The 57,486-nt window shown below is 66.6% G+C and carries 48 protein-coding genes (2 of these 48 cut by a window edge); 29 read left to right on the top strand and 19 right to left on the bottom strand.

Features of this window, described 5'->3' with window-relative positions:
* Together boxC and KHP16_RS08615 are read right to left on the bottom strand one after the other, a co-directional pair.
* Positions 1–1,462: the 5' portion of a 2,3-epoxybenzoyl-CoA dihydrolase gene (boxC, locus tag KHP16_RS08620; RefSeq protein WP_211959944.1), read on the bottom strand. The gene continues 233 nt to the left of window position 1, outside the view; 1,462 of the gene's 1,695 nt are visible here — the first part of the coding sequence; it begins with the start codon at positions 1,460–1,462; its stop codon lies beyond the left edge, outside the window.
* A gap of 88 nt (positions 1,463–1,550) precedes the next feature.
* Positions 1,551–2,645 (bottom strand): helix-turn-helix transcriptional regulator, encoded by a 1,095-nt coding sequence (locus KHP16_RS08615; protein WP_244835689.1) that lies wholly within the window; start codon positions 2,643–2,645, stop codon positions 1,551–1,553.
* A gap of 233 nt (positions 2,646–2,878) precedes the next feature.
* Between KHP16_RS08615 and KHP16_RS08610 the strand changes: the two genes are divergently transcribed.
* The 8 genes from KHP16_RS08610 (at position 2,879) to KHP16_RS08575 (ending at position 12,575) form a co-directional block, all read left to right on the top strand.
* Entirely contained in the window at positions 2,879–4,786 is a 1,908-nt protein-coding gene (locus KHP16_RS08610) for a benzoate-CoA ligase family protein (RefSeq protein WP_211959943.1), read from the top strand.
* The gene (locus tag KHP16_RS08605) at positions 4,783–5,613 is read left to right on the top strand and encodes an alpha/beta fold hydrolase (protein WP_121490771.1); all 831 of its coding nucleotides are present in this window, start codon (positions 4,783–4,785) and stop codon (positions 5,611–5,613) included. Before KHP16_RS08610 ends, KHP16_RS08605 begins: the two co-directional genes overlap by 4 nt.
* Before the next feature lie 66 nt (positions 5,614–5,679).
* Positions 5,680–6,873 (top strand): ABC transporter substrate-binding protein, encoded by a 1,194-nt coding sequence (locus tag KHP16_RS08600; RefSeq protein ID WP_115952443.1) that lies wholly within the window; start codon positions 5,680–5,682, stop codon positions 6,871–6,873.
* Positions 6,874–6,903: 30 nt separating this feature from the next.
* On the top strand, positions 6,904–7,770 hold the full coding sequence (locus KHP16_RS08595; RefSeq protein ID WP_115952897.1) for a branched-chain amino acid ABC transporter permease: 867 nt from the start codon (positions 6,904–6,906) through the stop codon (positions 7,768–7,770).
* Positions 7,771–7,775: 5 nt separating this feature from the next.
* A complete protein-coding gene (locus tag KHP16_RS08590) occupies positions 7,776–8,825 on the top strand; it encodes a branched-chain amino acid ABC transporter permease (protein ID WP_211959942.1) in 1,050 nt (349 codons plus the stop codon).
* Complete coding sequence (locus tag KHP16_RS08585; protein WP_211959941.1) at positions 8,822–9,610, top strand: ABC transporter ATP-binding protein; 789 nt, start codon at positions 8,822–8,824, stop codon at positions 9,608–9,610. Before KHP16_RS08590 ends, KHP16_RS08585 begins: the two co-directional genes overlap by 4 nt.
* Positions 9,607–10,320 carry an ABC transporter ATP-binding protein gene (locus KHP16_RS08580; protein WP_121490773.1) on the top strand — a complete coding sequence of 238 codons (714 nt, stop codon included), beginning with the start codon at positions 9,607–9,609 and terminating at the stop codon, positions 10,318–10,320. Before KHP16_RS08585 ends, KHP16_RS08580 begins: the two co-directional genes overlap by 4 nt.
* Before the next feature lie 353 nt (positions 10,321–10,673).
* On the top strand, positions 10,674–12,575 hold the full coding sequence (locus KHP16_RS08575; RefSeq protein ID WP_109580837.1) for a potassium transporter Kup: 1,902 nt from the start codon (positions 10,674–10,676) through the stop codon (positions 12,573–12,575).
* 76 nt (positions 12,576–12,651) lie between these two features.
* Here the strand turns inward: KHP16_RS08575 and KHP16_RS08570 are convergent, their stop codons facing one another.
* The gene (locus KHP16_RS08570) at positions 12,652–15,015 is read right to left on the bottom strand and encodes a Tex family protein (RefSeq protein WP_109580838.1); all 2,364 of its coding nucleotides are present in this window, start codon (positions 15,013–15,015) and stop codon (positions 12,652–12,654) included.
* Positions 15,016–15,217: 202 nt separating this feature from the next.
* Here KHP16_RS08570 and KHP16_RS08565 point away from each other — a divergent pair, with 202 nt between their 5' ends.
* From KHP16_RS08565 to KHP16_RS08555, 3 genes are all read left to right on the top strand, one after another.
* Positions 15,218–15,922, top strand: a complete 705-nt coding sequence (locus KHP16_RS08565; protein WP_211959940.1) for a hypothetical protein — start codon at positions 15,218–15,220, stop codon at positions 15,920–15,922.
* Between the two features lie 69 nt (positions 15,923–15,991).
* Positions 15,992–16,195, top strand: coding sequence for a DUF465 domain-containing protein (locus KHP16_RS08560; protein WP_109580840.1), 204 nt, complete (start codon positions 15,992–15,994; stop codon positions 16,193–16,195).
* Positions 16,192–18,429 (top strand): ATP-dependent DNA helicase, encoded by a 2,238-nt coding sequence (locus KHP16_RS08555; protein ID WP_211959939.1) that lies wholly within the window; start codon positions 16,192–16,194, stop codon positions 18,427–18,429. Before KHP16_RS08560 ends, KHP16_RS08555 begins: the two co-directional genes overlap by 4 nt.
* A 78-nt stretch (positions 18,430–18,507) precedes the next feature.
* Here the strand turns inward: KHP16_RS08555 and KHP16_RS08550 are convergent, their stop codons facing one another.
* Positions 18,508–19,377, bottom strand: coding sequence for an outer membrane protein assembly factor BamD (locus KHP16_RS08550; protein WP_373561890.1), 870 nt, complete (start codon positions 19,375–19,377; stop codon positions 18,508–18,510).
* A gap of 16 nt (positions 19,378–19,393) precedes the next feature.
* On the opposite strand from KHP16_RS08550, the gene KHP16_RS08545 reads away from it, so the two are divergent.
* The gene (locus tag KHP16_RS08545; protein WP_211959938.1) at positions 19,394–20,845 is read left to right on the top strand and encodes an RluA family pseudouridine synthase; all 1,452 of its coding nucleotides are present in this window, start codon (positions 19,394–19,396) and stop codon (positions 20,843–20,845) included.
* The gene (pgeF, locus tag KHP16_RS08540) at positions 20,832–21,704 is read left to right on the top strand and encodes a peptidoglycan editing factor PgeF (protein ID WP_211959937.1); all 873 of its coding nucleotides are present in this window, start codon (positions 20,832–20,834) and stop codon (positions 21,702–21,704) included. The genes KHP16_RS08545 and pgeF overlap by 14 nt, the downstream gene beginning before the upstream one ends.
* Before the next feature lie 169 nt (positions 21,705–21,873).
* Here the strand turns inward: pgeF and KHP16_RS08535 are convergent, their stop codons facing one another.
* Entirely contained in the window at positions 21,874–22,092 is a 219-nt protein-coding gene (locus tag KHP16_RS08535) for a hypothetical protein (protein ID WP_109580844.1), read from the bottom strand.
* Between the two features lie 466 nt (positions 22,093–22,558).
* Here KHP16_RS08535 and phaC point away from each other — a divergent pair, with 466 nt between their 5' ends.
* The 9 genes from phaC (at position 22,559) to KHP16_RS08490 (ending at position 33,159) form a co-directional block, all read left to right on the top strand.
* Complete coding sequence (gene phaC / locus KHP16_RS08530) at positions 22,559–24,436, top strand: class I poly(R)-hydroxyalkanoic acid synthase (RefSeq protein ID WP_415831390.1); 1,878 nt, start codon at positions 22,559–22,561, stop codon at positions 24,434–24,436.
* 112 nt (positions 24,437–24,548) lie between these two features.
* Positions 24,549–25,727: an acetyl-CoA C-acetyltransferase gene (locus tag KHP16_RS08525; RefSeq protein WP_109580845.1), complete on the top strand. Its 1,179-nt coding sequence runs from the start codon at positions 24,549–24,551 to the stop codon at positions 25,725–25,727.
* A gap of 70 nt (positions 25,728–25,797) precedes the next feature.
* The gene (locus tag KHP16_RS08520) at positions 25,798–26,538 is read left to right on the top strand and encodes a 3-ketoacyl-ACP reductase (protein WP_109580846.1); all 741 of its coding nucleotides are present in this window, start codon (positions 25,798–25,800) and stop codon (positions 26,536–26,538) included.
* Positions 26,539–26,719: 181 nt separating this feature from the next.
* A complete protein-coding gene (gene phaR, locus KHP16_RS08515; protein WP_109580847.1) occupies positions 26,720–27,274 on the top strand; it encodes a polyhydroxyalkanoate synthesis repressor PhaR in 555 nt (184 codons plus the stop codon).
* 149 nt (positions 27,275–27,423) lie between these two features.
* Positions 27,424–28,413, top strand: a complete 990-nt coding sequence (locus KHP16_RS08510; RefSeq protein ID WP_211959936.1) for a tRNA dihydrouridine synthase — start codon at positions 27,424–27,426, stop codon at positions 28,411–28,413.
* Positions 28,414–28,482: 69 nt separating this feature from the next.
* Complete coding sequence (gene rimO / locus KHP16_RS08505) at positions 28,483–29,865, top strand: 30S ribosomal protein S12 methylthiotransferase RimO (protein WP_179593415.1); 1,383 nt, start codon at positions 28,483–28,485, stop codon at positions 29,863–29,865.
* 111 nt (positions 29,866–29,976) lie between these two features.
* Positions 29,977–31,161 carry a beta-ketothiolase BktB gene (gene bktB, locus KHP16_RS08500; RefSeq protein ID WP_211959935.1) on the top strand — a complete coding sequence of 395 codons (1,185 nt, stop codon included), beginning with the start codon at positions 29,977–29,979 and terminating at the stop codon, positions 31,159–31,161.
* A 160-nt stretch (positions 31,162–31,321) separates the two neighbouring features.
* On the top strand, positions 31,322–31,894 hold the full coding sequence (locus KHP16_RS08495) for a hypothetical protein (protein ID WP_109582633.1): 573 nt from the start codon (positions 31,322–31,324) through the stop codon (positions 31,892–31,894).
* Positions 31,895–31,923: 29 nt separating this feature from the next.
* The gene (locus tag KHP16_RS08490; RefSeq protein ID WP_115952435.1) at positions 31,924–33,159 is read left to right on the top strand and encodes a cystathionine beta-lyase; all 1,236 of its coding nucleotides are present in this window, start codon (positions 31,924–31,926) and stop codon (positions 33,157–33,159) included.
* A 62-nt stretch (positions 33,160–33,221) separates the two neighbouring features.
* Here KHP16_RS08490 and KHP16_RS08485 read toward each other — a convergent pair whose 3' ends face one another.
* From KHP16_RS08485 to mfd, 6 genes are all read right to left on the bottom strand, one after another.
* Positions 33,222–34,841 (bottom strand): PepSY-associated TM helix domain-containing protein, encoded by a 1,620-nt coding sequence (locus tag KHP16_RS08485; protein ID WP_109580852.1) that lies wholly within the window; start codon positions 34,839–34,841, stop codon positions 33,222–33,224.
* Between the two features lie 10 nt (positions 34,842–34,851).
* Complete coding sequence (locus KHP16_RS08480) at positions 34,852–35,139, bottom strand: hypothetical protein (protein ID WP_109580853.1); 288 nt, start codon at positions 35,137–35,139, stop codon at positions 34,852–34,854.
* A complete protein-coding gene (locus KHP16_RS08475; RefSeq protein WP_211959934.1) occupies positions 35,136–35,459 on the bottom strand; it encodes a hypothetical protein in 324 nt (107 codons plus the stop codon). The genes KHP16_RS08480 and KHP16_RS08475 overlap by 4 nt, the downstream gene beginning before the upstream one ends.
* 127 nt (positions 35,460–35,586) lie before the next feature.
* On the bottom strand, positions 35,587–36,450 hold the full coding sequence (serB, locus tag KHP16_RS08470) for a phosphoserine phosphatase SerB (protein WP_109580854.1): 864 nt from the start codon (positions 36,448–36,450) through the stop codon (positions 35,587–35,589).
* Positions 36,451–36,547: 97 nt separating this feature from the next.
* The gene (argE, locus tag KHP16_RS08465; RefSeq protein WP_109580855.1) at positions 36,548–37,789 is read right to left on the bottom strand and encodes an acetylornithine deacetylase; all 1,242 of its coding nucleotides are present in this window, start codon (positions 37,787–37,789) and stop codon (positions 36,548–36,550) included.
* A 101-nt stretch (positions 37,790–37,890) separates the two neighbouring features.
* Positions 37,891–41,352, bottom strand: a complete 3,462-nt coding sequence (mfd, locus tag KHP16_RS08460) for a transcription-repair coupling factor (RefSeq protein ID WP_109580856.1) — start codon at positions 41,350–41,352, stop codon at positions 37,891–37,893.
* A 172-nt stretch (positions 41,353–41,524) separates the two neighbouring features.
* Here mfd and ispD point away from each other — a divergent pair, with 172 nt between their 5' ends.
* Positions 41,525–42,343, top strand: a complete 819-nt coding sequence (gene ispD, locus KHP16_RS08455; RefSeq protein WP_244214457.1) for a 2-C-methyl-D-erythritol 4-phosphate cytidylyltransferase — start codon at positions 41,525–41,527, stop codon at positions 42,341–42,343.
* 9 nt (positions 42,344–42,352) lie between these two features.
* On the top strand, positions 42,353–42,859 hold the full coding sequence (gene ispF / locus KHP16_RS08450; protein WP_109580857.1) for a 2-C-methyl-D-erythritol 2,4-cyclodiphosphate synthase: 507 nt from the start codon (positions 42,353–42,355) through the stop codon (positions 42,857–42,859).
* A gap of 7 nt (positions 42,860–42,866) precedes the next feature.
* On the opposite strand, the gene KHP16_RS08445 is transcribed toward ispF, so the two are convergent.
* From KHP16_RS08445 to ompR, 6 genes are all read right to left on the bottom strand, one after another.
* A complete protein-coding gene (locus tag KHP16_RS08445) occupies positions 42,867–43,451 on the bottom strand; it encodes a GNAT family N-acetyltransferase (RefSeq protein ID WP_109580858.1) in 585 nt (194 codons plus the stop codon).
* A gap of 194 nt (positions 43,452–43,645) precedes the next feature.
* Positions 43,646–44,167: a carboxymuconolactone decarboxylase family protein gene (locus KHP16_RS08440; protein ID WP_109580859.1), complete on the bottom strand. Its 522-nt coding sequence runs from the start codon at positions 44,165–44,167 to the stop codon at positions 43,646–43,648.
* Between the two features lie 94 nt (positions 44,168–44,261).
* Positions 44,262–44,810: a peroxiredoxin gene (locus tag KHP16_RS08435; protein ID WP_109580860.1), complete on the bottom strand. Its 549-nt coding sequence runs from the start codon at positions 44,808–44,810 to the stop codon at positions 44,262–44,264.
* A 238-nt stretch (positions 44,811–45,048) separates the two neighbouring features.
* Positions 45,049–46,356, bottom strand: coding sequence for an MFS transporter (gene tcuC / locus KHP16_RS08430; RefSeq protein ID WP_115952431.1), 1,308 nt, complete (start codon positions 46,354–46,356; stop codon positions 45,049–45,051).
* 171 nt (positions 46,357–46,527) lie between these two features.
* Positions 46,528–47,880, bottom strand: a complete 1,353-nt coding sequence (locus KHP16_RS08425; protein ID WP_109580862.1) for an ATP-binding protein — start codon at positions 47,878–47,880, stop codon at positions 46,528–46,530.
* Between the two features lie 24 nt (positions 47,881–47,904).
* Positions 47,905–48,627, bottom strand: coding sequence for an osmolarity response regulator transcription factor OmpR (ompR, locus tag KHP16_RS08420; protein WP_006576352.1), 723 nt, complete (start codon positions 48,625–48,627; stop codon positions 47,905–47,907).
* 183 nt (positions 48,628–48,810) lie between these two features.
* Between ompR and KHP16_RS08415 the strand changes: the two genes are divergently transcribed.
* Positions 48,811–49,230 carry a hypothetical protein gene (locus KHP16_RS08415; protein WP_109580863.1) on the top strand — a complete coding sequence of 140 codons (420 nt, stop codon included), beginning with the start codon at positions 48,811–48,813 and terminating at the stop codon, positions 49,228–49,230.
* A 31-nt stretch (positions 49,231–49,261) separates the two neighbouring features.
* On the opposite strand, the gene KHP16_RS08410 is transcribed toward KHP16_RS08415, so the two are convergent.
* Together KHP16_RS08410 and hpnD are read right to left on the bottom strand one after the other, a co-directional pair.
* Positions 49,262–50,521, bottom strand: a complete 1,260-nt coding sequence (locus KHP16_RS08410; RefSeq protein WP_109580864.1) for a Zn-dependent hydrolase — start codon at positions 50,519–50,521, stop codon at positions 49,262–49,264.
* Between the two features lie 31 nt (positions 50,522–50,552).
* A complete protein-coding gene (hpnD, locus tag KHP16_RS08405; RefSeq protein WP_115952428.1) occupies positions 50,553–51,395 on the bottom strand; it encodes a presqualene diphosphate synthase HpnD in 843 nt (280 codons plus the stop codon).
* A gap of 355 nt (positions 51,396–51,750) precedes the next feature.
* On the opposite strand from hpnD, the gene KHP16_RS08400 reads away from it, so the two are divergent.
* The 4 genes from KHP16_RS08400 to KHP16_RS08385 form a co-directional block, all read left to right on the top strand.
* A complete protein-coding gene (locus tag KHP16_RS08400; protein WP_244835718.1) occupies positions 51,751–52,914 on the top strand; it encodes an efflux RND transporter periplasmic adaptor subunit in 1,164 nt (387 codons plus the stop codon).
* 14 nt (positions 52,915–52,928) lie between these two features.
* On the top strand, positions 52,929–56,039 hold the full coding sequence (locus KHP16_RS08395) for an efflux RND transporter permease subunit (RefSeq protein WP_109580867.1): 3,111 nt from the start codon (positions 52,929–52,931) through the stop codon (positions 56,037–56,039).
* Between the two features lie 42 nt (positions 56,040–56,081).
* Positions 56,082–57,005: a LysR family transcriptional regulator gene (locus KHP16_RS08390; RefSeq protein WP_115952425.1), complete on the top strand. Its 924-nt coding sequence runs from the start codon at positions 56,082–56,084 to the stop codon at positions 57,003–57,005.
* 95 nt (positions 57,006–57,100) lie between these two features.
* Positions 57,101–57,486, top strand: the 5' portion of a protein-coding gene (locus KHP16_RS08385) for a CidA/LrgA family protein (RefSeq protein ID WP_109580869.1). 46 nt of this gene lie beyond the right edge of the window; only the first 386 of its 432 coding nucleotides appear in the window; it begins with the start codon at positions 57,101–57,103; its stop codon lies beyond the right edge, outside the window.

Raw genomic sequence — 57,486 nt, 5'->3', positions numbered from 1 at the left:
CGTCCCAGTCGATATCGTCGGGCGCCATCGTGACGAGGCCGAGCGCTTCGGCTTCGCGCGCGCCGACCGCCGTGCCGATGCGGGCGCGGGCGGCGTCGATCGGGGCGGGCTCGCCATAGAAGCGCGCGGTCATGCGGGACAGCCCGTTGGGCATCGGATAGCGGCCGAAGTTGGCCGCGTGCGGCGTGACGGTATTGCTGTCGCCGTCGAGCATGTAGCCGCGGTCGGCGGCCAGGGCGAGTTCGAGCAGCGTGCCGGCGAAGCAGGAGCCGGGCTCGATCAACGCGATGAGGCTGCGCGAAGAGACATCGAGCCGCGCCAGCGTGCGGCGCAGCAGGCCGGTGGTCTCCCGCACGAACCAATGACTGGCGTGCTTGTCGAGCGAGGCATCGGCGGCGAGCACTTGCCTGGCATCGCCCGCGGTGCGCAGAACCCAGATGCCGATATCGGGATGGTTCGTGCGCAGCATCAGGATGGCATCGTCGAGCTCGCGCGCCATCTTCAGCGGCCACCATTGCGCGCCGGCCGCGACGATATCTTCGAGGTCCGCCGGCGGCGCGGCGTCCGGCGCGCGGACAGTCAGCGTGGCGCGCCGCGTCTGACGATCGAGCGTGACGGTTACCGTCTCGTAGCGATAACAATCGTCATCGATGATGCGCGAGAGCGGGGTGAGCGGAATACCCGTGGCGCCGGCGGGGCGGTCGCTCCGTGCGGCGAGTTCGCGCGCGCGGATCCGCACGTGTTCGGCGAAGCGCGCGGGTTTGACCACCTCATCGACCAGCCGCCAGTCTCGCGCGCGTTGTCCGCGCACGCCTTCCGTCGTCAGGCAGAAGATATCGGCATGGTCGCGCCGCACGTGGCGCTTGTCCGTGAGCCGCGTGAGGCCGCCCGTGCCGGGCAGCACGCCCAGCAGGGGCACTTCCGGCAGGCTCACGGCGGACGAACGGTCGTCGACGAGCACGATCTCGTCGCACGCGAGCGCGAGCTCGTACCCGCCGCCGGCGGTGGTGCCGTTGCACGCGGCGATGAACGTCAGCCCCGAATGGCGGCTGCTGTCCTCGATGCCGTTGCGGGTCTCGTTCGTGAACTTGCAGAAGTTGACCTTCCACGCGTGGGTGGACTTGCCGAGCATGAAGATGTTGGCGCCCGAGCAGAACACGCGGTCTTTCGCGCTCGTGATGACGACGCTGCGGACCTCGGGGTGCTCGAAGCGGATGCGCTGCAGGGCGTCGTGCAGTTCGATGTCGACGCCGAGGTCATAGGAGTTCAGCTTGAGCGCGTAGCCGGGGCGGAGTCCGCCGGCTTCGTCGACATCCATGGTCAGCGTGGCGACCGCACCGTCGAAGGTCAGGCGCCAGTGGCGATAGCGGTCCGGATGGCGGTCGAATAGAACGCGTTCCGACTCGGTTGAGGGGAACACCGAGGGTTCGGACACCTGCGGGGCGAGGGCCGGCGTGGACATGGGGGCGCGTCTCCTTCATGCACTATAGTGCTTCGCATATTGCGATGAAATATAGTGCAGCGATGGGGTAGGCGCAAGGGTCGGCCAGTCAGGCGTTTTCCCGTAGTCGTTCGCGCAACGTCCGCAGCGAGGTGCCGGCGTCCTGGCCGCTCGTGTCGATCGTCAGATCGGCCCGCGCATAGAGCGGCGAACGCGCCTGGAGGATCCGGCGCAAATCCGTCATCGCTTCCCGATTGCCCTCCATGGGTCGCATGTCGCCCTGCGCGACCACGCGGGCCATATGCTCCTCGGGCGAAGTACGCACCCAGATCGTGAAGCAATGGGACAAGAGCAGGTTGAACGTGGCGGGCTCCGACACGAGGCTGCCCGGCGTGGCCAGTACCATCGTCTCGTGCTCGCGCAGCACGCGTTCGAGCGCGCGCATTTCGTAGCGGCGGTAGGCCGCCTGCCCATAAAGCGAGTGGATCTCCGACAGGCTCGCGCCCGCCTCGCGTTCGATGGCCGTGTTGAGTTCGACGAAAGGCATGTTCTCGGCGCTCGCCAGCGCGCGGCCCAGCGTCGATTTGCCCGCCCCGCGCAGGCCGATCAGCGCGATGCGCCGGTGGCGCGCGGCCGGCGAGGCCGTTGGCGACAGCGCCTGCCGCGCGGCCTCGCGCACCCGCGCGAGGCCGTGGGCCGGCAGTTGCGCGAGCCATTGCACGAGCTGCGAGAACTCGGCTGCCCGCTGGCCGGGATGCGTGCCGTGACCGCCCTGCGTGCCGTGGACGGCCTGCGTTCCCTGGACAGCCTGTGGCAGGGACGCCGACAAAGGCGCGGCACTCCCCGCACCGTCCGCGAGGCCATCCGCCCGCATGTCCACCTCCGCGAGCACCACGGGCAACGGCACGTCGAGCGCGCGCGCCACCTCGCGGAGCAGCAGCACGGAGGCATTGCCGGTACCGGTTTCCAGATTGGCCAGGTAGCGTTCCGACACGTCGGCGCCCCGCGCCAGGTCCTTGCGGGACATGCCACGCGCCGCGCGCAGCGAGCGGATGCGCTCGCCGAGCTGCGTCAGATAGGGGTCGCGCGCCGCGGGGGCGGCGGGGGAGGTCGCGTCGGCACCCGTGGCGCGGTCGGTGGCGCGGTCGGGGGGGGCGGCGGAGCCGGGTCTGTCGTCGTGTCGTTGCTGCGGATCGCGGCGCATGCGGGATGGTGTCGATGGTGTGTCGGTCACATCTGGCCGCATTATAAGGCGCGGCGTTCGGGGCGGCGTTCGGGGCGGGGCACAGGATATCCTGCGTTTAGTGTCATATAGTGCATACCCTCGCTTGAATAATGGTTGGCATGAAATAAACTGCATCGACATGGCAGCTTAGGCTGCCGGCACAACAACATCACGACCCGCCGGTCCAGCGAGCGGGCCGCAGGAGTGGAGACATGACGCCCCCCGTCACTGCCAAACTGCTTGCCGGAGCCCGATCCAGCCCGCCGGACCAAGCCGCCACTGGGAGTGGCCATTCCGGCGTGGATGCCCCCACCAGTGTTGGCCCCAGCCTCGGCACCCGCGCCGGCACCGCTGCCGCCCCCAGCGCTGACTCCATTACCCAACTCCCGCCGCGCTACAACGCCGCGCACGACCTGCTGTCCCGGAACCTTGCCGCAGGGCGCGGCAACAAGGTGGCCTACCTCGACGATGAGGGTGCCACCACCTATGCCGAGCTGGATGCGCGGTGCCGCGCATTCGCGGCGGCGCTGCGTCGGGCGGGATACCGGCGCGAAGAACGCGTGCTGGTCTGCGCGCTCGACACGATCGACTTCCCCACGGTGTTTCTTGGCTGCCTGCTGGCGGGCGTGGTGCCCGTCGCGGTCAACACGCTGCTGACCGCCGACGACTACGCCTATATGCTCGAGCACAGCGGCGCGCGTGCCGTGGTGGTATCGGGCACGCTGCTGCCGTGCATGCAAGCGGCGTTCGACAAGCTGGGCGCGACACCCGCCACGCCTGCTGGACCGGACCTCATCGTCGCGCGTCCCGGCGACGAAGACCACGCCCCGCGGACCGTCAGCGCGATGCTCGCTGCCGTCGATGCGGACCCTGCCGACGCGGACCCGCCGGTTGTGCCCCCCGCTGCGCCCTCCGTCGCTCCCGAGGTCGCTCCCGAGGTCGCTCCCGAGGTCGCTCCCGAGGTCGCTCCCCACGTCGCTCCAACCGGTCCCGACGACATGGCCTTCTGGCTCTACTCGTCGGGCTCCACGGGCCGTCCCAAGGGCACCGTCCACACGCATGGCAACCTGTTCCATACGGCGGACCTGTACGCCCGCCGGGTTCTCGGCCTGCGCGAGGACGACGTCGTGTACTCCGCGGCCAAGCTGTTCTTCGCCTATGGGCTTGGCAATGCGCTGACGTTTCCGCTCTCGGTCGGCGCGACGACCGTGCTGATGGCCGAACGGCCCACGCCGCAAGCCGTGTTCCGCTGCCTGACCCAGCATCGGCCGACGGTATTCTGCGGCGTACCGACACTGTTCGCGGGCATGCTCGCGGCCACCGGCCTGCCCACCCGCGGGGACGTCGCGATGCGCATCTGCACTTCCGCCGGCGAGGCGCTGCCGCGCGACATCGGCGACCGGTTCCTCGCGCATTTCGGTTGCGACATTCTGGACGGCATCGGTTCCACCGAGATGCTGCACATCTTCCTGTCCAACCGTCCGGGCGACGTCCGTTACGGCACCACGGGCAAGCCCGTGCCTGGCTACGAGCTCAGGCTGCTCGACGAGCAGGGCGCGCCGTGCGCGGCCGGTGAAATTGGCGATCTCTATATCAAGGGCCCCACCGCCGCGCTGATGTACTGGTGTCATAACGACAGCGATCGCGACCGCAACCGCGAGGTATTCGTCGGCGGCTGGACGCGCAGCGGCGACAAGTACGTGCGGGACGCCGATGGTTATTACACCTACGCGGGGCGCAGCGACGACATGCTCAAGGTCGGCGGCATCTATGTCTCGCCGTTCGAGGTGGAAGCCGCGCTCGCGCAGCATCCTTCCGTGCTGGAGGCCGCGGTTATCGGCGTGACCGATGCCGATGCGCTGGTCAAGCCCAAGGCGTTCGTCGTGCTGCGTCCCGGCATGGCGTGGCACGACGGCATGGCGGCCGAGTTGCAGGCATTCGTGAAGTCGCGGCTCGCTCCCTATAAATATCCGCGCCAGATCGAGTGCGTGGACGAACTGCCGAAGACGGCGACGGGCAAGATCCAGCGGTTCCGGCTGCGTCAGCGAGAGGCGGCCCTGGGCGCCGAACGTGCCGAACGTGCGGAACGTGCCGAACGTCGCGGTCGCGCCGCCCAATGACCGGGGGCGCGCGCGTGGGGGATGACCGGGTCACGATTCCATTCGACGGCCGGCGGATCGATATCGAGATCGCATGGGTACGACCGGAACACGCGCACCGCCCGGACCGCCCGCTCGTGGTGTTCCTGCACGAGGGCCTTGGCTCCGTCAGCATGTGGCGCGACTACCCGCGCATGCTCTGCGAGGCGGGCGACCTGCGCGGGCTCGTGCTGTCGCGCTATGGCTACGGCCGGTCCACGCCGCGCCCGCATGACGAGAAGTGGGGCGCGGACTTCATGCACCGGCAGGCGCGCGAGGCGCTGCCCGCGCTGTTCGACGCGCTGGAGATCGGTCCGGGCCGGCGGCATGGCAAGCCGTGGCTGCTGGGGCACAGCGATGGCGGGTCCATCGCGCTCATCCATGCGGCCAGTTTCCCGGACGCCGTGGCGGGCCTGATCGTGCTGGCGCCGCATACCGTCGTCGAAGACATCTCCGTCCGCAGCATCGCGGAGACGCGCCGGGCATACCTCGAGACCGACCTGCGAACGCGGCTGGCGCGCTATCACGACGACGTCGACTCCGCGTTCTGGGGCTGGAACGATATCTGGCTCGATCCCGCCTTCCGCCAATGGGACCTCCGCCCGCTGCTGCCCGCCATCGCGTGCCCCGTGCTGGCCGTGCAGGGCGAGGACGACGCGTACGGCACGATGGCCCAGATCGAGGGTATCCATCGATATGCCCCGCGCGCCTCGCTGCTTAAACTCGCGCGCTGTGGACACTCGCCCCATCGCGACCAGCCGGCGCGATTGACCGAGGCGGCGGTCGACTTCATCACGACGCACACCTGATACATCCGGCCGGCGCCCGGGCACCGGGCGCACAGGCTCTGGCCCGAGACCGACAGGAGAACACCGATGCATCGCCGTCCGCCGCCAATGCTGACGCTCACCGTCGCGGCCGCGCTCGCGTGGGGGACGGCCGTCTCGTACGCCCCGCTCGCGCGGGCCCAGGCCCCTTCCGGCAAGATCAAGGTCGGTTTCATGCTGCCGTACACGGGTACGTACGCGGCGCTGGGCACGGCCATCGAGAACGGCTTCCGGCTCTACGTGCATGAGCAGGGCGGCAGGCTCGGGGGCAGGGAGGTCGAATACTTCAAGGTGGACGACGAATCGGACCCCGCCAAGGCGCCCGAGAACGCGTCCAGGCTCGTCAAGCGCGATCAGGTCGACGTGGTCGTCGGGACCGTCCATTCGGGCGTGCAGATGGGCATCGTCAAGGTCGTGAAGGAGACCAACACGCTGCTGATCATCCCGAACGCGGGCGTCGATGAGGCCACCGGTCCGCTGTGCGGCCCCAACATCTTCCGATCGTCGTTCTCCAACTGGCAGCCGGGATATGCCATGGGTCAGGTGGTCGCATCGCGCGGGCTCAAGCGCGTGGTCACGCTTACATGGAAGTACGCGGCCGGAGAGCAATCCGTGAAAGGCTTCAAGGAGGCGTTCGAGTCCAGGGGCGGCAAGGTCGTCAAGGAACTGAGCCTGCCATTCCCGAACGTCGAGTTCCAGGCGCAGATCACCGAGATCGCATCGCTCAAGCCCGATGCGGTCTTCGTGTTCTTCGCGGGCGGCGGCGCCGTCAAGTTCGTCAGGGATTGGGCGGCCGCGGGGCTCAAGGACAAGATTCCGCTGTTCGCGTCGGGCTTCCTGACCGATGGCACGCTCGAGGCACAGGGCGCGGCCGCGCAGGGCCTCGAGACCACGCTGCACTATGCGGACGGCCTGACCAACGCGCGCGACAAGGCCTTTCGCCTCGAGTACGCCAAAGCGTACAAACTGCAGCCCGATGTGTATGCGGTGCAGGGCTACGATGCCGCGCAGCTGCTCGCGGCCGGCGCCACGGCGGTCAAGGGCGACATGACGCGCAAGGCGGACGTCTACAAGGCGATGGAGGCCGCGCGCGTGGACAGCCCGCGTGGTGCGTTCACCCTGTCCAGGGCGCACAATCCCGTGCAGGACTTCTATCTGCGCAAGGTGGACGGCCGCGAGAACAAGGTCGGCGGCGTGGCGGTACGCGCGCTCGCCGATCCGGCGCGCGGCTGCCGTCTGTAACGCGGGAAAGCGGTTGGCATGGACCTGGGTATGGACGTCGTGTCGTTTCTGATTCAGTGCCTGAACAGCGTGCAGTACGGCCTGCTCCTGTTTCTCGTGGCGAGCGGGCTCACGCTGATCTTCGGGATCATGGGCGTGATCAACCTCGCCCATGGCAGCTTCTACATGCTCGGTGCATATCTGGCCTTCACGCTGGCCAGCCTCACGGGCAGCCTGTTCGTCGCGCTGCCGCTGGGCATCGTGCTGGCCATCGTGTTCGGGTATGTCCTCGAATGGCTGTTCTTCAGCTACCTGTACCAGCGTGACCATTTGCAACAGGTGCTGATGACCTATGGCCTGATCCTCGTCTTCGAGGAACTGCGCAGCATTCTCGTCGGCGACGACGTGCATGGCGTGCCCATCCCCGCGCTGCTCGACGGTGCGCTGCCCATCGGCAACGACATGACCTATCCGGTGTATCGCCTGTTCATCTCCGCCGTCTGCCTGCTGGTGGCCGGAGCGATGTACTACGTCCTGCGCCATACGCGGCTGGGCATGACGATTCGCGCGGGCGCCGCCAATCGCGAGATGGTGCAGTCGCTCGGTATCAACGTCACGCTGCTGTACCGGCTGGTGTTCGCGCTGGGCGTGGCGCTGGCGGTGCTCGCGGGCATGATCGCGGCACCGGTCTCCTCCGTATATCCCGGGATGGGCGGGCAGGTGCTCATCGTTTGCTTCGTCGTGGTCGTGATCGGCGGCATCGGCTCCGTCAAGGGCGCGCTGGTGGCGTCGTTGTTGCTGGGGTTTGTCGATACCTTCGGCAAGGTGTTCTGGCAGGACGCCGCGGGCGTGCTGATCTACCTGCTGATGGCGGTCATTCTGCTCTGGAAGCCGCAGGGTCTGTTCCGGGCGGGCTGACGATCATGACTTCCCCGTTCCAGACGCCGTCGTCTCCGCACCGCCGCGCGTGGCTGCATGGGCTGGGCTGGCTTGCCACGTTCGCGATACTCGGCGCCGCGCCCTTCGTGCTGACGGCGGACAGCCACCGCTTCTACATCGAGCTGCTCAGCAAGGTGATGATCATGGCGATCTTCGCGTTGTCGCTGCAGTTGCTGATTGGCTATACGGGGCTCGTGAGCCTCGGCCATGCGGCTTACTTCGCGGTCGCGGCCTATGCCACGGCGATGCTCTCGCCGCAGGGGGAAGCCGGTAACGGCTGGCTGCTGCTGATCGGCGCGCTGGGCGCTTCCGCCACGCTGGCAATGGCGGTGGGGATGCTGGTGCTGCGCACGCGCGGTGTGTACTTCATCATGGTGACGCTGGCGTTCGCGCAGATGGTGTACTTCGTCTTCCACGACACGAAGATCGCGGGCGGGAGCGATGGGACGTATATCTACTTCCGGCCCGAGTTCGGACTGCTGAGCGAGCGGCCGATCTCGGTCAACGATCCGGCGGTGTTCTATTGGCTCGTGCTGGCGGCGCTGGTCGTCACGGTAGGGGCGCTGGCGATGCTGCTGCGGTCGCGCTTCGGGCATGCGCTCGTCGGCATTCGGCACAACGAGCAGCGCATGCGGGCGGCGGGGTATGCGACTTACCGCTACCAGCTTGGGGCGTTCGTCGCGGGCGGGGTCTTTGCCGGGCTTGCGGGATTTCTCTATGCGATCCAGTTCGGATTCGTGAATCCCGAGATCGCGTCGTGGCATCAGTCCGGGAACGCGATGCTGATGGTGATTCTCGGCGGCGTCGGCAGCCTGGCGGGCGCCGTGCTTGGGGCGTTTTCGTTCGTGCTGCTGGCCGAGTGGTTCGGCAGCCTGACCAGGCACTGGCAACTGCTGATGGGCGGCTTCATCATCGTCGCGGTGGCGCTGCTGCCGAAGGGGCTGGTCAGTGTGCCGGCGGTATTGCGGCAGCGCGGGCGCAGGCGGGAAGACCCCGCACAGGCCACGGCGCGGCGGGAGCGGGAGGCCATATGATCGATCCGCTGGTGCCGCCCGTGCTGCAGGCCGAACGGCTGACGCGTCGGTTCGGCGGGCTCCTTGCCGTCAACGAGGTAGACCTGAGCGTCGGGCTGCACGAGATTCATGCGGTCATCGGGACCAATGGCGCGGGCAAGTCGACGCTGATCAATATGCTGTCGGGCGAGCTGCCGCCATCGTCGGGCAGGCTGCAGCTGCAGGGCGAGGACGTGACGGGCTGGGATCAGCCGCGGCTTGCGCGCAGCGGCATTGGCCGTAGCTACCAGCGCAACAACATCTTTCTGCCGCTGACCGTACGCGAAAACTGCCGGCTGGCCGCGCAGTCCCGCGCGCAGCGGGCATGGCGGCTCTGGGAGCCCGCGCAGTCCTGCCGTACGAGCCGCGCGCTGGCCGACGAAGCGCTCGAACGCGCGGGGCTCGCGGTGCATGCGGATCGTGTGGCGAGCGAACTCGCGCATGGGCAGAAGCGGCAGCTCGAGGTGGCGATGTGCCTGGCCACGCAGCCCGTGGCGTTGCTGCTGGACGAACCGCTTGCGGGCATGGGCGCGGAAGAGTCGTCGCGCATGCTCGAACTGCTGCGCGGACTGCGCGACGAGCATGCCATCGTGCTCGTCGAGCACGACATGGAGGCGGTCTTCGCGGTGGCCGACCGCATCACGGTGATGGTCAACGGTAGTGTCATCGCCTCCGGCGAGCCAGCCGACATTCGGGCCAATCGCGAGGTTCAGCTGGCGTATCTCGGCGAGATGGACGATGCGGCGATCACCGGAGAGGCGGAATGACGGCGGACATCATCGCGGCCACGGGCATCCATGCGTGGTACGAATCGAGTCATGTTCTGCGCGGCATCGACTTCCGGGTGGGCGCCGGCGAAACCGTCGGGCTGCTGGGCCGCAATGGCATGGGCAAGAGCACGCTGCTGCGAACGCTGCTCGGCCACGTGCGCCAGCGCGAAGGTACCATCCTCGTCGCCGGACGAGACCGATCGCGCGCGCAACCGCATGAAGTCGCCCGGCTAGGTGTCGCCTATGTCCCCGAAGGACGTGGCATCTTTCCGAATCTGAGCGTGCGCGAAAACCTGATCATGGCCGCCCGCGCGGGCGTCGATGGCCGCCGTGACTGGGACGAGGCGCGCGTGCTGGCGCTGTTCCCCCGTCTGGCGGAGCGGCTGTCTCATGGCGGCCAGCAGCTGTCCGGCGGCGAACAGCAGATGCTGTCGATCGGCCGCGCGCTGATGACCAACCCCGCTTGTCTCGTGCTCGACGAAGCGACCGAAGGCCTCGCGCCCATGATCGTGCGCGAAATCTGGCGCGTGATCGCGACCGTGCGCGCGTCCGGCATCGCCGCCGTGGTGGTGGATCGCAACTATCGCGCCGTGCTCGACCATGCCGACCGTGTGGTTGTGCTCGAGAAAGGCCAGGTCGTTGCCGCCGGAGACGCGAAGGACCTCGCCGCCAGCCCCACCGTCCTCGACCGCCTGCTTGGCGTGTAACCCAAGTCGATATGTCGTCACAATATGGCGACAACCCCGGCCCTGTCGCGGGCCCGCAACAACCGCATCAAGCGCCGCCGACCTTGACCTCCCCTGCGCCGCACACCATGCTTGACGCGTCGACCGCGCCACTCGCGGGTCCGACCGGGGTGCCCAGCAGTGGTCGTAACGGTGCACTTCCTCTAGAATGGCGCGCAATTGTGCAATGCAATAGACATCCACATCGAAGAAGGCGATAAGCCCGACGGACCGGAACCACTTGCGTGAGAGAGAACCCGCCGATGCGTCGCCGAGACCTCAGGTCCCGGCGAGGGCGGGCAGTGAGGCGCTGACCGGTCCATCACACCCTGACCATGACCACCCAATCCGCAACCAGTCATTACTTCGTCGAAAGTCCGAGCACGCGCGCGCTCGTCCTCGGTGCCATCGGCGTGGTGTTCGGTGACATCGGCACCAGCCCGCTCTACGCGCTCAAGGAGTGCTTCAGCCAGGAACATGGCATCCCGTTCAGCCCCGATGCCGTGCTTGGCGTCATCTCGATGCTGTTCTGGGCCATGATCATCGTGGTCTCGCTCAAGTACGTCGTGTTCGTGATGCGGGCCGACAACAATGGGGAGGGCGGGGTGCTCGCCCTGATGGCCCTCGTGCTGCGGACCGCGGCGCCGCGGTCGCGGAAGGCGCGGCTGCTGATGATGCTGGCGATCTTCGGCGCCTGCATGTTCTACGGGGATGCGGTGATCACGCCGGCCATCTCCGTGCTGTCGGCGGTGGAGGGCCTCGAGGTCGCGGCGCCGCAGCTGTCGCATTTCGTGATCCCGATCACGCTGATCATCCTGATCGCGCTATTCCTGATCCAGCGGCACGGGACGGCGGCCGTGGGCAAGCTGTTCGGGCCGATCATGATCGTCTGGTTCGTCACGCTGGGCCTGCTCGGCATCTACAACGTGATGCAGTCGCCGGAGATCTTCAAGGCGATCAACCCCTGGTATGGCGTTAACTTCCTGATCGAGCATTCGCTGCAGGCGTTCATCGTCCTCGGCGCGGTGTTCCTCGTGCTGACGGGGGCGGAAGCGCTCTACATCGACATGGGTCATTTCGGCGCGCGGCCGATCCGCATCGGCTGGTTCATCCTCGTGATGCCGAGCCTGATGCTCAACTACTTCGGCCAGGGCGCGATGCTCCTGCTGCATCCGGAAGCCGCCAGCAATCCGTTCTACCTGATGGTCCCGGGCCCGCTGCTGCTGCCGATGGTGCTGCTGGCCACCTGCGCCACGGTCATCGCCTCGCAGGCCGTGATCTCGGGCGCGTTCTCGCTGACCAGCCAGGCGATCCAGCTCGGCTTCGTGCCGCGCATGCGCATCCGCTACACGTCGGCCGCGGAAATGGGCCAGATCTACCTGCCGGTGATCAACTGGATCCTGCTGGTGCTCGTGGTGGCGGTGGTCATTTCGTTCAAGAAGTCGGAGAACCTTGCCGCCGCGTACGGCATCGCGGTGACCACGACGATGCTGATCACGACGTTCCTCGCGGGCTTCGTGATGCGCAGTGTCTGGAAGTGGAACCCCGTGTTCGTCACGCTGCTGAGCGCGGGCTTCCTGCTGGTGGACCTCACGTTCTTCTCGGCCAACCTGCTGAAGGTGGCGGAGGGCGGCTGGTTCCCGCTGCTGATGGGCAGCGCGGCGTTCTTCCTGCTGATGACCTGGTACAGCGGCCGCAAGCTGCTGCGCGCGCGCAGTCTGGAGGACGGCATTCCGCTGGAGCCGTTTATCGCGGGCCTGCTCGCCCATCCGCCGCATCGGGTGGAGGGGACGGCGGTGTTCCTGACCGGCAATACGGAGTCGGTGCCGGTGTCGCTGCTGCACAACCTGAAGCACAACCGCGTCCTGCACGAGCGCGTGGTCTTCCTGAGCTTCGTCACGCGGGACATCCCGTATGTGGACGACGATCACCGGTTGACGTGCAAGGATCTTGGAGGTGGGGTGTTCATCCTGAAGTCCGAGTATGGCTTCAAGGAAACCCCGGACGTCCAGCGCGTGCTCGACCTTGCCCAGCGCAAGCTGAACATGGAGTTCGAGCTGATGGAAACCTCGTTCTTCATCGCCCGCGAGTCGGTGATTCCGTCGAAACTGCCGGGGATGTCGATGTGGCGCGAAAGCTTGTTCGCGTGGATGCATCAGAACGGCGCGAAACCGTCGGACTTCTTTTCGATTCCGGCGAACCGTGTGGTGGAGTTGGGGACGAAGGTCGAGATCTAGCAAGCCCCGAGGGTTTGCTCCCCTCTCCTTTACTTTTAGGGAGAGGGGAGAGGGGGAGATGCGGTGGGGAGAGCGGTTACCGCTTCAGCTTGGCGAAGGCCGCTGCCATGGCGCCCGCCGGTTCCGCCTCCCGGCGGCCACCGCCGCCGAAGTTCTTGCCGCCGCCATGGCGTTGACCGCCCCGGTCGCCACCCCGATCGCCGCCGCCCGTGCGAGGCGCGGCCTGTCCCGGTTCGTCGTCCAGCCGCATCGTCAGGCCAATCCGGTTGCGCTTGACGTCCACTTCCATCACCTTGACCTTCACGATCTGGCCGGCCTTGACCACCTCGTGCGCGTCCTTGACGAACTTCGTCGACAGCGCCGAGATGTGAACCAGGCCGTCCTGGTGCACGCCGATATCGACGAACGCGCCGAACGCGGCCACGTTGGTAACCACGCCTTCGAGCACCATGCCCGGCTGCAGGTCCTTCACGTCCTCCACGCCGTCCTGGAACGTCGCGGTCTTGAACTCCGGACGCGGATCGCGTCCCGGCTTCTCCAGTTCGCCGATGATGTCCCGCACCGTCGGCAGGCCGAAGGTCTCGTCGGTGAACTGCTGCGCCGATAATCCACGCAGCGCCTCGCGGTTGCCCATCACGTCGGACAGGCCCTTCTTGATGTGGTCCAGAATCCGCTGCACCACCGGATACGCTTCCGGGTGCACCGACGACCGGTCGAGCGGATTGTCGCCCGTGTTGATCCGCAGAAAGCCCGCTGCCTGCTCGAACGTCTTGTCGCCGAGGCGCGGCACCTTCCTGAGCGCCTCGCGGTTGGAGAACGCGCCGTTGGCATCGCGGAACTCCACGATATTGCGCGCCAGCACCGTGTTCAGCCCCGACACCCGCGCGAGCAGCGGCGCCGAGGCGGTATTCACATCGACACCCACCGCGTTCACGCAGTCCTCGACCACGGCGTCCAGCGCCCGCGCCAGCTCGCGCTGGTTCACGTCGTGCTGGTACTGGCCCACCCCGATCGACTTCGGATCGATCTTGACGAGTTCGGCCAGCGGATCCTGCAGACGGCGCGCGATCGACACCGCGCCGCGCAGCGATACGTCGAGGTCCGGGAATTCCTTGGCCGCGAGCTCGGACGCCGAGTACACCGAAGCGCCGGCCTCGCTCACCACGATCTTGGTCAGCTTGAGTTCGGGCATGTTGCGCATCAGGTCCTGCACGAGCTTGTCGGTCTCGCGGCTGGCCGTGCCGTTGCCGATCGACACCAGCGCCACGCCATGTTGCTTTGCCATGCGCGCCATCGTGGCGAGCGATCCGTTCCAGTCGCGGCGCGGCTCATGCGGATAGATCGTCGCGGTTTCCAGCAGCTTGCCCGTGGCATCGACCACGGCGATCTTGCAGCCCGTGCGGATGCCCGGGTCCACGCCCATCACGGCCTTCGGGCCGGCAGGCGCGGCCAGCAGCAGTTCGTGCAGGTTGCGGCCGAACACCTTGATCGCCTCGTTCTCGGCGGTTTCGCGCAGCTGCGTCAGCAGTTCGGTCTCCAGATGCGGCTGCACCTTGACGCGCCAGCACCAGCGGCACACGTCGCCGAGCCACTTGTCGGCAGGGCGGTTCAGGTTCTGGATGCCCACATGGCGCGCGATCATGCCTTCGCATGGATGCGGCACCATCGCGTCCTGTTCCTCGCCAAGGCCGAGTTTGACCATCAGCACACCCGCATTGCGGCCACGGAAGAGCGCCAGCGCGCGATGCGACGGCACCGTGCGGATGGTCTCGCTGTACTGGTAGTAGTCGCGGAATTTCTCTTCCTCGGCGGTCTCCTTGCCTTCCATCACGGTGGAAGTCACCACGCCGTTGTTCCACAGATGCTCGCGGAGCTTGCCGAGCAGGTCGGCGGTTTCCCCGAACTGTTCGGACAGGATGTCGCGCGCGCCATCGAGCGCGGCCTTGACGTCGGGCACGCCGCCGTCCGCGGTCGGGTTGCCGTTGACGAACTTGGTCGCCTCGGCCTGCGGGTCCAGCGTCGGGTCGGCGAGCAATGCCTGCGCCAGCGGCTCCAGGCCGCATTCGCGCGCGATCTGGGCGCGCGTGCGGCGCTTCGGCTTGTAGGGGAGGTACAGATCCTCGAGCGTCTGCTTGGTATCGGCGGCCTCGATGGCGGCGCGCAGCTCGTCGGTCAGCTTGCCCTGTTCCTCGATCGAGGCGAGGATCGTCGCGCGGCGGTCTTCCATGTCGCGCAGATACAGCAGGCGCTCTTCGAGATTACGCAGCTGCGTGTCATCCAGATTGCCGGTCACTTCCTTGCGGTAGCGGGCGATGAAGGGCACGGTCGCGCCTTCGTCCAGCAGTTCCACGGCCGCGGCCACCTGACGGGGCTGCACGGACAGTTCGGTCGCAATCAGCGAAACAATCTTTTGCGTGACGGAAGCAGGCAAGTTGGACATCGGGAAAACAGTCGGTCGAAAGCGGGGCATTTTGCCACAAGCGCGACGGCGGTCCAGTGACGTAAGGCGTGCTTTTGCATCGTTGTTCGTGACGAGGCGCCCGCGGGACGGCCGAGGGAGTGCCGAGGGAGTGCCGGATGCTAGAATCGCGACCATGATCGTGACCTTCCGAATGGCTGCCATCGCCGGCCGTATGCCTCCCATGCTCCGTCCCTTGCTCGCGCTGAGCCTGCTGCTGGCCGCGGCGATCGCGCCCCTGTCCACCGCGTATGCGCAGGCTTCCGCGCCGCAGGGGGCGGAGGTGCCCGTCAAGCGCGACTTCGAAGGCGAACGCAAGGCGATCGGCGATGCGCGCGCCTGGACGAACTACCGGTTCGCGCTCGCCGAGCGCGAGTGCTACAGCAAGTTTCTGGTGAACCGCTGCATCGAGAAGGCGCAGGATGAGCAGCGCGCGGAACTGCACGTGCTACGCAAGCGCGAACTCGATGTCGGCGACGCGGAGCGCGCTTACAAGGCCGCCACGCGCGACCGCGAGCAGGCGATCCGCCGCGCCGAGTACGAAGCGGGCCAGCCGGGCCGCGCGGCCAACGAGGCGGCGAGCCGCGCCGCCTATGACCGCAAGCAGCAGGAGCAGCAGTTGCGCGACGCGCAGCGCGCCGCCGATGCGCCGTCCCGCGCCGCGAATGCGCAGGCATTCCAGCAGAAGCAGGCCGATTTCGACGCGCGCGTGAAGGAGGCCCAGCAGAAGGGCGCCGAGCAGGCGCGTCAGCGGCAGGAGAACGTCAAGGCGTTCGAAGAGAAGCAGCGGCAGGCCGCCGAGCGTCAGAAGGCGCTGGACGAGCGCCGCGAGAACGCGAAGCAGAAGCAGAATCCGGGTGGCAGCACGCCGAGCCCGTTCGGGTTCTGAGCGGGCCGCAGGTTGGACGCGCAGGTTGGAAGATACGGGCGGGACGATAAGCGGCGGGACGATACGCATATGGACGACAACCTCAATACCGTCTCTCGGCGGATCATCGAATTGCAGATCGAACATCGCGACCTCGATTACCTGATCGATCGTCTGTCCGCGGATGCCGCGCACGACGAACTGCAGCTGCGGCGCCTGAAGAAACGGCGCCTCAAGCTCAAGGACGCGATCATGCTGCTGCAGCTACAACTCGAACCCGATGTACCGGCATGACCGGCACGGTCCCTACAGCGTACAGAGAACCATCCCCCATAGTGTCAGACCTTACCGCCCTGCCGCCCGAAGAGGGCGGTGACCCCGCCGCCGGCGACGAAGCCGCCGGCCTGGCGTCCGAGCTGCGCGCCGCGACCGCGGCGCAACTGGCCACGCAGGCCCAGCAACTCGGCAAGATTTTCGCGGAGACGGGCACGCTCGCGAGCGCGATTCCCGGTTATCGTCCGCGCGCCTCGCAGCAGCAGATGGCCGAAGCGGTAGCGGGCGCCATCGCCGAACACGACACCGTGATCGTCGAGGCCGGCACGGGCACCGGCAAGACCTACGCCTACCTTGTTCCCGCGATGCTGTGGGGCGGCAAGGTGATCCTCTCCACGGGGACCAAGAACCTCCAGGACCAGCTCTTCCTGCGCGATATTCCGACCGTGCGGCACGCGTTGAACGTGCCGGTGTCGGTGTCGCTGCTCAAGGGCCGTGCGAACTACGTGTGTCATTACCACCTCGAACGCGCGCAGGCCAATGGCCGCCTCGCGTCGAAGCAGGACGTGGCGTGGCTGCGCGATATTTCGAAATTCGCCAAGACGTCGGCGTCCGGTGACAAGGCCGAACTGTCGGCCGTCCCGGAGAACGCGCCGGTCTGGCAGCTGGTCACGTCGACGCGCGACAACTGCCTCGGCAGCGAATGCCCGAACTACAAGGAATGCTTCGTCATGCGCGCCCGCAAGGAGGCGCAGCAGGCGGACGTGGTGGTCGTGAACCACCACCTGTTCTTCGCGGACGTGGTGCTGCGCGACACGGGCATGGCCGAGTTGCTGCCGGCCGCGAACACCGTGATCTTCGACGAGGCGCACCAGCTTCCGGAAACCGCGACGCTATTCTTCGGCGACACGCTTTCCACGAGCCAGTTGCTCGAGATCGCGCGCGATACGGTCGCGGAAGGCCTGTCGCACGCGCGTGACGCGGTGGACTGGGTCGCGCTCGGCGCGCCGCTCGAGCGCGCCACCCGCGATCTGCGGCTCGTCTTCGGTCGCGACAACATGCGGCTGGCCGTCGGCCAGATCGAGTCGGACCCGCGCATGCGCGAACCGTTCTTCGAGACGCTCGATGCGGTGGACGCCGCGCTCGGCGATTTCGTGGAGGCGCTGGAGAGCCAGGCCGAGCGCGCGGAGTCGCTCGAGCAATGCCACCGGCGCGCGGTGGAACTCTCGCAACGTCTGACCGCGTGGCGCAACGATGCGGTCTCCGCGGCCGCGCCCACGCCGGAACCCAAGGCCGGCGATGAGGCGGCCACGACCGACGCAGCGACCGACGCCGCAACGGCCACCGCCACGCCCGCGGCCACCGACGCGAGAAAGGCCGCCGGCCCCGAAACTGTGCGCTGGGTCGAAGTCTTCTCCCAGTCGGTCCAGCTGCATCGCACGCCGCTGTCCATTGCCCCGATCTTCACGCGGCAGCGCGAAGGGCAGCCGCGCGCATGGGTCTTCACGTCGGCCACGCTGTCGGTAAAGGGCAATTTCGCCCATTACGCCGCGCAGCTCGGTCTGGACAAGGACCGCTCGCTGACGCTGCCTAGCCCGTTCGACTACGCGTCGCAGGGCCTGCTCTACGTGCCGCGCGACATGCCGCAGCCGCAGGCCCCGAACTTCACCGAAGCCGTCGTCGAGCGCGCGCTGCCGCTGATCGAAGCGGCGGGCGGCCGCACGTTCCTGCTCTGCACGACGCTTCGCGCGGTGCAGAAGGCCTCCGACATGCTGTACGACGCGTTCGCGGAGCGCGGGCTGGAACTGCCGCTGCTCGTGCAGGGGCAGGCCAGCCGCACCGAACTGCTCGACCGCTTCCGGGAGCTCGGTAATGCGGTGCTCGTCGGCAGCCAGAGTTTCTGGGAGGGCGTCGATGTCCGTGGCGAGGCACTATCCCTCGTGATCATCGACAAGCTGCCGTTCGCGCCGCCCGATGACCCCGTGCTCGCCGCGCGCATGGAGGTGCTGCAGAAGAAGGGCCTGAGCCCGTTCGCGGTCCACCAGCTGCCGCATGCGGTCATCACGCTCAAGCAGGGGGCGGGGCGGCTGATCCGCTCGGAATCCGATAGAGGCGTGCTGGCGATCTGCGATATGCGTCTGGTCGAGAAACCCTATGGGCGCCAGATCTGGCAAAGCCTGCCGCCGTTCACGCGGACGCGCGAGGCGGCAACCGTGATCAAGTTCCTCGAGGATCTGCGGGCGCCGAAGGCGTGAGCCCAATAGACGAGGCACACACCCAAGGCATAAAAAAACCTCGCTTGCGCGAGGTTTTTTTACGTTGGCGTCAGCCTGTCAGAACACTTCCCACCAAGACTTGTCCTTCCGGCGCTCACCGTACTTGATGAAATCGCTGTTGGGATAGTTGTGTTCCATCACGCGGGCCGTATCGTCGCGCAGATCCTTCATGCCGAGCGAGTCGTACGAACGGATCATGATGTACAGCGCTTCTTCGTTCGCCGGCGCGCCGTCGTATTCCTTGAGCGACTGCTGGGCGCGGTTCACGGCGGCCAGGTAGGCGCCGCGGCGATAGTAGTAGCGCGCGGCGTGCACCTCGTGCTGCGCCAGGGCGTTGACGATGTACTGCATGCGCTGGCGCGCATCCTCGGTGTACTTGCTGTCCGGGAAGCGCGTGACCAGCGTGTTGAACGCGTCGAACGCCGCCTTGGCCGCCTTCGGGTCGCGTTCGCTGAGATCCTGCCCCGAGAACCGGCCCAGCCAGCCGAGGTTGTCGTTGAAGTTGATCAGCCCCTTGAGGTAGTAGGCGTAATCGATGTTCGGATGGCTCGGATGCAGCTGGATGAAGCGGTCGATCGCGGCGAGCGCGGCGGCGGTTTCGCCGTCACGGTAGTTCGCGTACGCGGTGTCGATCTGCGCCTGCTGCGCATAACGGCCGAACGGATAGCGTCCTTCGAGCTTTTCGTACAGCTTGACCGCTCGCGTATAGTCGCCGCCGTCGAGCGCGTCCTTGGCTTCCGAATATAATTTGTTGGCCGACCAGCCAGCCGTTTCGTCAGGCTGGTCCCCAAGCAGGCCGCACGCGGACAGCAGCACGCAGCCGCCTGCGAGCAACATGGCTCCAACTCTGGCGCGCCAGTCGGCGCGCTTAGTGCTCTTGGTGCTCAGCTTTTTAGTGCTCTGCAATTCTGTGCTCTGCAAATGCATGGGCAACCTATCCCGGATGAAAAATAGCGCCAAGCATTATAGCCCAACCCCCCAGCCCGAAAACGGCATTGCAGGGGTACCCCGCGAACGCAACCGGCTCGCGCCCACGGAATTGACCGATCCCGAGCTCGACGACACCGACGATGATGCCGGCGACGAGGCCGACGGAAGCGCCTCCGGCGCCATGCCGGCGCAGTCGGATATGGCGCCGCTGACACTCGAGGTCGATAGTGCCGCACATGGCGAACGTCTCGACAAACTGCTCGCCCGGCATTTCAAGGAATTTTCGCGCAGCCGGATCCAGCAATGGATCGAGGACGGCGCCGTGCGCGTGGATGGCGAGCCCCGGCGCGCCAAGGATGCCGTCCAGATGGGGCAGCGCATCGACATCCAGCCGCAGGCGTCGCCCGAGACCCATGCCTTCACGGCGGAGGATGTGCCGCTGGACGTCGTCTACGAAGACGCGACGCTGCTCGTCATCGACAAGCCGGCCGGGCTCGTCGTGCATCCGGCGGCGGGCAACTGGAGCGGGACGGTGCTCAATGGGCTGCTGTATCGCTATCCGGGTTCGTCTTCGCTGCCGCGCGCCGGTATCGTCCATCGGCTCGACAAGGAGACCTCTGGGCTGATGGTCGTGGCGCGCACGCTCACGGCGCAGACGGACCTCGTGCGTCAGTTGCAGGCGCGCACGGTCAAGCGGACGTATATCGCGCTGGTGTGGGGGCAGACGCCCGACGAGGGCACGATCGACGCGCCGATCGGCCGCGATCCGCGCGAGCGGACGCGCATGGCCATCGTCCACACGAACAGCGGCAAGCCGTCGCGGACGCATTTCCGTACGTTGGCGACGGTGCCGCTGGGGCGGTCGAAGGTTTCGTACGTGGAATGCCAGCTCGAGACGGGCCGCACGCATCAGATCCGCGTGCACTTCGAGTCGATCGGTCATCCGCTGCTGGGCGACCCCGTCTACCACAAGGCTACGCAACGCGGCCAACGTCCGGCCATTCGCGTGCCGCTGCCGGTGCCGTTCACGCGGCAGGCGCTGCATGCCTACCGGCTCGGCCTCATCCATCCCGCCACGGGCCGCAAGATATCCTGGGAAGCCCCGCCCCCCGAGGACCTCCAGGCGCTGATCGATGCCCTCGATTTCGAAGGGTACGAGGGCGAGGAGGACGATGACGGCGCCTTCGATGCCTCACAGTACGATGCCAATGGGCTATATATCGGCGGAGGCGAGGACGAGGACGACGAGGACGACGAGGACGACGAGGACGACGAGGACGACGAGGACGACGAGGACGACGAGGACGACGAGGACGACGAGACCGACGAGACCGACGAGACCGACGAGACCGACGAGACCGACGAGACCGACGAGACCGACGAGACCGACGGCGAAGAGCGTGACAGGAAGGTGGGCGGCAACACGGCAGGTGGCAAGAAGGCAGGTGGCAATGGCCGGCGCTGACTGGATCGTCCCAGACTGGCCCGCGCCGGCGCGCGTGCGCGCGCTGTCAACCACGCGCCTCGGCGGCGTGAGCGCCGCGCCGTACGGGCTCGCCGACGGCAGTCCCGGCGGGCTCAACCTCGGCACCCACGTCGGCGACGCCCCGGAAGCCGTCGCCACCAACCGTGCGCGCCTCGCCGCGCGGTTGCCCGCGATGCCGCAATGGCTCGAACAGGTCCACGGCTGCGCCGTCGCCACCGCCGACGACGCGCCCGACGCGCCCGGCGCGACCGACGCGACCGACGCGACCGGCAGCGCAACCCGTCGCGCGGCCGGCGCCGTGGCTCAGTCCGGCCCCGGCGTGCCGCGCGCGGACGCCAGTGTGTCGGCCACCGCGGGTCATGTCTGCGCGATCATGACGGCGGACTGCCTGCCCGTGCTGCTGTGCGACCGGGCGGGTACCGTGGTGGGCGCCGCCCATGCGGGATGGCGGGGGCTCTGCGCGGGCGTGATCGAGGCGACCATCGCGCGCATGGCCCAGCGGGCAGGGGAGCCGTCGCCGCAGTGGCTGGCATGGCTGGGCCCGGCCATCGGCCCATCGGCATTCGAAGTCGGCGCAGAGGTCCGCGAGGCGTTTCTTGCCGCCGCGAGAGAAGACGAGCATGCCGCGGTGGACGCCGCATTCCGCCCGGTGGCGGGAAGCCCCGGCAAGTATCTGGCCGACCTCTATGCGCTGGCCCGCACGCGGCTGCACCGCGCGGGGTGCGTGGACGTCTATGGCGGCGATACCTGCACCGTCACCGATGCCGAACGGTTTTTCTCGTATCGCCGTGACGGCGTCACGGGCCGCATGGCGACCCTGGTGTGGCTGGCGGACTAAGGCCCTTGCTCAGCCATCCAGCTCCATAGCGGACCCAGCCGCAGCCACAGCCACAGCCACAGCCACAGCCACGACCGCAGCCACAGCCGCAAACGCAAACGCAAACGAAGCCACAGTCGCAGCCCAACGTGGCGCCGGTGCAAAACCAGAGGCCACCGCCAACCCGAGGTCAGCGCGACTCGGAGGGCGGTGGCGCGGAGGCCGCGGCTTCAGCGGCCTCCCGGGCCTTCCGCCTCCGCTTCCGCGCAGGCGTCCCGAGGATGTACAGGATCAACGCCACAGGCCCCACGCCATAGCCCAAAAACGTCAGCACCCCCGCCACGACGGTGTGTTCCGAGATAGCCATCATCAGCGCGACGTACAGCCAGGCGATCGCTACGATATACATCGTTGTTTCAACTCGTTGTGATAGACGCCGACCCTACCGTGAGGTAGGCCCTGGAGGATAAAACCGCCATACGGAAGTCCGCATTGACAGGCCCTCCCTTGCAAGGCAACAATGCCTTCAAATGTATCGGAACAAGCAGGGTTCAGACAGATTCACGCAGCACCCCGCAGCATAGCGCACGGCCCCCCGTGGAGCCCGGCACGAACCGGGCAAGGTTCCAGTGGGCCACGCATCCGGCAGACCAGGCCGGATCAGGGGCGGGTCGGGAGACAGGTACCCCGTTCCCGTCGACATTTTCGCGGCAAGAACGCAGCGCAATCGACGGCAAAGAGACGATTACATCATGGCGACCGGCAAAGGTGCGGCAGCTTCCGAAAAGGAAGGCAAGTCCCAACCATCTCAGTTCGTGCCGGGGCCATTCGATCCAGCCGCATGGCTGGAATGGTCCCGACAGTGGGCACCCGACATGACCGGCGGCATGCCGGGCGCCATGCCGGGGGCGTTTCCCGGCGCTTCGTTCGGTGCCTTCCCTGGTGCCACATTCCCTAACGGCCAATTTCCCACGGGCGCATTCCCCGCTGGCGCCCCATTCTCCGCCGAGGGTTTCCCCGGCGGCGAAGCCTTCGCGCGCATGTTCCAGAACGCGTTCGGCGGCGCGCAGGCCACGCCGGTGAAAATCGCCCCCACGCAGCTCGCGCAGATCCAGCAACGCTACCTGCAGGACTTCACGCAGCTGTGGCGCGAGATGGGCGAGACCGCCGCGGCGCAGGCCAGCGCGGCCGCCGCTGGGGCGGCGAACGGCGCCAAGGCGGCCGCCAGCGGCGCCGCGGGCGGCAACGGCCATGCCCCGCATCATGCCCCGCTGAACGACCGCCGCTTCTCGAGCGAAGCGTGGCGCAACAACGCGCCATACCACTACGCGGCGGCGTTCTACCTGCTGACCGCGCGCGCGATGACCGAAATGGCCGACGCCGTCGAGGCCGACAGCAAGACGCGCCAGCGCATCCGCTTCGCGGTGTCGCAATGGGTCGATGCGATGTCGCCCGCCAACTTCCTCGCGACCAATCCCGACGCCCAGCAGCGCCTGATTGAATCGGGCGGCGAGTCGCTGCGCGCGGGCGTGCGCAATATGCTCGAGGACCTGCAGCGCGGCAAGATCTCGCAGACCGACGAGACCGCGTTCGAGGTCGGCCGCAACGTCGCCGTCAGCGAAGGGGCGGTGGTCTACGAGAACGAATACTTCCAGCTGCTTCAGTACAAGCCGCTGACTGACAAGGTCTATGCGCGGCCGCTGCTGCTGGTGCCGCCGTGCATCAACAAGTTCTACATCCTCGACCTGCAGCCCGAGAGCTCGCTCGTGCGGCACGCGGTGGAACAGGGCCATACGGTCTTCCTCGTGTCATGGCGCAACCCCGACGCGACGATGGCCGAGCGTACGTGGGACGACTACATCGAACACGCGGCGATCCGCGCGATCGAGGTCGCGCGCGATATCAGCGGGCAGGACCAGATCAATGTGCTCGGTTTCTGCGTGGGCGGCACGATCGTCGCCACGGCGCTCGCGGTACTGGCCGCGCGGGGCGAACGTCCGGCCGCCAGCCTGACGCTGCTGACCACGCTGCTCGACTTCAGCGACACCGGCATCCTGGACGTGTTCGTCGACGAGGCCCACGTGCAGTTGCGGGAGGCGACCATCGGCGGCACGGCCGGCGCGCCCTGCGCGCTGCTGCGCGGCGTGGAGTTGGCGAATACGTTCTCGTTCCTGCGGCCCAACGACCTCGTCTGGAACTACGTGGTCGACAACTACCTCAAGGGCAAGACGCCGGTCCCGTTCGACCTGCTGTTCTGGAACGGCGACGCGACCAACCTGCCGGGCCCATGGTACTGCTGGTATCTGCGTCATACGTATCTGCAAAACGAATTGAAGACACCGGGCAAACTGACGGTCTGCAACGCGCCGATCGATCTCGGCGCGATCGACGTCCCGACCTACATCTACGGCTCGCGTGAAGACCACATCGTGCCGTGGACGTCGGCCTACGCATCGACCGCGCTGCTCGAGAACAAGCTGCGCTTCGTGCTCGGCGCGTCGGGCCATATTGCCGGCGTGATCAATCCCCCGGCCAAGAAAAAGCGCAGTCACTGGACCAACGACGCGTTGCCTGGCACCGCGCAGGAATGGCTGGCCGGCGCGACCGAACATGCCGGCAGCTGGTGGCCGGACTGGGATAACTGGCTCGCCAGACAGGCCGGGCCCAAGCGCGCGGCGCCCACGACGTATGGCAACGCGCATTACAAGGCCATCGAGGCCGCGCCGGGCCGTTACGTCAAAGCGCGCGCATGACAGCTGGCCCGCGCGTCCCGGCGTGGACGCGCGTCACCTGACACACGGGTCCCGCGGGTGACCGCGGTCCCGCTTTTCGAACCGATCTGCATACCTTTCGAGAGGATCTCAAATGACTGACATCGTCATCGTTTCCGCCGCCCGTACCGGCGTGGGCAAGTTTGGCGGCTCGCTGGCCAAGATTCCGGCGCCGGAACTGGGCGCGATCGTGATCAAGGCCGCGCTCGAGCGCGCGGGGGTCAAGCCCGACCAGGTCAGCGAAGTCATCATGGGCCAGGTGCTGACGGCGGGCGCCGGCCAGAATCCGGCGCGCCAGGCGTCGCGCAAGGCGGGGCTGCCGGACATGGTGCCCGCCATGACCATCAACAAGGTGTGCGGTTCCGGCCTGAAGGCCGTGATGCTCGCCGCCAACGCGATCACGGCCGGCGATGCCGAGATCGTCGTGGCGGGCGGCATGGAGAACATGAGCGCCGCGCCGCACGTGCTGCCGGGCTCGCGCGACGGCTTCCGCATGGGCGATGCCAAGCTGATCGACTCGATGATCGTCGATGGCCTGTGGGACGTCTATAACCAGTACCACATGGGTATCACGGCCGAGAACGTGGCCAAGGAGTACGGCATCTCGCGCGAGGCGCAGGACGAGTTCGCGGTGCAATCGCAGAACAAGGCCGAGGCCGCGCAGAAGGCGGGCCGCTTCGACGAGGAAATCGTTCCCGTCCTGATTCCGCAGCGCAAGGGCGACCCCATCGCGTTCAAGACGGACGAGTTCGTGCGCCAGGGCGCGACGCTGGACAGCATCTCGGGCCTCAAGCCCGCCTTCGACAAGTCGGGCACGGTGACCGCCGCGAACGCCTCGGGCATCAACGACGGTGCGGCCGCTGTGGTCGTGATGTCGGCCGCCAAGGCAAAGGAACTCGGCCTGACGCCGCTCGCGACGATCAAGGCGTACGCGAACGCGGGCGTGGATCCGGCCGTGATGGGCATCGGCCCGGTGCCGGCATCCAGGCGCTGCCTGTCGCGCGCGGGCTGGACCGTGAACGATCTGGACCTGATGGAGATCAACGAGGCGTTTGCCGCGCAGGCGCTGGCCGTGCATCAGCAAATGGGCTGGGACACCTCGAAGATCAACGTGAACGGCGGTGCGATCGCGATCGGTCATCCGATCGGCGCATCGGGCTGCCGGATTCTCGTCACGCTGCTGCACGAGATGAAGCGACGCGATGCCAAAAAGGGCCTCGCATCGCTGTGTATCGGCGGCGGCATGGGTGTCGCGCTGGCCGTGGAACGGTGAGGGGTTTCCACAACAGGCAACTAACGATCGATGATCGACAATCGACAATAAAGCCAACTAGGAGCGAATAATGACTCAGCGCATTGCATATGTGACCGGCGGCATGGGCGGTATCGGGACCGCGATTTGCCAGCGTCTGGCACGGGACGGCTTCAAGGTGGTGGCTGGCTGCGGCCCGAACTCGCCGCGCCGCGAGAAGTGGCTGGAGCAGCAGCGCGCGCTCGGTTTCGAATTCGTGGCGTCCGAAGGAAACGTCGCGGACTGGGACTCGACCAAGGCCGCGTTCGACAAGGTGAAGGCCGAGGTCGGCGAAGTGGACGTGCTCATCAACAACGCGGGCATCACGCGCGACGTGGTGTTCCGCAAGATGACGCGTGCCGACTGGGACGCGGTGATCGACACGAACCTGACCTCGCTGTTCAACGTGACCAAGCAGGTCATCGACGGCATGGCGGACCGCGGCTTCGGCCGGATCGTGAATATCTCGTCGGTCAACGGCCAGAAGGGCCAGTTCGGTCAGACGAACTATTCGACGGCCAAGGCCGGCCTGCATGGCTTCACGATGGCGCTGGCGCAGGAAATGGCCACAAAGGGCGTGACCGTGAACACGGTGTCGCCGGGCTACATCGCCACGGACATGGTCAAGGCGATCCGCCAGGACGTGCTGGACAAGATCGTGGCGACGATCCCGGTCAAGCGCCTGGGCCTGCCCGAGGAAATCGCGTCGATCTGCTCTTGGCTCTCGTCGGACGAGTCCGGCTTCGCGACCGGTGCGGACTTCTCGCTGAACGGCGGTCTCCACATGGGCTGATGCGGTCCGGTTAGCCGCGCGCGGCGCGGCACACACGGCAGGGCAATGTGTGCTGCGCTGCGGGTTTTCCTTAAACCGTGGCGGCTTTCCATAGTGCTTTCTTGAGCATAGAATCAGGGGCAGCGGCGCAGCCGGCACCAAAACAGAGCGGAGCGCGGCGACGACAAAGGATAGAGCACCGATGGCCACGACAAAGAAAGGCGCAGAGCGACTGATCAAGAAGTATCCCAATCGCAGGCTCTACGATACGCAGACCAGTACCTACATCACCCTCGCGGACGTCAAACAGCTGGTCATGGACTCGGAAGAGTTCAAGGTGGTTGACGCCAAGTCCGGCGAGGAACTCACGCGCAGCATCCTGCTGCAGATCATTCTGGAAGAAGAAACCGGCGGCGTGCCGATGTTCTCGAGCCCGATGCTCTCGCAGATCATCCGCTTCTACGGCCACGCGATGCAGGGCATGATGGGCACGTATCTGGAAAAGAACATCCAGGCGTTCATCGACATCCAGAACAAGCTCGCCGAAAACTCCAAGGGGCTCTACTCGGGCGAAGCGTTCAGCCCCGACATGTGGTCCCAGTTCATGAACATGCAGGGCCCGATGATGCAAGGCATGATGAGCAACTACATCGAGCAGAGCAAGAACCTGTTCGTGCAGATGCAGGAGCAGATGCAGAGCCAGGCCAAGAACATGTTCGGGACCTTCCCGTTCAATCAGCAGGACACCAAGAAGTAAATCCCCCCTCCACACACAAGTACGACGCGGTCGGGCAGGTTTCGGGCACGTCCGATCCCGCTCGATCATATCGCGCCGCGCGAGCGCGCAAACCGGGGTAAGATCGCGGTCTTTCAAGGCATCGGCGTCCATGTGGACGCCGTTTTCGCATGAGCCAGCTGTATCTTGCACCGATGGAAGGTCTCGCGGACTGCGTGCTGCGCGACGTATTGACGCGCACAGGCGGATTCGACCGGTGCGTGTCGGAATTCGTCCGCGTGACGGGTTCGGTGCTTCCCATGCGGGTCTACGAGCGCGACACGCCCGAAATCCTTGACGGAGGCCGCACCCCCGCCGGCACGCCGATGGTGATTCAATTGCTCGGCAGCGACCCGGAATGGATGGCGGTCAATGCCGCCCGGGCGGCCGGTCTGTCGCCGCATGGCATCGATCTGAACTTCGGCTGCCCCGCCAAAGTCGTTAACCGGCACGGTGGCGGCGCCATGCTGCTGGCCAATCCTGAACAGCTCCACCGTATCGTGTCGTCCGTTCGCGCGGCGGTGCCCGCCGACATCGCCGTGACGGCGAAAATGCGGCTCGGCGTGTCCGACACCTCGCTCGCCATCGACTGTGCGACGGCGCTGGCGGAAGGCGGCGCGGCGCATCTGGTCGTTCATGCCCGGACCCGTGACGATGGTTACCGTCCGCCGGCCCACTGGGAGTGGATCGCACGGATCGACGACGCGGTGAAGGTGCCGGTCATCGCCAACGGCGATGTCTGGACCGTGTCCGACTGGCAGCGGTGCCGGGCGGTCAGCGGCTGCGCGGACGTCATGATCGGGCGTGGTGCCGTGTCGGACCCGTTCCTGGCCCTGCGTATCCGCGGACTGATGGATCGGACGGCTTCCCACGAAGAGTGGCCAGCCGTGCTGAGTCTGCTCGTCGACTACCTGAGAAAGCTGCAAGCGCGCGTGACGCCTCGCCACGAGCACGGACGCGTCAAGATGTGGCTCAGCTATCTCAAGCGGACGTGGCCGCAAGCTGCTGAACTGCACGCCGCAATCCGGCGCCTGCAGGATTCGCGCGACATTCTCGACGTGATCGCGGGCGCCAGCGCCATGTCAGGTACCGGGCACCGAGAAACTCTGGCAAGCGGTTAAAATGCGCGATTGGCTTTGAATCGCTGGGCGGCCATGTCTCGCCCGCACGCCCCACATTTGGATTGACCCGTGAAAAACCCTGCAGAATCAACGACGAACAAAGACCGTATTCCGAATGTGGGATTCGTGAGCCTCGGCTGCCCCAAGGCCCTCGTCGACTCCGAACAGATCATCACGCAGTTGCGTGCCGAGGGGTACGCAATCAGCGGAACCTATGACGGGGCCGATCTCGTGGTGGTCAATACCTGTGGCTTTATCGACGAGGCCGTGCAGGAGAGCCTGGATGCCATCGGCGAAGCGCTGAACGAGAACGGGAAGGTGATCGTGACCGGTTGCCTCGGGGCCAAGAAGGATGCGGCGGGGCAGGATATCGTGTCTTCGGTGCATCCCAAGGTGCTGGCCGTGACCGGTCCCCACGCGCTGGGCGAGGTCATGCAGGCCGTGCACACGCACCTGCCCAAGCCGCACGATCCGTTCACGGATCTCGTGCCGGCGGCCGGCATCAAGCTGACGCCGAAGCATTACGCCTACCTCAAGATTTCCGAGGGCTGCAATCATCGCTGCTCGTTCTGCATTATCCCGTCGATGCGCGGCGACCTCGTGTCCCGTCCGGTGGCCGAGGTGATGCTTGAAGCCGAGAACCTGTTCAAGGCCGGCGTGAAGGAACTGCTCGTGATCTCGCAGGATACGAGCGCGTACGGCGTGGATGTGAAGTACCGCACGGGCTTCTGGGCCGGCCGTCCGCTCAAGACGCGCATGACGGAACTCGTGGCCGCGCTCGGCGAACTGGCCGCGCAGTATGGCGCATGGGTGCGCCTGCATTACGTCTATCCGTACCCGCACGTGGACGAAATCATTCCGCTGATGTCGCAGGGCCATGTGCTGCCGTATCTCGACGTGCCGCTCCAGCACGCGCATCCGGACGTGCTCAAGCGGATGAAGCGTCCCGCCAATGCCGAGAAGACGATGGACCGCATCCGCGCCTGGCGCGAGATCTGCCCCGAGCTGACGATCCGCAGCACGTTCATCGCGGGCTTCCCTGGCGAGACGGAGGAAGAGTTCCAGACGCTGCTCGACTTTATCGCCGAAGCCGAACTCGACCGCGTGGGCTGCTTCGCCTATTCGCCGGTGGATGGGGCCACGGCCAACGACCTGCCGGGCGCGCTGCCCGACGAGGTCCGCGAGGAACGCCGCGCGCGTTTCATGGAAGTCGCTGAAGCGGTCTCGGCGCGCCGCCTGCAGCGCAAGGTGGGGCAGACGCTGCGCGTACTGGTCGACGAACTGAATCAGGATGGCGGCATCGGCCGGTCGTCGGCGGACGCGCCGGAGATCGACGGTCTGGTGTATATCGCGCCAGCAACGAAGACGTCGCAGCGCTACCGTGCGGGCGAGTTCGTGCAGGTGAAGATCACCGGCGCGGACGGCCATGACCTCTGGGGCGAGATCGCCTGAAGGCGCTGGTCCTCCTACGAAGTTGTAGGATGATTAGGTAATAGTACGATCGTTCGTCCCCGCTGAGGTCCCGTTATACTGTGCGCCGCAACATCAATCATGGAGACAGACATGACGCGTGAAGTGGTGGTGGTAAGCGGCGTTCGTACCGCGATCGGAACCTTCGGCGGAAGCCTCAAGGACGTAGCGCCGACGGACCTCGGCGCACTGGTCGTGCGCGAGGCGCTGGCCCGCGCCAGCGTGAGCGGCGACGACGTCGGCCACGTCGTGTTCGGCAACGTGATTCACACCGAGCCGAAGGACATGTATCTGGCTCGCGTGGCCGCGGTGCAGGGCGGCGTATCGATCCATGCGCCCGCGCTGACGCTGAACCGCTTGTGCGGCTCGGGCCTGCAGGCCATCGTGAGCGCGGCGCAGACCATTCTGCTCGGCGACGCCGAGGTGGCGATCGGCGGCGGCGCCGAAAGCATGAGCCGCGCGCCGTATCTGGCGCCGGCCGCCCGCTGGGGTGCGCGCATGGGCGATGCCAGGCTGCTCGACATGATGCTCGGCGCGCTGCACGACCCCTTCCACAATATCCATATGGGCGTGACCGCCGAGAACGTCGCGAAGGAGTACGACATCTCGCGCGGCCAGCAGGACGAGACGGCCCTCGAATCGCACCGTCGCGCTTCCGCGGCGATCCGCGCCGGGTATTTCAAGGATCAGATCGTTCCGGTCACGGTGAAGTCGCGCAAGGGCGACGTCGTGTTCGATACCGACGAGCACGTGCGCCACGACGCGACCATCGAGGACATGACCAAGCTCAAGCCCGTTTTCGCCAAGGAAAACGGCACGGTCACGGCCGGCAATGCCTCCGGCCTCAACGACGCGGCCGCGGCCGTGGTGCTGATGGAACGCGCCGAAGCCGAGCGCCGTGGCCTGAAGCCGCTCGCGCGCCTCGTGTCGTATGGCCACGCGGGCGTCGATCCCAAGACCATGGGCATCGGTCCCGTGCCGGCGACGAAGATCGCGCTGGAGCGTGCCGGTCTGTCGGTCAAGGACCTCGACGTCATTGAAGCCAACGAGGCCTTTGCCGCGCAGGCGTGCGCCGTGACCAAGGCGCTGGGCCTCGATCCGGCCAAGGTCAATCCGAACGGTTCCGGTATCTCGCTGGGCCATCCGATCGGCGCCACGGGCGCACTGATCACGGTCAAGGCCGTGCATGAGCTGCAGCGCGTGCAGGGCCGGTATGCGCTGGTCACGATGTGCATCGGGGGCGGGCAGGGCATTGCCGCCATCTTTGAACGCCTGTAGTCGAAGGCCTGCGGTCGGGCGCCTGCAGTCGACGCATCTCTTCCGAGCGCATCCGACATCGCATCCTGCAGGCCATCTGCGGGTAAACTGGCGGCGCATTCCTCTTTCCACTGTTTCATCGAGGTCGATCGTGGTCCGTGCCGCCCCATTCCTTTCGACGCTGTCGATTCTTGCCGCCACGCTGTCCGTCGCGTTGCCCACCGCGGGCCACGCGGCCGATGGCACCTCGCTGTCGACCGGCTCGCTGGGTATCAACGAAGCGATCCGCGATGGCGAGGCGCGTCGCGGCACGTCCCTCTCCACCGGGCCCGTGGGCCCGCTCGCCCCGCGTCCCGAGTATTCGAAACTGCCGGTCTATGTCGGCAAGGTCGGGGACAAATCCGTGCGCCTGCGCATCGGGCCCAAGAGCGATACGCGCGACAGCCTGCAGGGCGAGTATTCGACCGGCGACAGCAAGGACGTGCGGCTACTGTCGGGCGAGTGGGACAACGGTTCGTTCCTGATGGAAGAGTCCGACGACGGCACGCGCGTCTCGGGCAACTGGGAAGGGCAGATCGACGATCGTGGCGCGGTGCGCGGCACCTGGACCGACGCCTTCAATCCCGCGATCGTGCTGCCGTTCATGATCCGGCCGCTTGGCGGCTACCTCGTGATTCCGCCATTCGACATGCGGCCGTCCAGCGGCGTCACGTACGCGCCGCCGCCGCCGAAGTCGTCGATCAACGGATATTGACCTGAACTCTTTCAGCCAAGGATCGCGCTGTGTCAGACCATTCGTCTTCTTCCGATGACCGCCAGGCTGGCGGCCGTCCCGCGCATTATCCGCAGACCGTTGCGGTGCAGCCGGACCTGAATATCCCGCCGAATTTCGCCTCGTTCTCGACGGCCACGTATCGGGGTTCGACGGTCGTGTTCAACACGCTCGCGGAACTGCGCGCGTATGGCGATCCGTCCAAGACATACTGGCGGTACGGGCTGCATGCCACGCCGACCAGCGAGGCGCTGTGCCAGCAGCTGGCGCAGATCGAGGGCGGCAGGCATACGCTGCTGTTTCCGTCGGGCATGGCGGCGATTTCGCTCGTCGATTTCGCGTTGCTCAAGAGCGGCGACGATGTGCTGATTCCCGACAACGTGTATGGACCCAACCGCGATCATGCGGACTGGCTGGCGCGCGATTATGGCGTGTCGGTGCGCTACTACCATCCGATGGTCGGCGCGGGGATCGCCGAGCTGATTCAGCCGAACACCCGGCTGATCTGGCTCGAGTCGCCGGGTTCGGTCACCATGGAAGTGCCCGACGTGGAGGCCATCGTGGCCGCCGCGCGCGCGCGCGGGGTGGTGACGGCGATCGACAATACGTGGTCGGGCGGCTTGTATTTCCAGCCGTTCGACAAGGGCATCGATATCTCCGTGCAGGCGCTGACCAAATACCAGTCGGGCGGCAGCGACGTGCTGATGGGCGCGACGATCGTCCGCGATACCACGCTCTACGAGCGGCTGCGCCGGACGCGGATGGTGATGGGGTGGGGCGTGTCGGCCGACGACTGCTTCCTCGTGCTGCGAGGGCTGCAAAGCATGCCCGTGCGACTGGCCGCGCATGACCGCGCGGCGCGCGAGATTGCGGAATGGCTGCTGCAGCGGCCGGAAGTCACGCGCGTGCTGCATCCCGCGTTGCCGCAGTGCCCGGGACACGCCGAATGGCGCCGGGATTTTACTGGGGCGACCGGGCTGTTCTCGATCCTGCTGCACGACCGCTATTCGCGCAAGCAGGTGGATGATTTCGTCGAGGCGCTGAAGCTGTTCGCGATCGGCTGGTCGTGGGGCGGGGCGCATAGCCTGGCCGTGCCGTATCACGTGCCCACGATGCGCGCCGCGGGGACGTGGCCGCCGGCCGGATGGGAGCATGCTGGCGAGCTCGTGCGGTTGTATATCGGGCTGGAGGATACGCGAGACCTGATCGCGGATTTGCGGCAGGCGATGGACAGGACGCTGGGCTAAACGAAACGGGGAAGAAACGGGGGGCGCTTGAAGCGCCCCGTGTTGCGAATGTCGGTCTCGGTTCAAGACGCCCGGACCGCGGCGGCGGCTTCGCCCGTCGGCGCCGTCCGCGGCGCCCATACGGACTCCGCCGGGCCGTTCCGCGACCGGCGTTGTGTGGCGCGGGCGAGGGCGACATATCCGACCGCCAGCGCGATCGCTCCGATATCGAATCCGGCCACCGCCCACCGCCCGCCGAGCGCCGCCGCAAACAGGTGGTCGCCCGTCAGGATTGCGTTCGACAGCGGCACCGTCAGCGACGCCAGCGCCGCGACATACAGCAGTTCGATGGCCGCCCGCACCGGCGGACGGATCAGCGCCCAGGCGATGGCGAGCCCGAACACCGGCCAGTACACGTAGCTCACCGCCCGCGCGGGCCACAGCAGCGCGGCCGGGAAGCACAGGGCGACGCCAATGCAGCAGCCGATGCAGACACCGACCGTCGCCTGCGCCAGCAGCCGATGCACACGAGGCTGGTCCGCCTGGCGCGTCTTGCGGCGCGACTCGATCCACAGCAGGTTCCCCGAGTAGAACAGGAACGCTCCCGCCAGACCCGCCAGCAGATACACGAACCGCACCGCCAGATCGCCAAAGGTGCCGAAATGCAGCGCGTACAGCGCGCTATACAACGCGTGATTGCCATCGCGCGCACCCGGCGTCTGGTTGGCGATCACCTGACCGGCATTGGGCTCCCCCGCCGCGGCGTGAATGCCGATCGAGCCGCCATTGCCGAGTGCCCGCGCGCTGTCGCCGCGTACTTCCGCTACGGCGTTGGCATCGCCATACCGCTGGAAGCGGATCGCCTCCGGCGTGAAATGCTCGCCGCCGTGCTCGCGTGCAATGCGCAGCAACTCCGCCGATGTCATGGTCGGCACCGGACGGTTGGCCGCCGCGACCTCGTCCGTGGCGCCCGTCACGCGCGGGATGACCTCCATCAGCTTGCCGTCGAACGTCAGCATGTTGAAGACCATCACGAGGACCAGCGACAGGCAGAACAGCGCGCCGGTGACCGCGAAGACCATGTGAAAGGGCAGGCTGAACAGGCCGATCACGTTATGCGCGTCCATCCAGAAGCGCTTGAGATTGCGCCCCGGCCGCACCGCGAACAGGTCTTTCTTCAGGCGCGGCAGATGCAGCAGCACGCCCGATACCAGCGCGAGGCCATACAGCACCGAAATCACGCCCATGAAATACATGCCGTTCATGCCGAGCCCGAGCGCATAGTGCAGGGAGTTCAGGAACGCCGAGAGCTCGCCGGCCACATGGTCGGTGGAGGTCATGCGCTGCGCGGCCGCGTCGCCATTGAGGCGCTCGCCGTTCATGTGGTGCCACTCGCCCGCCTTGTCCATCCAGTAGGCGTTGAAGTCGGGCTCCTCCTTGCTCGGCAGACCCACGTAGACGCTGGCGGCCGCATCGGGCTGCACGCGGATGAGCTTCTGCACGAAGGCATCGATCGCGGGGCCATCGACCTGAACCTCGGCCGCCTGATGGCCTTCGAGGCGGGCAGGGTTCTGCCAGACGTGGATCTCGTGGTGAAAGACGGTGATCGCGCCCGCGAAGAACGCGATGAACAGGGCCCAGCCGGCCATCAGGCCGACCCAGGTGTGGAGCGTCTGGTAAAGACGGAGCGTATTGGCTTTCATCGGACAGTCCTTACGAGCCGAGCGTGGAGGCGGGCGGCATCGCATGGAATGCGCGCACGGCCCACAGGATGCCGAAGCAGACGAGGTTGGCGGCGCCGAGCCACAGCCATGCCGCGCGGCTCGTGCCGAAGAGCAGGCTGCCGCTGATGATCGCGACCCACAGCGGGAAGGTCAGCAGCACCGCGACGACGATGCCGCGTTCCCAGCCGCCGGGCAACCACAGGATGCCCAGCGTGCAGAGCGCCATCGCGAGCGGCAGGCCCAGCAGCGCGCCCGCGAGCCATTTGGTGCCCATCATGATGCGCTGCCCTGTGAGGTTCCGTCCTCGGACGTATCCGACATATCGCGCACGCCGCGGCGGTGGCTGGCCCACGTGCCGATAAACGGCCACAGCGACAGGCAGCAGGTGAGCGTGATCAGCGTGGCGGCGATGGCCACGGCCCATCCTTCGGGCACGCTCATGGTCCACGCGGATGCCACGGTCAGGACCAGCGCGAGCAGGCAAAGGGCGCGCGGCGACAGCGGCCGGCGCGCGGGGGAAATCAGGACCTGATTCGGCGCGGCCAGGTACAGGCACGCGGCGGCCACCAGCCCCAGCAGGACGGCAATGCCTTGCATGAACATCCGTTCATTGGAATTCGGGAAGCTGAAATAATAATGATTCGTATTTGATTCCACAAGGAAATCAAGGTAATACGACAATTTTGTAATGTTCGAGGCGCTCCCGACGGGCGCCTCGTCCGGCTTATTTCAGCAGTTCCAGCAGTCCGTCGAGTCCGACGTGGTTGAACGCCACGCTGGCCTGCGCGCGCACCACGGGTTTGGCGCGGAACGCCACGGACAGGCCCGCGATGGCCATCATCTTGAGGTCGTTGGAGCCGTCGCCCATGACGATGGCCTGCGACGGGTCGGCGCCGATCTGGGCGCAGACCTCGCGCACGGTGCGCGCCTTGACGTCCGCGTTGACGATTTCGCCGACGACGTTCCCGGTCAGCTTGCCGTCCACGATTTCCAGCGTGTTGGCGCGCGTGAAATCGAGGCCGAGGCGCGGTTTCAGCTGGTCGGTGAAATGCACGAAGCCGCCGGAGACCAGCAGCGTGCGGATGCCAGCGGCCTGCACGCCTTCGAGCATGCGTTCGGCGCCGGGCGACAGTTTCAGGCGGTCGGCGTAGACGCGGTCGAGCACGGACGCGTCGAGACCCTTGAGCAAGGCCACGCGGCGGCGGAGGCTTTCGTTGAAATCGGTAATCTCGCCGCGCATGGCGGCTTCGGTAATGGCCGACACCTCGGCCTTCAGCCCGCAGAAGTCCGCGATCTCGTCGATGCACTCGATGGTGATCAGCGTCGAGTCCATATCCATGGCCACGAGCTTGAAATCCGCGAGCTTGCGGGCGGCCGGCAGAATCGCCCAGTCGATGCCGCGCGGCATGCAGTAGGCATCGAGGCTCTCGTGCAGCGCGGGGGTCAACGGCGCGCTCGTCTCGGCTACGGCCACGCTCGCCGCCACAGCCCCGTCGCGCGGGACCAGCGGAGACGCGCTGGCAAGCGCACGCACGGCATCGAGGTCGGCGGCGGAGAGGGGGGAGAGGCTCTGGAGGGTCAGCGGCATGGCGGCAAGGCGGAGGGGGAGGCTGGGCGAAGGCGCTATTGTAGCGATTCGCGGCGGCGGGCCGCCCCTGATTCCGCTGACTTGATGCGAACTCCGTTTATGCGGACTCCGCCTTCAAACTCCCCACCACTTTCCGCAGAAACTTCTCGCAAGCGTCCAGCTGGTCTAGCGCCACGAATTCGTCCGGCTTGTGCGCCTGCTGAATATCCCCCGGCCCGCACACCACGGCCGGCACGCCCATCTGCTGGAACAACCCGGCCTCGGTCGCATAGGCCACCTTGTTGATATCGCGGTCGCCCGTCAGCGCGCGGACGAGCTTCGTGATGGCGTCCTGTTCGGCCGCGTCGAGCGATGGCGCCGCCGCGATTTCCGTGATGACGAGGTCCGCGTCCGCATGTTCGCCGCGCATGCGCGGCAGCAGCACGTCGCCCGCGTACGACTGGATACGCGAAATGATCGCCTTGGGATCCACGCCCGGCAGATTGCGGAACTCGAACACGAACTCGCACAGCGCGGGAATCGTATTGATCGCGATGCCGCCCTGGATCGTGCCCGTGGACGCCGTCGTGAAAGGCACGTCGAACGCCTGATCGTAAGGACCCTGCGCCTTGAACTCGTCCGCGATGTCGCGGATAAAGCAGATCAGCCGCGCGGCGTATTCGATCGCGTTGACGCCCTTCGGGGTCAGCGACGAATGCGCGGCCTGGCCCTTCACGCAGCAGCGATAGGCATTGATGCCCTTGTGCGCCACGATGGTCCGCATGCTCGTGGGCTCGCCGACGATGCAGCCCGCCGGCTGAATGCCGAGGTCGCGCAGTTGGGACAGCATGTAGGGCGCGCCCATGCAGCCGACTTCCTCGTCGAACGACAGCGCATAGTGCACAGGCTCGCGCAGGCGCGTCTCGAGCAGCGCCGGCAGCAGCGACAGCGTCGTGCCGATGAAGCCCTTCATGTCGCAGGTGCCGCGGCCAAAGAGCTTGCCATCGCGAATGACGGGCGCGAACGGATCGCTCGACCAGTCCTGCCCATCGACGGGCACCACATCGGTGTGACCCGACAGCACGATGCCGCCATTGGTCGCGCCATTCGCGGCGGGCACGGTGACGAACAGGTTGGCCTTGTTCTGCTGCGGGTTGTAGCTCAGGTGCGGCTTGAGCCCGCGCGCCGCGAAATGATCGCGCACGGTTTCGATCAGGCCGAGGTTCGAATTGCGCGACGTGGTATCGAACGAGACGAGCTTTTTGGTCCAGTCGAGCGCGCCCAGGGAGGCCTCGTTGGTGTCGGTGGGGGCGTCGGTGGCGGGGGCGATGGCGGTCCGGGCGAGCGTTTCGGCTGACATGGGGCGGTGTCCGTAAGTATCGGTATGAGAGGGTGCGAGCAGTATGCGATGGGGCGGGGTGCGGCAGGCCCGACAGGCCATGCTACACCCGCATGCAGGTTTCAGGCCAGTTGCCGCAGCGTATGCTTGATCGTCTGCGCGCGCACGGCAACGTCGGGCATCTTCGCCTCGATGCGCAGCTTGTCCTGACCGGCGAGCTTGATATGACGGTTCTTCTGCACGAGGTCGATGATGCGGATCGCGTCGATCGGCGGGTTCGGCACGAACTGCACGCTGATGCTGGCCTCGCCCGCATCGATCTTGCGCACGCCCAGCGGCGCCGCGGCAATCCGCAACCGATGCGTTTCCACGAGGGCCTGCGCCTGTGCGGGCAGACGGCCAAAGCGGTCGATCAGCTCTTCCTGAATGTCGTCCACGCGCTCGGCCGTCTCGCAGTTGGCCAGCCGCTTGTACAGCGACAGACGTTCGTGCACATCGGCGCAATAGTCGTTGGGCAGCAGCGCGGGCGTGCCGAGGTTGATCTCGGTGGTCGCCTGCAGCGGCGCCATCAGATCCGGCTCCTTGCCCGCCTTGAGCGCCTTGACAGCGGCGTTGAGCATGTCCGTGTACAACTGGAAGCCGATCTCGTGGATCTCGCCCGACTGCTTGTCGCCTAGCACCTCGCCCGCGCCGCGAATCTCGAGGTCGTGCATGGCGAGATAGAACCCGGAACCGAGTTCCTCCATCTGCTGGATGGCCTCGAGCCGGCGCTGGGCCTGCTTGGTCAGGCCCTCGGGATCGTGCACGAGCAGATACGCATAGGCCTGGTGGTGCGAACGGCCCACGCGGCCGCGCAACTGATGCAGCTGCGCGAGGCCGAACTTGTCCGCGCGGTGAATCAGGATCGTGTTGGCGGTCGGCACGTCGATGCCGGTCTCGATGATCGTCGTGCACAGCAATATATTGTCGCGGCGCGACACGAAGTCCCGCATCACGCGTTCGAGCTCGCGCTCGTGCATCTGGCCATGCGCGACGGCGATACGCGCTTCCGGCACGAGCTCGGCGAGCTTCGCGCGCTTGTTCTCGATAGTCTCCACCTCGTTGTGCAGGAAGTAGACCTGGCCGCCGCGCTTGAGCTCGCGCAGGATGGCCTCGCGAATGACGCCGTCTTCCTCGCGGCGCACGAACGTCTTGATCGCGAGCCGCTTCTGCGGCGCCGTGGCGATGACCGAGAAATCGCGCAGGCCTTCGAGCGCCATGCCAAGCGTACGCGGGATCGGCGTCGCGGTCAGCGTCAGCACATCGACCTCCGCGCGCAGCGACTTCAGCGCTTCCTTCTGCCGCACGCCGAAGCGGTGCTCCTCGTCGATGATGACGAGCCCGAGGCGCTGGAACTTGACCTCGTCCGACAGCAGCTTGTGCGTGCCGATGACGATATCGACGCTGCCTTCGTTGATCAGCTTGATGGCCGCATCGATCTCCTTCTTCGTCTTGAAACGCGACAGCTCGACGATGCGCACGGGCCATTCGGCAAAGCGGTCGGACAGCGTCTGGAAATGCTGCTCCGCGAGCAGCGTGGTCGGCGCGAGCATCGCCACCTGCTTGCCGCCAAGCACGGCGACGAACGCGGCGCGCAACGCCACCTCGGTCTTGCCGAAGCCGACGTCGCCGCAGACAAGGCGGTCCATCGGCTTGCCGGACGTCATGTCCGCGATGACCGCGGCAATCGCGGCGGCCTGGTCGGGCGTCTCCTCGAAGCCGAAGCTCTCGGCGAACGTCTCGTAATCCTTGGGCGACAGCGGGAAGGCAAAGCCCTCGCGCAGCGCCCGGCGCGCGTACAGGTTCAGCAGTTCGGCCGCGGTATCGCGGATCTGCTGCGCGGCGCGCCGCTTGGCCTTGTCCCACTGGCCGGTGCCGAGGTGATGCAGCGGCGCCGTATCGGGATCGGCGCCCGAGTAGCGCGAGATCACATGCAGCTGATGCACGGGCACATAGAGCTTCGAGCCCTTGTCGTAGTCGAGGTGCAGGAACTCTTCGTCACCGTTGCCCATGTCGAGCGTGACGAGGCCCTGATAGCGGCCGATGCCATGCTCGCTGTGCACGACGGGGTCGCCGACCTTGAGCTCGGCCAGATCGCGCACCATCGAATCGACCGCGCTCGCCTGTTCCTGCTTGCGGCGTCCCGCGCGGCGCGCGGTACCCGCATAGAGTTCGGCCTCGGTGACGAACGCAAACGGGCCCGCCGGCAGCGCGAAGCCGCTCTGCAGCGGCGCCACCGCGATCGAGAAATGCGCGTCGCTGGCGAGGAACGCCGCAAAGTCGTCAACGGGATGCGGCCGCAGGCCGCTTTCGCCAAACAGCTGCATGAGCGTTTCGCGGCGGCCGGCGGAATCCGCGCACATCAGCACGCGCGTCGCCTTGTTCAGCAGCAGCGATTCGAGATTGACGAGCGGGTCCTCGGCGCGCCGATTGACGGAGACGTCGGGCAGCGCGGCCACGGGCGCCTGCACGCCGCTCTCGGCCTCCCGTTGCAGCACGAGGCGTGCAAGCGGCTTCGCCGCGACGAAGAACTGCTCCTCGGACAGGAACAGGTCCGACGGCGGCAGCAGCGGACGCTCGCGGTCGTGCCGCATGAAGGTGTAGCGCTGGGTGGTATCGGCCCAGAAGCGGCGGATGGCGTCATCGACGTTGCCCGAGAATGCGAGCTGCGTATCCGCGGGCAGATAGTCGAACACCGTCGCGCTCGACTCGAAGAACAGCGGCAGGTAGTACTCGATACCCGCCGACGGCACGCCGTTGCCGATGTCCTTGTAGATCGGGGACTTGGTCGGATCGCCCTCGAAAACTTCACGCCAGCGGCCGCGGAATGCGGTGCGCGCGGCGTCGTCGAGCGGAAACTCGCGGCCCGGCAGCAGGCGCACTTCCTTCACCGGATAAAGACTGCGCTGCGTGTCGGGATCGAACGCGCGGATCGTCTCGATCTCGTCGCCGAACAGGTCGATGCGGTACGGCAGCGCGGAGCCCATCGGATACAGATCGATGAGGCCACCGCGCACGCTGTACTCGCCCGGGCGCATCACGGCGCTCACATGCTCGTAGCCCGCGAGCGTGAACTGTGCCTTGAGCGCGGACTCGTCGAGCCGTTCCCCCTGTTTGAAGAAGAACGTATAGGCCGCGAGGAACGCGGGCGGCGCCAGCCGGTACAACGCCGTGGAAGCGGGCACGATCATCACGTCGCACTGTCCGCCCTGGATGTCGTGCAGCGTCGCAAGCCGTTCGGACACCAGGTCCTGGTGCGGAGAGAAGCTGTCGTAGGGCAGCGTTTCCCAGTCGGGCAGCAGGCGCACACGCAGTTCGGGCGCGAACCATGGAATTTCCTCGGCCAGCCGCTGCGCGTCGGTGGCGTTGGCGCACACCACGGCAAGCATCGGCACCTGCGCGCGATGCGCGCGCATGTAGGCGGCCACGAGCAGGGCGTCGGACGAGCCGGTCAGTCCGGTGACGGCATGACGCATGCCGGGCTTGATCAGCGGCAGCGAGAGAAACGGGTACGAGGGCGGGTACGAAGCGTTGGTATCGGGCATTGGCGGCGGGGCGCTACAAAACGACGGCGCCCCGCCGGCATCGCGGGCGGGGGTCATCGGTACGGCGTGCCCGGGGCGCCGGTGTGGCGGCGGGCGAGGGCCATATTATAGAATGCGGACCGGCCACACTGCTGGCCGCCAACAAACCTGAACATCGCCCCTCCGGAGAGCCGTGTCCCATCCGCGTCCCGATCGCCCCGATCCCCCCGATGCCCCTGGCCGTCCCGACAGACGTTTTGCCCTGATTCCCTGCGCCGGCACCGGCAGCCGCGCGGGCGGCGCCGTGCCCAAGCAATACCAGACGGTGGCCGGGCGTCCGATGATCTGGTACGCGCTGGCGGCGTTCTCCGCCTGCGACGCGATCTCGGCCACGGCGCTCGTGCTTGCGCCCGACGACATGCCGCTGGAGTCGCGCTTCGGCGCGGCCACGTTCGCGGGCCTGCGTTTCGATACGGCCTTCGTCGGCGGCGACAGCCGGCATGCCTCGGTGCTGGCGGGGCTGCATCATCTGGCGCAGCTCGGCGCGGTGGATACCGACTGGGTGCTCGTGCACGACGCGGCGCGGCCCGGGCTGACGCCGGCGATGATCCATGCGCTCGTGCGTGCGGTGGAGGCCGATGGCGAGGACGACCCCGATGCGGCGATCGGCGGCATTCTCGCAGTGCCCGTGCCCGACACGCTCAAACGCGCGGATGACGCAAGCGTCGGTGCGAGAATCGGTACCACGGTGCCGCGCGACGGCCTGTGGCAGGCGCAGACGCCGCAGATGTTCCGCGTGGGCGTCCTGCGTGAAGCCCTGCGCGATGCGATGGCGGCGGGCGCCGTGGTCACGGACGAGGCCAGCGCCATCGAGCGGCTAGGCCTGCATCCGCGGCTCGTCAATGGCTCGCTGCGCAATTTTAAGGTCACGTATCCTGAGGACTTCGCGCTGGCGGAGGTCTTGCTCACGGACGCGAATCCAAAGACCGTTATTCAAGAATTCAAGAGTTAAGGAGTGGCAGTGAATCCGTTCGATATTCGCGTGGGGCAGGGTTATGACGTGCACGCGCTCGTGCCGGGACGCAAGCTGATTCTCGGCGGTGTGGACATTCCTCACGATCGCGGCCTGCTCGGCCATTCCGATGCCGACGCGCTGCTGCACGCGGTAACCGACGCGCTGTTCGGCGCGGCCGGGCTCGGCGATATCGGCCGCCATTTCCCCGATACCGACGCGCGGTTCAAGGGCGCGGACAGCCGGGTGCTGCTGCGCGAATGCGCCCAGCGCGTGCGCGCGGCGGGCTACGAGATCGGCAACGTGGATGCGACCGTGATCGCGCAGCAGCCAAAGCTCGCGCCGCACATCACCGGCATGGTGGCCAATCTGGCCGAGGATCTCGGCATCGATCCGACGCGTTGCAACGTCAAGGCCAAGACCAACGAGAAACTCGGCTTCGAGGGCCGTCAGGAAGGCATCGTCGCGCAAGCCGCCGTGCTCATCTGGCGCCGCGGCGGCGACGTTCAGGACTGATACCGGCTCAGGGCGCCGGCGCTGGCGACGGCGCGGCGGGGACCTCGGGCGTGATCGGATACACGTAGTCGATCAGGCGCGCCATCGCGCCGCTGCGCGCGCCGGCCTCCGTCCGTTTGCTGAATCCCATCTGCTGGCAGAGCCGGTTGGCGGATTCCATCTCCGGCATGGCGCGGACGACGAGCGTGGTCGCGCCGATGTCGCGCGCGCGCTGGATGCAGATCTGCATCAGTGTATGGCCAAGGCCCAGGCCGCGCGCCTGCGGACTGACCGAGAGCAGCCGCGCTTCGGGCTGCGTCAGCGTAATCGTGCTGCCGTCCAGCGCGGGCAGCGTGGCGCCCGGATGGCAGAACAGCACCGCGCCGCTGATGCCATGGTCGCTCTCCGCGACCCACCATTCCATGTCCGCGTTCTTGGAGGCCGCCAGCACGGACTGCATGCCGCGCTGGAACGACGCACGGCAGTCTTCCATGATCTCGAGTTCGTACTGCGCATAGGCCTGCTGCGTGACCGCGGCAATATCGCCCCAATCGTGCGCGGCCGCGAGGCGGTACCGGAAGCGGGGCGAGTTATGCGAAGGCAGGGTGCTCATGGGGAGGATTGTTTGCCAGTCGTGCGTCGATTGTATGCCTATCGACATACCCGTGCAGCCTCGAAAAAACCTGTATTGCGGCGCAAACAAAAAAAGCCCTCTCCCCATTGGATGGAGGAGAGGGCTGCGGGGACCGCCCTGCGTGGGGGCGTTCGTTCTTTCGTTCGTGCGTTGTGCCGGGCGCTTCGTTGCGCTTACTGCGCGGCAATCACGTTGGCGGCGGCCCCGATCACGGCGGCGATGCGGCCCACGTCGCGCAGCTGCTGCGCGCTCATGCCTTGTTCGTTCTTCAGCAGTTGATAGTGCGACTTCACGCAGAAGTGGCACTTGCCGATGATCGACGCGGAGAGGGCGTACATTTCGAAGCGGCGCTTGTCCACACCACCATGGGTGGCGTACGCGTTCATGCGCAGCCCGGCCGGCTGGCTCGACAGATCCGGATCCTCCGCCATTTCTACGTACGGATACCAGATGTTGTTCATGCCCATCAGCGACGCGGCGGTCAGCGCGGCGTTGGTTTCCTCGGGCGACAGCACATTCGCGTTGCGGATGGCATCCACGATCACGCGGCTCTGCGCGGCAAACGCGGCGGCCAGCGCCACGCCCACGGCATCGTTGCCTTCCAGCGACGACCGGGCGATCGTGCCGTCGATGTTCAGGCGAATGTCCTTGGCATAATCGGGAATCAGGTTCTTAATCGTGCTGAGGAATTCCATTTATTTCTCCTATCGACTTGGGCTCAAAAAACCCGCACGAAGCGGGCTTCCGCGCGTGAAGCGGTCGGGGACCCCTTCACGCGAACGTGGGCTATTACAGCGTGGCGCCGCCAACAGCACGGTTGCACGGGCACAGTTCGTCCGTTTGCAGACCGTCCAGAATACGCAGCACTTCTTCCGGGTTGCGGCCGACGTTCAGGTTGTTCACCGAAACGTGCTGGATCACATTGTCCGGATCGACGATGAACGTTGCACGCAGGGCCACGCCAGCGGCCTTGTCACGCACGCCCAGTTGGTCGATCAGCGAGCCGGTCACGTCGGCGAATTGCCATTGATCCAGCTTGTTCAGGTCCTTGTGTTCACGACGCCATGCCAGCTTCACGAACTCGTTGTCGGTCGAGCCGCCCAGCACGATCGCATCGCGGTCGGCGAAGTCGCCGTTCAGCTTGGCGAAGGCCACGATTTCGGTCGGGCACACGAACGTGAAGTCCTTCGGGTAGAAGTAGATGACCTTCCACTTGCCTTCGAACGACTTTTCGGTGATGTCTTCGAACGCCGATTGGCCGTTCTCTTCGTGGTTGTTGAAACCAGGCTTGACACCAACGATCTGGAAGGCTTCGAGCTTGTCACCAACGGTCTTCATCAGACTTCTCCTAAATACGGTTGAAAAGAGAGGCAAGCGATACGCGATGACAGTGAAACGCGTCTCGCAACAGGGGAGAATTATGCGCGGTTCGGCACCGGGCGGCCAATTGATAATCTCAAAGAGGCCGATAGGCGCCGCACAATGACACCGGTAAAAGCATGCCGAAAACCGCGATGGGAACCGTCAGTATGCCATGTGCGTGTGCACATGGCATGACAGCGAAGGAGGGGGAGATTCAGGCGGCGCGTAAGGCCTGTGCCTGATTGCGCTGGCGGAAGATGGTGAGCGTGGCGGCGAGGCCGCAGGCCGCGGCGAACATGAGCCACAGGCCGGGCGCGGCCTTGTTGCCGGTGGCGTGGATGAGGTACGTCGATACGGCCGGCGTGAAGCCGCCGAACAGCGCCGTGGCCAGGCTATAGGCCAGCGAGAAGCCCGTCGTGCGAACGGCGGCCGGCATCACCTCGGCGAGGGCCACGACCATCGCGCCGTTGTAGCTGCCGTACAGGAACGAGAGCCAGAGTTCGACCATCAGCAGGCGGCTGAACGACGGTTCCGCGACGAGCCACGACACGGCTGGATAGGCGGTCAGCAGCGTGAGGATCGTGAACGTCACGAGCAGCGGCTTGCGGCCGATGCGGTCCGACACGGCGCCCATCAGCGGCAGCCAGATGAAGTTGGACAGGCCCACGCACATCGTCACGACGAGGTTGTCCACTTCGTCGAGGTGCAGCACCGTCTTGCCGAACGTCGGCGTGTACGCGGTGATCATGTAGAACGACACCGTGGTCATCACGACCATCAGGCAGCCCGCGATGATGATGCGGTAGTTCTCGAGCATCGAGCGATAGATCTCGCGGGGCGTGGGACGATGCTTGCGCGCGCGGAAGGCTTCGGTTTCTTCGAGCGAACGGCGGATCAGGAACAGGAACGGCACGATCAGGCAGCCGACCAGGAACGGCACGCGCCAGCCCCATGCATCCATTTCCGCGGGCGCCAGCGTCGCGTGCAGCAGCACGCCGAGCAGGCCCGCGAAGATCACCGCGACCTGCTGGCTCGCCGATTGCCACGCCACGTAGAAGCCCTTGTGGCCGGGCTTGGCGATTTCCGACAGGTACACCGACACGCCGCCGAGTTCGACGCCGGCGGAGAAGCCCTGCAGCAGGCGGCCCGCCAGCACCAGCAGCGGCGCGGCCACGCCGATGGTCTGGTATCCGGGCACGAGCGCGATCAGCAGCGTGCCGGCCGCCATCATGATGAGCGTGAGGATCAGGCCCTTGCGGCGGCCGTGATGGTCGATGTACGCGCCCAGCACGATGGCGCCGAGCGGACGCATGAGAAAGCCCGCGCCGAACGTCGCGAGCGACAGCATCAGCGAAGCGAATTCATTGCCGCTGGGGAAAAACGTACGGGCGATGGCGGCGGCGTAGAAGCCGTACACCATGAAGTCGTACATTTCGAGGAAGTTGCCGCTGACGACGCGGAAGACGGTGCGGAATCCGTGTTGCGAGGGGCCGTTGCTGGCGGAGGCGGGGGTGCTGGACATGGGTGTCTCTCTATCGCCACCGATGCCCGGGAAGGGCTGCGATGGCATCTTGCTGTGATGCCACGCAGTCTGCGCCGTCGCGCTGTCATTCTCCTGTCAACGGCCTTTCAATTTCCTATCAACGCCTGTCGAAAACCTGTCAATGCGCTTCCATGTGCCCAAATCCGGTGCTCACGCGCGCCGAAAGAAGGCGCTGACCACGAGGCCGCTCGCCGGCGGCTGCCGGTTGGCCAGCACGAGGCGGCCGCCGTTGCGCTGCAATATCCGGTTGACGATCGACATGCCCAGGCCGGCGCCCTTGGCCTCGCTACGCGCGCTGTCGAGCCGGTAGAACGGCCGCGTGAGCAGGGGCAACTGGGCTTCCGGCACGCCTGTGCCGTGATCGGCTACGGTCATGACCGCTTCCTTGTCCTCGGTGCGCGTGGTGATCTCCACCACGGCCATGCCCGTCTCCTCGTCCTTGGCGTAGCGTCGCGCGTTTTCGACGAGGTTGTCGAGAATGCGCTGCACCTCCATGCGGTTGGCCATCGCCATGACGGGGCCCGTGCTGCGGACGTGCACGCGCACGTCGTCGTGCGCGGCCGCGTACACGCCCACCGCATCCTGGACGAGCGCGGACAGGTCCACCGGTTCGAGCATTTCCTGCGCGGGACGCGCGTAGTTCAGGAACTGTCCGATGATCGCGTCCATCTGCTCGATGTCGGAGATCATCGCCTCCCGGGTGGCCGTGTCGGCCGGCGACAGTTCCGTCTCCAGCCGGAGGCGCGTGAGCGGCGTGCGCAGGTCGTGCGAGATGCCGGCGAGCATCACCACGCGGTCGTCGTCGAGTTGTCGCAGGTCGCGCACCATCTGGTTGAAGCTGTGGTTGGCCTGCGCGACTTCGCTCGCGCCATCCTCGTTGAGCAGTGGCGCTTCGCCGCCGGTGCCGATCTGGCGCGCGGCATTGGCGAGCTTCTTGAGCGGGTAGTTCACGCGCGCGGTGATGAACGCCGCGCCGAAGATCGACAGCAGCAGGGCGGCGATGGTCCACCATAGCCACTGGATGCCGGACACCCGTTCGAAACGCTCGGGACTGATCGCGACCCAGTAGTCGTCGCCCTCGATCTCGAAGCTGACCCAGACGCCTGGAATGTCGTTGACCGTGGTCGCGATGACGGTGTCCTCGCCCAGGCGTCCGCGGATTTCCTGCTGCACGAGCTGCGTCAGGAACGGATTGGCGGTGGGCACGGCAAAGTCGTCATCCTTCTCGCGCGGATAGACCTTGATGCCTTCGTTCTGGACGAGGTCGAGCAGAAGGAACCGGCGCCGCGCGGGGTCGGAGTAGAGAAGCGCGGCACGCGTGAGCTTGACCACGCTGACCACCTGCATGGCGATCTGCTGGGCGCGCGGCGCGCGTTCGAAGAGCCGATAGCTCTGGAACCAGATACCCAGCGAGATCGCCAGCAACAGGGCGATCAGCATGAAGGTCCGCCAGAACAGCGAACCGAAGAACCGCGTTGCGGTACGGCCTAGGGCAGTCGCCACGATACAGACTGTGGACGGACCGGATTACTTCACGCCATCGGGGATGAAGACGTAGCCGAGCCCCCAGACCGTCTGGATGAAACGGGGGTTGCCCGGATCCGGCTCGATCAGCTTGCGCAGGCGGGAGATCTGGACGTCGAGGCTGCGATCGAAGACTTCGTATTCGCGGCCACGGGCCATTTCCATGAGCTTTTCACGCGAGAGCGGCTGGCGCGGATGACGCGCGAAGACCTTGAGCACCGAGAACTCGCCCGTGGTGAGCGTGATCTCTTCGTCGTTCTTGGTCAGCGTGCGCGTGGCCAGGTTCAGCACGAAGTCGCCGAACGCGAAGGTCTCGGGCGTCTCGGACGGGGCGCCCGGCACTTCCGCGGGGCCCTTGCGGCGCAGCACGGCGTGAATGCGCGCGATGAGCTCGCGCGGATTGAACGGCTTGGGCAGGTAATCGTCGGCGCCCATTTCGAGGCCGACGATGCGATCGACATCCTCGCCCTTGGCGGTGAGCATGATGATCGGCGTCTGGTCGTTGGCGCCGCGCAGGCGGCGGCAGATCGAGAGCCCGTCTTCGCCGGGCATCATCAGGTCGAGCACGAGCAGGTCGAAGCGCTCGCGCAGCCAGAGCTTGTTCATGGCCGTGGCGTTCTCCGCGACCAGCACCGTAAAGCCCTGTTCGCCGAGATAGCGGCGCAGCAGGTCGCGCAGGCGGGGGTCGTCGTCCACGACGAGAATCTTGTGGCTCGTATTTTCCATGGCGGTATCTTAGCGACTATCGGTTTTGCTCAAAATGGCTTAACAAAACGTTACATACTTTACCCCGTGGTATGGCGGCGTGCATCGGCACTGCATTTACACTCCGCTCACCGTTGGGCCGGCGGGCGCGCCGTTCAGTTTGTACGCGGGCCAACGACGGGAAATCGAAACCGACATTATCCAATGAAAGTGAAGCAATACCGGCACGGGCAAACCCTGCGTGGCGAAAATCGCGCGCGGGCTGCATCGATTGCCGGCTTGGTCATGGCCGTTTGCCTGCTGCCATCTGCCGCGCGCGCGCAGTCCGCGGGCATGGCCAATCTGCTTCACCGTCCGTCCGCCCCGGCCTCCGACGGCCGCGCTCACGCCAATCCCGCCAATCCCGGGAACCCCGCCAACCCCGGAAATTCCGCCCACGAACGTCCGGACCAGCGCGAGGCGCGCGCCCGTGCCGAGAAGTACCGCACCGAGCGCGACATGGCCGAACGGGCCACGCGGCAGGGGCCCGGCGGCGGCAATCCCCGCCTGTCGCCCGACGAGCGCAAGACGCTGCGGAAGAACCTGTTGGACCTCAGCAAGGAAATGTACTCCGGCGGCGGTTGATGCCGCCGCTTTCCATTCTTCTTTCTCGCTTTCAGTTCGTGCGGTCCGCGCGGAAATGCCGCAGGAAATCCACGAACGTTTCCGCCGCGAGCTGCGCGTCTTCCGCGGTGATCGTTTCCAGCGGGTTATGGCTGATACCGCCATTGCCGCAGCGCACGAACAGCATGGCGACGTCGGTGATCCGCTGCATCATCATCGCGTCGTGTCCCGCGCCCGACGGCAGCTCGAACGCTTCGAGCCCGCGCTTCTTCAGCACTGCCCCGAGTTGATCCATGAGCCAGCGCGCGCACGGCGCGTTGTTGACGGGCGTGACGCGATCCACGGTGGCGGTCAGGCCGCGCCGCGCGGCGATGGACTGAATGCCCGCGAGGATGTCCGCGATCGCGGCCTCCCGAATCCCGTCCTCCCCCGCGCGGATGTCCATCGAGAACACGCACGCCCCCGGAATCACGTTGCTGGAACCGTTTGGCACCTGCAGCTGGCCGACCGTGCCGACGAGCGTGGGTACCTGCGCGCAGCGCGACTCGACGAGCAGCGTCATCTCGGCGGCGCCGGTGGCCGCGTCGCGGCGCATGTCCATCGGCGTGGTGCCCGCATGGCTGGCGAGGCCTTCCACGCGAACCTGGAAGCGGCTGCTGCCCGCGATCTGCGTGACGATGCCGAGCGGTAGGCCGCGATTCAGCAGCACGGGGCCCTGCTCGATATGGACCTCGACGAAACCCGCGAGCGTGGCGGGATCGACCGCGGCCGCGCGCAATGCCGCCGGATCGGCCGCGCCGGGGAAGGCCGCCGCGCCCAGCGCGTCGCGCATCGTGATGCCGTCCGCGTCCTCGCGGTCGAGCAGCGCTTCGTCGAAGCGGCCCGCGAGCACGCTGCTCGCGAGGAAGCTCGTCTTGAAACGCAGGCCTTCTTCTTCCGCGAAGCCGACGATGTCGAAGTGATAGGGCAGGCGGATGCCAGCGACGTTGAGCGCGTGGACCACGACGATCGGCAGCAGGATGCCGAGCCGGCCGTCATAGCGGCCGCCGTTGCGCACGGTGTCGAAGTGCGAGCCCGTCATGAGCACCTTCGGCTCGGTCACCGCTGGATCCGCCGCGTAACGGCCGATGACGTTGCCGATCGCATCGATGCGGACCTGCATGCCGGCGTCTTCCATCCACTTGACGAGCTGCGCCTGCGTGGCGCGGTGCGCGGGCGTGAGAAATGCGCAGGTCAGGCCGTCCTCCATGTCGGAGAAACGCGCGAGCGCGCTGGCGTGGTCGAGAATCGTCTGGCCGAGAGTGGGGGTCATGGTCGGATGCGAAAGAGGGGGATTAACCGGTTCAGGCGAACTTCATCCACGTGCGCCACGCAATCCACAGCTTGCGCAGCGGCGTCAGCGCGATGCGCTGGTGCAGCACCTGAAAATCGCTGGCTTCGATTTCATCGAGCAGCTTGTGCGAGATCGCGCTGAGCACGAGGGCCGCGCGCTGCGCGCGGCGGTCGCGTCGCGGCAACAGCGTCATCGCTTCATCCCTCAGCGCGCGGGCCCGCGCGGCCTGTTCTTTCATCAGCGCGACGAAGCGCTCCGAGTGGCGCGCCTGCAGGATATCGGCCGCCGGGACTTCGAAGCGCTGCAGCGTATCCACCGGAATATAGATGCGGCCGCGCCGCGCGTCCTCGCCCACGTCGCGCACGATGTGTACGCGCAGCAGCGACTGCCACAGTTTCTCCGCATGGGCGAGCGTCGCATCGTCCTGATAGCCGAGCACGCGGGCGTTCAGACGGCCGAACGCGCCGCCGACGCACTGGAAGAATCGCTGCAGGCCGATCTCGTCGAGATAGCGCGACTGATTGAGGTCCATCTCCATGCCGTCGAGCACCTCGTTCATGTCCGCCTCGGTCAGCGCCGAGCGATGGGGCAGCAGGGCTTGCGTGATCGGATGGGAGGGCGCCTGGGCGCCGTCGGGGTGGAACAGGCGGCGGACTTCGCCGCGCCACCAGTCGAGGCGCTGATGCGCCACGCCGGCGTCGTGCGTATCGTGGACGAGGTCGTCCAGCTCGCGGCGCCATGCGTGCAGGGCCGTGATGGCGCCGCGGCGGTCCTGCGGCAGGAACAGGAAGCTGTAATACAGGCTGGAGCCGCTCTGGGCGGCTTTGTCTTGACAATACTGATCGGGCGTCACGCCGGCCTCGGAGGATGTGGGGGCTGCGGGCCAGCATTAGACCATAGGTTTGCGTCCGCGCCGCGCACGGCCGCGTTGTCTGGCGATATTTGGCGCATCCGGACGCGGCTCGCCACCCGTTGTCAACCGCTGGCGCTCCCAAGCGGGCGTTCGGTCGCACTGGCGTTTGACGCACCTCGGGCGGATCGTTATATTACTGACCGGCAAGTTATTTACTGACTTTCGCGACGTCCTGATACCTCTTCCTTCGATGCCCGCACCCCTTGTCGGGGCCGTCCCCGAGCCTGCTGCCGCCCCCCTCATCTCCGCGCCTGCCGTTGCCGCGCGTGGTGGCGCCGCCTCCGCGCGCGCCGCCATGGCCGCCAGCGTGGGTACGGTGCTGCTGATGGCGGGGGCGCTCACGTTGGCCGGCTGCGGCAAGCCGAAGGAAGCGGCACCGGACGTCCGTCCGGTGAGATTGATGCAGTTGCATCCCGCGGCCGGGCAGACCGCGTTCGAGTTCTCCGGCGAGGTGCGCCCGCGCGTCGAATCGCGGCTCGGCTTCCGCGTCGGCGGCAAGATCGCCGCGCGCCTCGTGGACGTGGGCGCCAGCGTGCGCAAGGGGCAGCCGCTCGCGCGGCTCGATCCGACCGACCTCGCGCTCGCGGAGCAGGGTTCGCGCGCGCAGTACGACGCGGCGAAGACGGACCGCGACCTCGCGGCGTCCGACCTCAAGCGCTACAACGAGCTGTTCCAGCGCGGTTTTATCAGCGCCGCCGAGCAGCATCGCCGGCAGGCTACGTACGATGCGGCAGTGTCGCGCCTCCAGCAGGCCGAGGCGGGATTGCGCAATCAGGCGAACCAGACCGGCTATGCGGTGCTGACCGCCGATGCCGATGGCGTGGTCACGGCGATCGACGCCGAGGTGGGGCAGGTGGTGACCCCGGGGCAGCCCGTGATTCGCGTGGCACAGACCGCGGAGAAGGAAGTGGCGATCGGGCTGCCCGAGGATCAGGTGGAAATGCTGCGCGCGGTGGGCGACGTGACGGTCCATACCTGGGCCGAGCCCGATCGCAGGCTGCCCGCGCGCGTGCGCGAGATTTCGGCCGCGGCCGATCCCGTGACGCGGACCTATCCCACGCGCGTGTCGGTGCCGAATCCGCCGGCCGATCTGCGGATCGGCATGACGGCGGTGGTGACGTTCCTGCGGACGGGTGAGACGGCCGCGATCCGCGTGCCGTTGACCGCGTTATTACAGGATCAGGGGCGCAACCTGGTGTGGATCTACGAACCCGTCAGGACGGACCGGAAGGCCGACGGCAAGGTCCCGGTGGAAAGCGCGCGCGGCACGGTGCGGCCCGTGCAGGTGACATTGGGCGAGGCCATCGGCAACGACATCGTGATCCGGCAGGGTCTGGCCCCCGGGCAGACCATCGTCACCGCCGGCGTGCATCTGCTCAAGGAAGGCCAGGCGGTCAAGCCGATGCAGAGCGTTTCCCCGAGTACGCCGGTGGCCGCCTCGGGCGGCGGCCCGAAGTAGACCGGGCCGCGCGCATGGACCATTCCCGCTTCAATCTGTCGCGGTGGGCGCTCGAACACCAGCCGCTCACGCGTTACCTGCTCGTCGTGCTGCTGATCGGCGGCCTGCTCGCCTTCTTCCAGCTTGGCCAGGATGAAGATCCGCCGTTCACGTTCCGCGTGATGGTGGTGCAGGCCTTCTGGCCCGGCGCCACCGCCGAGCAGATGGCCGTGCAGGTCACGGACAAGATCGAGCGGCAGCTTCAGGAGGTGCCGTACGCGGACAAGATCCGCAGCTTCTCCAAACCGGGCGAGACCACGGTCATCTTCCAGCTCGCGGACAATTCGCCGGCGAAGGACACCGCGCAGATCTGGTACACGGTGCGCAAGAAGATCGGCGATATCGCGCAGACGCTGCCGCAGGGCGTGCGCGGACCGTACTTCAACGACGAGTTCGGCGACGTGTATGGCTCCATCTATGCGCTCTCCGCGGATGGCTTCACCTACAAGGAACTGCGCGAGTACGCGGATCTCGTACGGCAGGCGCTGCTGCGCGTGCCCGCCGTGGCGAAGGTCACGCTGCTCGGCCTGCAGGACGAGAAGGTCTACATCGAGTTCAATCAGGCGCGTTTCGCGCAGCTGGGGCTCGACATCAATGCGATCGCCAACCAGATTACCGAGCAGAACAATCCGACCGGCAGCGGCGTGCTGGTGACGCCCACCGACAACCTTCAGGTGCGGCTCACGGGCCAGTTTGCCGACGTCAAGGACCTCGAGGACCTGGTCCTGCGCGGGCCGAACGGCATCGCCAACATCCGCCTTGGCGACATTGCCCATGTCTATCGCGGGTATATCGATCCGCCCGCGTCGCGCATGCGCTTCAATGGCAAGGATGTGATCGGGCTCGGCATTTCGATGGAGAAGGGCGGGGACATCATCGCGCTCGGCAAGGAATTGCGGCGCGTGGTGGACGGCTTGCGCGGGCAGTTGCCCGTCGGCATCGAGATGGATCAGGTCCAGGACCAGCCGCAGGCGGTCAAGCGCTCGGTGGGCGAGTTCGTGCATGTGCTGATCGAGGCGGTGGTCATCGTGCTGGGCGTCAGCTTCGTGTCGCTGGGGCTGCATACCCGGCCGCTGCGGCTCGATGTGCGGCCCGGGCTCGTGGTGGCGTTGACGATTCCGCTGGTGCTTGCGGTGACGTTCCTGTTCATGGATATCTTCGGCATCGGTCTGCACAAGATATCGCTCGGGGCGCTGATCGTCGCGCTCGGGCTGCTCGTCGATGACGCGATCATCGCGGTCGAGATGATGGTGCGGAAGCTCGAGGAAGGCTTCTCCAAGATGGAGGCGGCGACGTTTGCCTATACCTCGACCGCGATGCCGATGCTGACGGGCACGCTGATCACGGCGGCGGGCTTCCTGCCGGTGGGGCTGGCACGGTCCACCGTTGGCGAATACACGTTCGCGATCTTCGCGGTGACGGCGCTCGCGCTCGTGCTGTCGTGGTTCGCGGCGGTGTACTTCACGCCTTACCTCGGGTATCTGCTGTTGAAGACGCGGACCACGGCGGGCGGGCATCACGAGGTCTTCGACACGCCGTTCTACGCGCGCTTCCGGCGGCTCGTCGACTGGTGCGTGACGTGGCGCAAGACGGTGATCGCCATCACGCTCGTGGCGTTCGCGCTGGGGATCTTTGCGTTCAAGTTTGTCGAGAAGCAGTTTTTCCCGGATTCGAGCCGGCCCGAGCTGATGGTCGAGTTGTGGATGCCCGAGGGGACGAGCTTCGCGAACATGGAGGCGGAGGCTCGGCGGTTCGAACGCGCGATGCAGCATGATGGCGACGTGCAGAGTGTGACGACGTTCGTCGGCACGGGGGCGCCGCGCTTCTATCTGCCGCTCGACCAGATCTTTCCTCAGAGCAACGTCGCGCAGGCGATCGTGATGCCGAAGAGCGGCGAGGTACGCGATGCGTTGCGGCAGCGCGTGGTGAACGTGCTCGCCACGCAGTTTCCGCAGATGCGCGGGCGCGTGAAGCTGCTGCCGAACGGGCCGCCGGTGGCGTATCCCGTGCAGTTCCGCGTGATCGGGCCCGATGCGGCGACGGTGCGGAAACTGGCCGACAAGGTGAAGGCTGTGATGAACGACAACCCGAATACGGTTGGCGTCAATGACAACTGGAACGAGAACGTCAAGATGCTGCGTCTGGAGATCGATCAGGACAAGGCGCGGGCGTTGGGCGTGACCACGAATGCGATTGCGCGGGTCACGCAGACCGTGCTGACCGGCGTGCCCGTGGGGCAGTATCGCGATGCGGACAAGCTCATCGATATCGTCATGCGCGCGCCGCTGAACGAGCGCGATGCGATGTCCGATCTGACCAATGCGCTGGTGCCGACCAACACGGGGCGTGTGGTGCCGCTGACGCAGATCGCCCGCGTGACGCTGCAATCCGAGCCGGGGGTGATCTGGCGCGAGAATCGCGACTTTGGCATTACCGTGCAGGCCGATGTGGTCGAGGGGATCCAGGGGCCTACCGTGACGGCGCAGATCAATCCGAAGCTCGATGCCTTGCGGGCGGAGTTGCCGCCGGGGTATCTCATTACGATTGCCGGGGCGGAGGAAGAGAGCGGCAAGGCGGGGGCCTCCATTGCCGCGCAATTGCCGCTGTGTATCTTCCTGATCTTCACGCTGCTGATGCTCCAGCTGCATAGCTTCTCGCGCGCGGTGATGGTCTTTCTGACGGGGCCGCTCGGGTTGATCGGGGCTGCCGCGACGTTGCTGCTGCTCAATGCGCCGATGGGGTTCGTGGCGCAACTGGGTATTACCGCGCTGCTGGGCATGATCATCCGGAACTCGGTGATTCTGGTGGACCAGATCGAGCAGGACATCGCGGCGGGGGCGGCGCCCTGGGATGCCATCGTGGAATCGGCGGTACGGCGATTCCGCCCGATCATCCTGACCGCCGCGGCGGCGGTACTGGCGATGATCCCGCTGTCGCGGTCGCTGTTCTGGGGGCCGATGGCGGCGGCGATCATGGGCGGGCTGATCATCGCCACCGTGCTGACGCTGCTCTTCCTGCCGGCGCTGTATGCGGCGTGGTTCCGGGTACGGAGGCCGGAGGCGCATGGGGGCGTGATGGCCGGGTAAGATGCGTGGTCATTGTCATTGCGCTCGTCACCGACTCCATCCATGCCAAGCCGGCCGCCGAAAGAAAACTGGGACGACTTCCGCTATTTCCTCGCCGTGGCCCGCACCGGGACGCTCAGTGCGGCCGCCGAGCAGCTGGGGACCGAGCACACCACCGTGGCGCGCCATGTGCAGTCGCTCGAGCGGGCGCTCAATAGCCGGCTGTTCCACAAGTCCAACGTTGGCTACGAGCTCACCGAGGCGGGCAATCGGCTCATGGAGGCCGCGCAGGGGATCGAGAGCGCGATGGTCGCCACGCGGGCGGTGGCCGAAGGGGGCCACGAGATTGGCGGCACCGTCCGCATCGGGGCGCCCGACGGGTTTGGCACCTACTTCCTTGCCCCGCGCATCCACAAGCTGCTCGAGAAAAACCCCCGGCTCGAGATCGAGCTCATTGCCGCGCCGCGGTTGTTCAGTCTGGCCAAGCGTGAGGCGGACATCGCCATCGGCCTGTCCAGTGCCGAGCATCTGCGCGTGGCGTCGCGGCGGCTGACCGAGTACAGCATGCATGTGTATGGTGCCCGCAGCTATCTGAAGTCCGCGCCGCCGATCCGCAACCAGCAGGATCTGGCCGGGCATGCGTTCATCGGGTACATGGAGGACCTGCTGTTCACGCCGGAGCTCAATTTTCTCGGCGTCACCGAGGTGCCGCTGCATCCGCGGCTGCGGTCGTCGAACCTGCTGACGCAGGTGCAGGCCACGCTGGCTGGCCGCAGCCTGTGCATTCTGCCGGCGTACATCGCCTTCAACTTTCCCGAGCTGGTGCCGGTGCTGCCGGAGGAGGTCGAGGTGCAGGCCACGTTCCACATGCACGTGCACGTGGACCATCAGCGTGCGGCGCATGTGCGGGAGGTGGCGAGGTTTATCGCCGACGAGGTGGATGCGAGCAGGGCGATGTTTCTGGGGCCGAAGGGGAAGCGACGGTAGGGGCACCCCCTGGGCGCCGGCGTTGTGCAAATTTGCACAGCCGGTGCGGAAACGTTGCCTTGGCGCCGCATCGCGCGCGGCGAATAATCGGCAGCATGAAAACCGTTGTGTCCACCTATCTCACCCGCCGGCTGGCATCGCCGGCGCCCATGCGGGTTGCCGCCCAGATCGCGGTGATGGTGGCGATCTGGCTGGCGGCCGCCGCGCTGACCCGTCTGACCGGCCTTGCCATGTCGCCCGGCGTCATTGGCCTGCTGGCCGTGCTCGGGCTGCTGCTGTCCGGGCGCGGCAACGTGCTGTGGTTCCGGGACGGCGCCAACTGGCTGCTCGGTGAGCTCGTGCTGTTCTTCATCCCATGCGTCGTGGCCGTGATGCAGTACGGCCACTTGTTCCGCACGCAGGGCGTGCAGATCGTCATCGCCGTGGTCGTCGGGACGGTGCTCGTCATGGCCGCCACCGCGCTGGCCGTGCATGTCGGTTG

It is taken from the genome of Cupriavidus plantarum, assembly GCF_905397285.1.
GTDB classification, from domain to species: domain Bacteria; phylum Pseudomonadota; class Gammaproteobacteria; order Burkholderiales; family Burkholderiaceae; genus Cupriavidus; species Cupriavidus plantarum.
This window is presented reverse-complemented; position numbering and strand designations above follow the sequence as displayed.

What these genes read in the sequence shown, in the direction of transcription:
- KHP16_RS08615 (WP_244835689.1), bottom strand. Translation starts at nt 2,645, where the DNA reads ATGCGCCGCGATCCGCAGCAACGACACGACGACAGACCCGGCTCCGCC.
- KHP16_RS08610 (WP_211959943.1), top strand. Translation starts at nt 2,879, where the DNA reads ATGACGCCCCCCGTCACTGCCAAACTGCTTGCCGGAGCCCGATCCAGC.
- KHP16_RS08605 (WP_121490771.1), top strand. Translation starts at nt 4,783, where the DNA reads ATGACCGGGGGCGCGCGCGTGGGGGATGACCGGGTCACGATTCCATTC.
- KHP16_RS08600 (WP_115952443.1), top strand. Translation starts at nt 5,680, where the DNA reads ATGCATCGCCGTCCGCCGCCAATGCTGACGCTCACCGTCGCGGCCGCG.
- KHP16_RS08595 (WP_115952897.1), top strand. Translation starts at nt 6,904, where the DNA reads ATGGACGTCGTGTCGTTTCTGATTCAGTGCCTGAACAGCGTGCAGTAC.
- KHP16_RS08590 (WP_211959942.1), top strand. Translation starts at nt 7,776, where the DNA reads ATGACTTCCCCGTTCCAGACGCCGTCGTCTCCGCACCGCCGCGCGTGG.
- KHP16_RS08585 (WP_211959941.1), top strand. Translation starts at nt 8,822, where the DNA reads ATGATCGATCCGCTGGTGCCGCCCGTGCTGCAGGCCGAACGGCTGACG.
- KHP16_RS08580 (WP_121490773.1), top strand. Translation starts at nt 9,607, where the DNA reads ATGACGGCGGACATCATCGCGGCCACGGGCATCCATGCGTGGTACGAA.
- KHP16_RS08575 (WP_109580837.1), top strand. Translation starts at nt 10,674, where the DNA reads ATGACCACCCAATCCGCAACCAGTCATTACTTCGTCGAAAGTCCGAGC.
- KHP16_RS08570 (WP_109580838.1), bottom strand. Translation starts at nt 15,015, where the DNA reads ATGTCCAACTTGCCTGCTTCCGTCACGCAAAAGATTGTTTCGCTGATT.
- KHP16_RS08565 (WP_211959940.1), top strand. Translation starts at nt 15,218, where the DNA reads ATGCTCCGTCCCTTGCTCGCGCTGAGCCTGCTGCTGGCCGCGGCGATC.
- KHP16_RS08560 (WP_109580840.1), top strand. Translation starts at nt 15,992, where the DNA reads ATGGACGACAACCTCAATACCGTCTCTCGGCGGATCATCGAATTGCAG.
- KHP16_RS08555 (WP_211959939.1), top strand. Translation starts at nt 16,192, where the DNA reads ATGACCGGCACGGTCCCTACAGCGTACAGAGAACCATCCCCCATAGTG.
- KHP16_RS08550 (WP_373561890.1), bottom strand. Translation starts at nt 19,377, where the DNA reads ATGCATTTGCAGAGCACAGAATTGCAGAGCACTAAAAAGCTGAGCACC.
- KHP16_RS08545 (WP_211959938.1), top strand. Translation starts at nt 19,394, where the DNA reads ATGAAAAATAGCGCCAAGCATTATAGCCCAACCCCCCAGCCCGAAAAC.
- pgeF (WP_211959937.1), top strand. Translation starts at nt 20,832, where the DNA reads ATGGCCGGCGCTGACTGGATCGTCCCAGACTGGCCCGCGCCGGCGCGC.
- KHP16_RS08535 (WP_109580844.1), bottom strand. Translation starts at nt 22,092, where the DNA reads ATGTATATCGTAGCGATCGCCTGGCTGTACGTCGCGCTGATGATGGCT.
- phaC (WP_415831390.1), top strand. Translation starts at nt 22,559, where the DNA reads ATGACCGGCGGCATGCCGGGCGCCATGCCGGGGGCGTTTCCCGGCGCT.
- KHP16_RS08525 (WP_109580845.1), top strand. Translation starts at nt 24,549, where the DNA reads ATGACTGACATCGTCATCGTTTCCGCCGCCCGTACCGGCGTGGGCAAG.
- KHP16_RS08520 (WP_109580846.1), top strand. Translation starts at nt 25,798, where the DNA reads ATGACTCAGCGCATTGCATATGTGACCGGCGGCATGGGCGGTATCGGG.
- phaR (WP_109580847.1), top strand. Translation starts at nt 26,720, where the DNA reads ATGGCCACGACAAAGAAAGGCGCAGAGCGACTGATCAAGAAGTATCCC.
- KHP16_RS08510 (WP_211959936.1), top strand. Translation starts at nt 27,424, where the DNA reads ATGAGCCAGCTGTATCTTGCACCGATGGAAGGTCTCGCGGACTGCGTG.
- bktB (WP_211959935.1), top strand. Translation starts at nt 29,977, where the DNA reads ATGACGCGTGAAGTGGTGGTGGTAAGCGGCGTTCGTACCGCGATCGGA.
- KHP16_RS08485 (WP_109580852.1), bottom strand. Translation starts at nt 34,841, where the DNA reads ATGAAAGCCAATACGCTCCGTCTTTACCAGACGCTCCACACCTGGGTC.
- KHP16_RS08480 (WP_109580853.1), bottom strand. Translation starts at nt 35,139, where the DNA reads ATGATGGGCACCAAATGGCTCGCGGGCGCGCTGCTGGGCCTGCCGCTC.
- KHP16_RS08475 (WP_211959934.1), bottom strand. Translation starts at nt 35,459, where the DNA reads ATGCAAGGCATTGCCGTCCTGCTGGGGCTGGTGGCCGCCGCGTGCCTG.
- serB (WP_109580854.1), bottom strand. Translation starts at nt 36,450, where the DNA reads ATGCCGCTGACCCTCCAGAGCCTCTCCCCCCTCTCCGCCGCCGACCTC.
- argE (WP_109580855.1), bottom strand. Translation starts at nt 37,789, where the DNA reads ATGTCAGCCGAAACGCTCGCCCGGACCGCCATCGCCCCCGCCACCGAC.
- mfd (WP_109580856.1), bottom strand. Translation starts at nt 41,352, where the DNA reads ATGCCCGATACCAACGCTTCGTACCCGCCCTCGTACCCGTTTCTCTCG.
- KHP16_RS08445 (WP_109580858.1), bottom strand. Translation starts at nt 43,451, where the DNA reads ATGAGCACCCTGCCTTCGCATAACTCGCCCCGCTTCCGGTACCGCCTC.
- KHP16_RS08440 (WP_109580859.1), bottom strand. Translation starts at nt 44,167, where the DNA reads ATGGAATTCCTCAGCACGATTAAGAACCTGATTCCCGATTATGCCAAG.
- KHP16_RS08435 (WP_109580860.1), bottom strand. Translation starts at nt 44,810, where the DNA reads ATGAAGACCGTTGGTGACAAGCTCGAAGCCTTCCAGATCGTTGGTGTC.
- tcuC (WP_115952431.1), bottom strand. Translation starts at nt 46,356, where the DNA reads ATGTCCAGCACCCCCGCCTCCGCCAGCAACGGCCCCTCGCAACACGGA.
- ompR (WP_006576352.1), bottom strand. Translation starts at nt 48,627, where the DNA reads ATGGAAAATACGAGCCACAAGATTCTCGTCGTGGACGACGACCCCCGC.
- KHP16_RS08415 (WP_109580863.1), top strand. Translation starts at nt 48,811, where the DNA reads ATGAAAGTGAAGCAATACCGGCACGGGCAAACCCTGCGTGGCGAAAAT.
- KHP16_RS08410 (WP_109580864.1), bottom strand. Translation starts at nt 50,521, where the DNA reads ATGACCCCCACTCTCGGCCAGACGATTCTCGACCACGCCAGCGCGCTC.
- KHP16_RS08400 (WP_244835718.1), top strand. Translation starts at nt 51,751, where the DNA reads ATGGCCGCCAGCGTGGGTACGGTGCTGCTGATGGCGGGGGCGCTCACG.
- KHP16_RS08395 (WP_109580867.1), top strand. Translation starts at nt 52,929, where the DNA reads ATGGACCATTCCCGCTTCAATCTGTCGCGGTGGGCGCTCGAACACCAG.
- KHP16_RS08390 (WP_115952425.1), top strand. Translation starts at nt 56,082, where the DNA reads ATGCCAAGCCGGCCGCCGAAAGAAAACTGGGACGACTTCCGCTATTTC.